The following is a 57,671-nucleotide window of genomic DNA, read 5'->3' as shown; positions in this document are numbered from 1 at the left end:
CAGGAGCATGCCGAGCAGACCGGGGCCGTCATCGTCGTCGTTCGAGCGGCCGACCGGGATGAGCCAGGCGAAGTTCACCAGGAACATGATCACCGAGGCGAGAGCGCCGGCGACCGATGAGATGAGGATGTCCCGGTTGTAGACATGGCTCAGCTCGTGGCCGATCACTCCGCGCAGCTCGCGTTCGTCCAGCAGGCGCAGGATGCCCTCGGTGCAGCACACGGCCGCGTTGCGGGGGTTGCGGCCCGTGGCGAAGGCGTTCGGGGCCTCCGTCGGCGAGATGTACAGGCGAGGCATGGGCTGGCGGGCCTGCGTGGACAGCTCGCGGACCATCCGGTACAGCGCTGGGGCCTCGAACTCGCTGACCGGGCGGGCGCGCATCGCGCGAAGCGCCAGCTTGTCGCTGTTCCAGTACGCGTACGCGTTCGTGCCGAGGGCGACCAGGACGGCGACGATCAGCCCGGTGCGGCCGAAGAAGCTGCCGATGACGATGATGAGTGCGGACAGTCCCCCGAGGAGTACTGCGGTCCTGAGCCCGTTGTGCCGGCGGTGCACCGTACGCCCTCCAAATCGTGCAGCTGGGGAACACTTTGGTCCAGTGGACCCTCCCGCTTGTGACAACGCCAGGCGGCTGTCACGAGTTCCCTGTGTCCGCGCGGGCGCCGCTCGGCTGTACGGGTGACGTGCTGTTTCCCCTTCCCGCGCGCGTGGGATGCGAACGCGCCACGCGCGCGGGCGGTGTCTCAGAACAGTCCGGTGGCGGCGAAGCGGAGGACCAGCTGGGGTGCTCCGGACAGGGCGACGCCGAGGACTCCGGTGAGGGCGATGGCGGCAGTGAGGGGCGCCGGTACCCGGTGCCGGGCGGGCTCGCCCTCGGGAGTGCGGAACAGCAGGGCCGTCCACTGCAGGTAGTAGAAAAGGGCGATCACCACATTGACGGCCATGACGACGGCGAGCCAGCCGAGCCCCGCGTCGACCGCCGCCGAGAACACGGTGACCTTGGCGAACAGGCCGATGATGCCCGGCGGCAGACCGGCGAGACACAGCAGGAAGAACGCCAGGAGCAGCGCGGTGAGCGGGTTGGTGGCGTACAGGCCCCGGTAGTCGCTGATCCGGTTCAGGGCCCGGCTGCGGCCCACCACGGCGGCCACCGCGAACGCGCCGAGGTTCACGGCCGCGTACATCAGCGCATAGGCGACCGTGGAACCGATCTCCTTCTGGGGGTTGCCGACGTAGCCGGCGGCGGCGATCGGCACCAGCAGGTAGCCGGCCTGGCCGACGGAGGACCAGGCGAGCAGCCGTACGGCGCTGTACGCGCGCGTGGCCTGCTGGCGCAGGGCACCGACGTTGCCGACGGTCATGGTGAGGGCGGCCAGAGCGGCGAGCGCGGGCCCCCAGACATCGGCGTACGAGGGGAACGCGACGACCGTGACGAGGATCAGGCCGGAGAAGCCGACGGCCTTGCCGACCACCGACAGGTAGGCGGCGACCGGCAGTGGAGCGCCCACATAGGTGTCGGGCACCCAGAAGTGGAAGGGCACGGCGGCCGTCTTGAAGGCGAAGCCGACGAGGGTGAGGACGACACCGGTCTGGGCGAGGGTGTGCAGCTGTCCGTCGACGTGTGTCAGGCGCTGGGCGACCTGGGTGAGGTAGAGCGTGCCGGTGGACGCGTAGACGAAGCTGATGCCCATCAGGCTGACCGCGGTGGCCGTGACCGAGGAGAGGAAGAACTTCAGGGCCGCCTCGGAGGAGCGCTTGTCGCCGTGCCGGATGCCGACGAGGGCGAAGGCCGGCAGGGAGGCGACCTCCAGGGCGACGATGAGGGTGGCCAGGTCGCGGGAGGCGGGCAGCAGAGCGGCGCCGGCCGCTGAGGACAGCAGCAGGAACCAGAACTCCCCCGCCGGGACGCGCCGCCGGTCGTCCCTGAGGTTCGTGACCGACAGCAGGGCCGCGAGCAGGGCGCCGCCGAGGACCAGGAACTGGATGACGAGCGTGAAGTGGTCGGCCGTGTAGCTGCACGCGCGCGTGGCGCGGTCCACGCAGAAGGTGCTGCGGTTGCCGTCCAGCAGGGGCAGCAGCAGCAACGCGGCCACGCCCAGCCCGGCGACCGAGACCCAGCCGAGGACAGCTTTTCGGGCCTCGGGCAGGAACAGGTCGGCGACCAGGACGGCCAGTCCCACGACGGCGGCGATGGTCGGCGGGGCGACGGCGAGCCAGTCGACGGACTGGACCAGCGACTCGGCGAGGGGCTGGGCGCTCATCGGGTGCCTCCTGCGAGGAGCTGGTGCACGGCCGGGTCGGTGAGGCCGAGCAGGGCCTTCGGCCACAGCCCGGCGACGACGGTGAGGGCGACGAGCGGGGTCCAGGCGGCGAACTCGTAACCGTGGACGTCGGCGAGCTTGGGGACCTCCTGCTCCACGCCGCCCATGCAGACGCGGCGGACCACGATCAGCATGTATGCGGCCGTCAGCAGGGTGCCGAACGCGCCGATCGCCATGAAGGTGAGGAACGCGGGCCGGCTGAGGTCGGCGGCGGGCTTGTACGCGCCGAACAGGGCCAGCATCTCGCCCCAGAACCCGGCGAGCCCGGGCAGGCCGAGCGAGGCGACGGCACCGAAGGCGAGCAGGCCGCCGAGGCGGGGCGCCCTGCCGTACAGCGCGGCACCGGTCTCCTCGGCCAAGGAGTCGAGGTCGGTCGTGCCGGTGCGGTCCTTGAGCGCGCCGACCAGGAAGAACAGCAGGCCGGTGATGAGGCCGTGGGCGATGTTGGCGAACAGGGCGCCGTTCACGCCGGTCGGCGTCATGGTGGCGATGCCCAGCAGGACGAAGCCCATGTGACCCACGGAGGAGTAGGCGATCAGCCGCTTGAGGTCGCCCTTGGCGCCCCGTTTGGCCAGGGCCAGGCAGGCCAGGGACCCGTAGATGATCCCGACGACGGCGAACGCGGCGAGGTACGGCGCGAAGGTGTGGAAGCCGTGCGGCGCGATCGGCAGCAGGATGCGGACGAACCCGTACGTGCCCATCTTCAGCAGGACACCGGCCAGCAGGACCGAGCCGACGGTCGGAGCGGCGGTGTGGGCATCGGGCAGCCAGCTGTGCAGCGGCCACATCGGCGCCTTGACCGCGAGCCCGATCCCGATCGCCAGAACGGCGATGACCTGCACGGATGCAGTCAGCGACCGGCCGTTGTCAGTGGCGAGTGCCACCATGTCGAAGGTGCCCGCCTTGATTCCGATCAGGAGCAGGCCGAGCAGCATGACGACGGAGCCGAGCAGCGTGAACAGGATGAACTTCCACGCGGCCCGGGTCCGCCCCTCGCCGCCCCAGCGGGCGATGAGGAAGTACATCGGGATGAGCACCATCTCGAACGCGAGGAAGAACAGCAGCAGGTCGAGGACGGCGAAGGTCGCGAGGGTGCCGGTCTCGAGCAGGAGCAGCAGCGCGACGAACGCTTTCGGGGAGCCCCCCACGGGCGGCTTGAAGTAGGAGTACAGCGCGCAGAGGAAGGTCAGCAGCGCGGTCAGGACCAGAAGGGGGAGGGAGATGCCGTCGATGCCGAGGTGGATCCGCACGTCGAGTGCGGGAATCCAGCTGATGTCGGTCGTGGCCTGCATCTTCGACGGGTGGCCGTCGTCGAAGCCGAGCGCGAGGACGATCGCGGCGATGAGGATCGCACCGGTCACGGTGACGCCGTGCCGGAGCACGGCCTGCTCGGGCGACTTCCCCTTCAGCCCTGGCGGAGCCGGCAGAAGGGCGGCGACGGCACCGAGCAGCGGGCCGACGACGACGAATGCCAGAAGGAACTGCATCACGGACTCGTTGATATCGATCACGCCTGCTCACGCTCCGGTGGCGACGAGGACGACGGCGACCGCCAGGACGACGGTGCCGGCGAGCAGCGCGCTCACATAGGTCTGCACATTGCCTGTCTGAGCGCGCCGTACGGCGGCCCCGAGCAGCCGGGGCAGCGCGGCGGCGCCCCCTACGTAGGTGTCGACGACCTCTCGGTCGAGGAACCGGACGAGGCTCGCTCCGGCTTGCACCGGGCGGACGAACATCGCCGTGTACACGGCGTCCAGGTGGAAGCCGGCGGCCGCGTGCCGGTACAGCGGGCCGAGCAACAGGCGACCGGGGTCGGGCGCGTGGGCGAGGTCGCGGGAGGCCGGACCGTGGTCGGCGAGGGCGTGGGCCTCGACCAGGCTCGCGTCGCCCTCCGGGTGCGCGGCGGCCTCGCCCTCCAGCCGCTCCCATTCGAAGGAGGGTGCGGGGGCTGCCGGGACGCGGGCGGCGAGCGCGCAGGTGCGCTGCCAGGCACCGTAGGTGAGCAGTCCGCCGACCAGGGCGAAGCCCGTGCCGAGGATGGAGGTGAGGAGCGTCGGGGTCAGGTCGCGGCCGTCGAACCAACCGGGCAGGGCACGGTAGGCGAGCCCGCCGAAGGCCAGGGAGGGAACGGCAAGGACCCACAGCACGACGGTCATCGTCAGCGGCTGGCGGCCGTGATCCGGTGCTTCGGCTCCCTGGCCGCGGAAGGCCAGCAGCCACAGCCGGGCCGCGTAGGCGGCGGTGAGCAGGGCGGTGAGGAGACCGGCGACGAGGACGATCCAGCCGGCGGCACCGGGCGCATGGTCGGTGTTCCCGTTCGCCACGTGCTCGGCGGCACCAAGGACGGACTCCTTGGAGAAGAAGCCGCTGAACGGCGGGATCGCGGCGAGCGCGAGCAACGCCACGGTCATCGTCCAGTAGGCGTCCGGTACTCGGTCGCGCAGGCCGTGCATGCGGGACATGGCGGCCAGCGAGTTGGTGCCGGCGGCGTGGATGATCACGCCGGCCGCGAGGAACAGCAGCGCCTTGAAGGCGCCGTGGGACAGGAGGTGGAAGACGGCGGCACCGCGGTCGCCGACGGCGAGGGCGCCGGTCATGTAGCCGAGCTGGCCGATCGTCGAGTAGGCGAGGACGCGCTTGATGTCGTCCTGGGCCAGCGCGGCGAGCGCCGAGCCGGTCATCGTGACGGCGGCCATGACGGCGAGGACGACCATCGCGGCCTGGGAGGCCTCGAACACGGGAAGGAGACGGGCGATGAAGTAGACACCGGCGGCGACCATCGTCGCGGCGTGGATCAGCGCCGAGACGGGCGTCGGGCCCGCCATCGCGTCCGGGAGCCAGGTGTGCAGCGGGAACTGCGCCGACTTGCCCGCGACACCCGCGAGGAGAAGCAGAGCGATCAGTGTCGGGTGGTGCAGGTTGCCGCCGGCGACGGTACCGAGGACGCGGGTGATACGGAAGGACCCGGCGTCGGTGCCGAGGGCGAACAGGCCGATGAGGAACGGCACGTCGCCGAGCTTGGTGACCAGGAAGGCCTTCAGGGAGGCGGCGCGGGCCTCGGGGGTCTCCCAGTAATGGCCGACCAGGAAGTAGGAGCAGATGCCCATGACTTCCCAGCCGACCAGCAGCACGATCAGGTCGCCGGAGTAGACGACCAGGAGCATCGCGGAGGTGAACAGGGAGACGAGGGCCGCGTAGGAGGGGTAGCGCGGGTCGTCGCGCAGGTAGCCCGTCGAGTAGATCTGCACGCAGGTCGCGACGAAGGCGACCAGGATCGCTACGAGTGCGGCGAAGCCGTCGATGTGCAGGGCCAGCTCGATCGGGACCGAGCCGGTGGGCGTCAGTTCCGTGTGCGCGTCGAGGGCCCGGCCGCCGCCCTGGTGCGCCGCTACCAGCGCGGCCAGGACGAGCGAGGCCAGCGGCGGCAGCACGGCGAGCGGGCGGACGAAGCCGGGGGCGGTGCGGCCGAGCAGCAGGCCCACCGCGGCACCCAGGAACGGCAGGAGGGGGACGAGGACGGCGAGGTGGGTCGTGGTCACGCGGTGGCCTCAGCCTTCTCGTCCGCGGAGGTGCCGGGGCCCTCGGTGTCAGGGCCACCGGTCTCGGGGCCCTCGGCGGTGTCGCGGAGCTTGTCGATGTCGGAGGTGCCGCGATTGCGGTAGACGGCGAGCACGATCGCCAGGCCGATGCCGATCTCGGCGGCTGCGATGGCGATGGTGAACAGGGTGAGCGCCTGGCCGGAGTGCAGGGTCTCCCTGGCGGCCCGGCTCAGCCAGACGTCGAAGGCGACCAGGTTGAGGTTGACGGCGTTGAGCATCAGCTCGACCGACATCAGGACCAGGATCGCGTTGCGACGGGCGAGGACGCCGTACAGGCCGGTGCAGAACAGGAGGGCGGAGAGTACGGCGGGATAGGCGAGGTGCATCAGCGGGCTCCTTCCTTCTCGGCCGGGTGAATTCCGGAATCCGTGACGGAAGGGGAACTCTGGGCGACCGCCCGGGAGTTCACAGAGGGAGGGCCCGACTCCGCCTTCGCCTTGCGGGACAGGACGATCGCGCCGACCAGCGCCGCGAGGAGGAGGACGGACAGGGCCTCGAAGGGCAGCACCCAGTGCCGGAACAGGCTCTCGCCGGTGACTCGAGTGGTGCCGGCGGCGGGGCCGTTCAGGTCGATCCACGTCGTACGGAAGGCGTCGACGACCACCCACACCAGGGCCACGGCGGCGGCCACCGCGACGGCGAGGGCGATCCAGCGGTTGCCCGAGTCGGCATCCGGGGAGCGCCCGATCGGCGCCCTGGTGAGCATCAGTCCGAACAGGAGGAGGACGACGACGGAACCGACATAGATGAGGACCTGCACCCAGGCGATGAACTCGGCGGTGAGCAGGAGGTACTCGACGGCGAGACCGCCGAGCGCGACCACCAGCCACAGCGCGGCGTGCACCAGCTGCCGGGTGGTGACGGTGATCAGGGCCGCGCCGAAGGTCATCAGGCCGACGAGCAGGAAGGCGATCTCGACACCGGTCGGGGACAGGAAGCCGTGCCGGGCTGCCGCCAGGCTCACGGCTGCAGCGAGGCTCACGACCGGTCCTCCCCCGGGTCGGCCTGTGCGGCCGCCAGCTTCTCGGCGGTCTTGCGGGCCGCGGCGATCTCCTTCGGCTCCTCCGCCGCGGGGTCCAGGGCGGGCGGGGCCGGGACGGTCCACATCCACTCGCGGAGCTTGTCCCGCTCGTGGGTGAGTTCGCGGATGTCGGTCTCGGCGTACTCGAACTCCGGGGACCAGAACAGCGCGTCGAAAGGACAGACCTCGATGCAGATACCGCAGTACATGCACAGGGAGAAGTCGATCGCGAACCGGTCGAGGACGTTGCGGCTGCGCTCACGACCGCCGGGAGCGGCGGGCGGGACGGTCTCCTTGTGCGAGTCGATGTAGATGCACCAGTCCGGGCACTCACGGGCGCACAGCATGCAGACGGTGCAGTTCTCCTCGAACAGGCCGATCACGCCACGGGTGCGCGGCGGCAGTTCGGGCTGGGCGTCCGGGTACTGCTCGGTGACGGACTTCCTCGTCATCGTGCGCAGGGTGACGGCCAGGCCCTTGGCCAGGCCGCTGCCAGGGATGCGGGGCCGGGTGGGAGGGAGTGAATCGGCCATCAGGAGATCACCACCTTGACGATGCCGGTGAGGGCGATCTGGGCGAGGGAGAGGGGGACGAGGAGGGTCCAGGAGAGCTTCTGGAGCTGGTCCTCGCGCAGGCGGGGGTAGGTGACGCGGAGCCAGATGACGACGAAGGCGAGGATCGCGGTCTTCAGCAGGGTCCACAGCCAGCCGAGGCCGTCGGCGCCCCAGGGGCCGTGCCAGCCGCCCAGGAAGAGGACGGTGGTCAGACCGCACAGGACGACGATGCCGGCGTACTCGGCGAGGAGGAACAGTGCGAAACGCAGACCGGTGTACTCGGTGTAGGCGCCGAAGATGATCTCCGAGTCGGCGACGGGCATGTCGAACGGCGGGCGTTGCAGTTCGGCGAGGCCGGCGACGAAGAAGACGAGCGCGCCGACAATCTGCCAGGGCACCCACCACCAGTGGAAGGCATGCAGGATGCCGGGCAGCGAGACGGTGCCCGCGGCCATCGCGACCGAGGCGGCAGCCAGCAGCATCGGGAGTTCGTAGGCGAGCAGTTGGGCGGCCGTGCGCAGGCCGCCGAGCAGGGAGAACTTGTTCGCGCTAGCCCACCCGGCCATGAGCGAGCCGAGTACGCCGACGCCCATCACCGCGAGCACGAAGAAGACGCCCGCGTCGATGAGCTGGCCCACCGCGCCCTCGCTCGGGCCGATGGGAATCGCGAGCAGGACAAGGAGGTACGGCAGCAGGGCGACGGCGGGGGCGAGCTGGAAGACGCGGCGGTCGGCACCGGCCGGGACCACGTCCTCCTTCTGCGCGAATTTCACGCCGTCCGCGATGAGCTGGGCCCAGCCGTGAAAACCGCCCGCGTACATCGGGCCGAGGCGGCCCTGCATGTGGGCCATCACCTTGTGCTCGGTCTGGCCGACGATCAGCGGGAAGGTGAGGAAGACGACGAACACGACCAGGAGTCGCAGGGCGACGTCCAGCGCGTCGTTCACTGCGGGCCTCCTGTGGGGTTGTCGGTGGTGCCGTCGGGGGTTTCGGGCATGGACGGTTCGGGCGACTCGGCCCGCGGCTCGGGCTCCGGCGGCGCTTGCCCGCGCCGTGGCTCCGCATCCTCCGGCTGCGGCTCCGCCTCCTCGGGCAGCGCCTCTGGTTCCACGCGCTGCGCCTCCGGCTCATCGGGCTGGGGCTGCGGCAGCGGCTCGGGGTGCGGATCCCCCTCGGGAGTCTTCGGCTCGAACGTCGCCTCGGGTCCCGGCGCAGGCCCCTTCGCCAGAGGCAACGCTTCCGGGTCCGGCGCCGGTCTCGACTCCGGCGTCGCCTCCGACCCGGCCGTGGGCTTGTCCTCGGCCGTGAGCTTGTCCTCGGCCGTCGGTTTCTGCTCCGCCGTCGGCTTCTGCTCGGCCGCCGCCCGCCGCTCCGCGCTCGGCTCTTCCTCGGCCGCCGCCTTCTGGCCGGCCGCCGCGTTCTCCTCCGCCGCAGGCTTCTGCCCCGGCTCGTCGAAGGCCGGCCGGGCGTGGTGCCACGGGGCGTCCGAGCTGCGCGGGGCCGTGCTCCGGCGGGCCGTGCTCTCCGGTTCGGCCGGTGCCTGCCGCTGCTCCGGTGCCTGCTGCTCTCCCTGCTCCGGTGGCTGCGTCGGTTCCTGGGCCTGCGTCTGGGCGCGCTGTGTAGCGGAGCCCTGCGAGGCGCTGCGCGAGCGGCGCGGGCGTGCCGGGGCAGGGGCGGGCGCCGGTGCCGACGAAGCCGCCTCGGTGGCCGCGTCGTCCGCCGCCCGCTGAGCAGCCTCGCCCTCGGTCGCGTCCCGGGACTCCGTCTGGCTCACCGAGCCCTGGCTCGCGCTCCGCATCCGACGCGGCCGAGCACCGGCACCAGCTGCACCAGCTGCACCAACACCGGACCCCGCAGCGGCCTCCCCGGGTGAGCCAGTTGAGCCGGCCGACTCGGCCGACGGTGTCGTTTGGCTCGCCGAGCCCCCCGCCGCCGTACGGGTCCGCCGTACCGGACGCTCCCCGACCGCGCCGGCGTCGGCGCCCGCACCCGTCCCTGCGCGGGCCGGGCGTTCCGCTGCCGTACGACCTGCCGCTCCCCGGGCCGGGCGGGCCGGGGCGGGCGGGAGCTGGCCCTTGAGGGGACCCCACTCGTTGGGGTCGGGGACGCCCGGGGGCAGCATCTGGCGGCGCTTGGGGCCCCCGTGCGCCGCACCCGCCGCGGATTCCCCGGGCTCCTTCGCGCCGGGCCAGGCCTTGGCCACGCGGGCGGCGAGGACGAAGTCCTTGCGGAGCGGGTGGCCCTCGAAGTTCTCGGGCAGGAGGAGGTGCTCCAGCGACGGGTGGCCCGCGAAGCGGACGCCGAACATCTCGTGGGTCTCGCGCTCGTGCCAGGCGGCGCCCGCGTAGACGCCAACGGCGGAGGGCAGCTCCGGCGCCTCGTGCGGGACGGTCGTACGGACGAGGAGACGGCGGACCGGGCCCAGGGCGACGACGTGCGCCGAGACACGGAAGCCCGTGCCCGGTTCGTCGACCGCGCTCAGCCAGTCGAAATAGGTGCAGCCCAGGGTCGTACGGGCCGTCTCCAGGGCGGTGAGCCAGGCGGACGGCGGTACGTCCACGGTCAGGAGGTCGTACGACTCCTCGGCCGTGGCGTCCGTACCGAAGAGGTCCTCGACCGGGGCGGGCAGCCAGCCGACCGTGCTCATCGGGGGTCCTCCTCAGCGGCGGTGCCCGTGGCCGGCACCGGCGGCTTCACCAGGTCGCTGGTCAACTCGGCCACCGACGCCCGGGAGTGGCCGTAGCGCTCCTCCAGCGACTCGCGGGCGATCTTCTCCTGGAGCTTGAGGATGCCCTGGAGCAGCGCCTCCGGGCGCGGCGGGCAGCCGGGGACGTAGACGTCCACGGGAATGATCTGGTCGACGCCCTTGGTGACGGAGTAGGAGTCCCAGTACGGGCCGCCGCAGTTGGAGCAGGCGCCGAACGAGATGACGTACTTGGGCTCGGGCATCTGCTCGTACAGGCGCTTGACGGCCGGGGCCATCTTGTCCGTCACCGTGCCCGACACCACCATCAGGTCGGCCTGGCGGGGGCCGGGAGCGAACGGGATCACGCCGAGGCGGATGAAGTCGTGGCGAGCCATGGACGCGGCGATGAACTCGATCGCGCAGCAGGCCAGGCCGAAGTTGAAGACCCAGAGCGAGTAGCGGCGACCCCAGTTCAGGATCACCTTCATCGGCTCGGGGGCCAGACGGGCCAGCGCGCCCAGCCGCTTGGGCTCGGGGAGCGACACAGGAGTGGGGGTCACGTCCATGTCAGGACGCCCTTCTTGTATGCGTACAGCAGGCCGACGGCGAGGAAGCCCAGGAAGACGAACATCTCCACGAGCGTCGTCGCGCCGTAGCCGGGGGCGGCGAAGACCGTCGCCCAGGGGAAAAGGAAGATCGAGTCGACCGCGAAGATCACGTACAGGAAGGCGTAGACGTAGTAGCGGACCTGGGTATGCGCCCAGCCCTCGCCGACGGGGTCGACGCCGCACTCGTAGGTCAGCAGTTTCTCCGGGGTCGGCACGACGGGGCGCAGCAGCCGGCCGGCGCCGAAGGCGACCGCGACGAACAGCACGCCGACGAGCGCGAGCAGGCCCACCACCGAGTAGGACCGGAAGTAGCCGGCCGCGATGACGTTCGCCGCGGCGACCGTCGAGTCCCCCAACGTCTCCCGCACCGTGCGCGCCTCGCTCCCTGACCTCGTGACCTGAGTGAACCCTGTGATCCCACGTGTTCGAGGATCTGTACGCACGGGAGTCTAGGCCCTGATAAAGAACCGGTAAGCAGCCAGTCACGGCATGAGACGAGTGGCGCGGACGGGGGTGGGGTTTTCCCCCGGCGGCGGAGGGCGGCGTACCGCATGGCGCGGAGGGTGCCGCGCACGGCAGGCTGACCGGTATGACCGCTCCCCGTACCGCTGCCGGACCGGCCGACGGCACCGACCGTCTGCCCGCGATCCGGCCGGCCTATGACCCGCACACCTGGAAGGAGATCGCGTATCTCCTGCTGAACCTGCCGGTGGCCGTGTTCGGCTTTGTGTACGCGGTCACCACACTCTCCGTCGGCGGGGCGCTCACGATCACCGTGGTCGGCCTGCCCCTGCTCGCGCTGAGCCTGCTGGGCTCCCGGCAGCTGGGGAAACTGGAGCGGGCCCGCGCCCGGTGGCTGCTCGGCGTACGGGTGGAGGAGCCGACTCCGCTGCCGCTGGCCAGGGGCGGGAGTCCGGTACAGCGGCTGTGGATGGCGCTGAAGGACCCGGTGGGCTGGCGGACGCTGCTCTACGACCTGATCCGCTTGCCCTGGGGCATCCTCACCTTCTGCACCGTGCTGGCCTCGATATTCGCGCTGTGGCCGGTGCTGCCGTATCTGGCGCGGGGCCTTGCGAACGTGGACCGGGCGATGGTGCGCGGGCTGCTGTCGCCCTCGGACGAACTGGAACGCCGGATCGCCGAGCTGGAGTCGGACCGGGGGGTCGTGGTCGACACGGCGGCGGCCGACCTGCGGCGCATCGAGCGGGACCTGCACGACGGGGCGCAGGCCCGGCTGGTGAACCTCGCCATGGGGCTCGGCCTGGCCAAGGAGAAGCTGCTGGAGGATCCCGACTCGGCGGCGTCGATGGTGGAGGAGGCGCACGGCGAGGTCAAGCTGGCCTTGCAGGAGCTGCGCGACCTCGCCCGCGGCATCCATCCCGCCGTGCTGACCGACCGGGGGCTGGACGCGGCCCTGTCCTCGGTGGCCACGCGCTGCACGGTGCCGGTGAAGGTCACCGTGGACCTGGCGGTCCGCCCGGCCCCGGCGATCGAGGGCATCGCCTACTTCACCGTCTCCGAACTGCTCCAGAACATCAGCAAGCACAGTGGGGCCCGCAACGCCTCCGTCGACGTCTGGCGCGCGGACGACCGGCTGCTGATCCAGGTCCGCGACGACGGCCGGGGCGGCGCCCGGCTGGAGGGCGGCAGCGGAATGCGGGGGCTGTCGGAGCGGCTGGGCGCGGTGGACGGCCTGTTCGTCCTCGACTCCCCGGCCGGCGGCCCGACGGTGGTCACCGCGGAACTGCCGTGGCGGGACCGGACGGAGTGACGGCGCAGCCGCGCCCTCAGGGGGCGCGGGGTGCCCTCAGGGGGCGCGGGGTGGGGAAAACCCCCGGGGCAAGACGCCGACGGACTCCATGGCCCGGGGAGCCGCGGCGTACGACCGTGGAGGACACGGCCGCAGCGCAGCTCGGACGACGCGAGGACGGCCCGCGAGAAGAGGACGCGCGAGGAGACGACGCGCGACAAGACGACGAGAACGGAACGGGATTCGATGGCCACGGAGTACGGACACGGGTATGAGCGGGGGCAGGGGCGGCCCGCCGGGACCGGCTACCGGCTGCCCGCCGGGCTGCGGGCGCCGTTCGAGGGGCGCACCTGGCGCGAGTTCGGGTACGTCCTGCTGAGCCTGCCGATCTCGATCGTGCTGTTCACCTGGACGGTGACGATGGTGTCGCTCGGGGCGGGCCTGCTCGTGACCTTCCTCGGCGTCCCGGTGCTCGCGGCGGGACTCGCCGGCTGCCGGGGCTTCGGCGCGCTGGAGCGGGCGCGGGCGCGCGGGCTGCTGGGGCTGGACGTGCCCGCGCCGCAGCCGCTGCAGGTGCGCAAGCCGGGTGCGGCGGCCTGGATGGGCGCGGTGCTCAAGAGCGGCGCCTCCTGGCGCAATCTGCTGTACGCAGTGGTGCAGTTCCCCTGGGCGGTGTTCTCGTTCACGGTGACGGTGGCCCTGTGGACCATGGGCTGGGCACTGCTGACCTACCCGCTGTGGTTCTGGGTCTTCCCCGCCTACGCCGGCCAGGGCGGGCTGCAGCTGTACGGCGACGAGCACCACAGCGTCTATCTCGACAACCCGTTCGAGATCACCGTGACCGCGCTGGTCGGCCTGCTGTTCACGCTGGCCACGCCGTGGATCGTACGGGCCCTGACGACGGTGGACGGGCTGCTGGTACGCGGGCTGCTGGGGCCGTCGCCGCTGTCGGCCCGGGTGGTGGAGCTGGAGTCGGACCGCGGGGTCGTGGTCGACACGGCCGCCGCCGACCTGCGGCGTATCGAGCGGGACCTGCACGACGGGGCGCAGGCCCGGCTGGTGAACCTGGCCATGGACCTGGGGCTGGCGAAGGAGAAGCTCCAGGAGGATCCGCGGGCGGCGGCGCAGATGGTGGAGGAGGCGCACGGCGAGGTGAAGACGGCGCTGCAGGAGCTGCGCGACCTCGCCCGCGGCATCCACCCGGCCGTGCTGACCGACCGCGGCCTGGACGCGGCCCTCTCCGCGGTCGCCTCCCGCTGCACGGTGCCGGTGAAGGTCGAGGTCGACCTGCCGGGCCGCCCGGCGCCGGCCATCGAGGGGATCGCCTACTTCACCGTCTCCGAACTGCTCCAGAACATCAGCAAGCACAGCCGGGCCCGGTCGGCCTCCGTCGACGTCTGGCGCGCCGACGACCGGCTGCTGATCCAGGTGGCGGACGACGGGGTCGGCGGCGCGGACGTGGCGCACGGCTCGGGCCTGGCCGGGCTCGCCGGACGCCTGGACGCGGTGGACGGCGTCCTCGTGGTGGACTCCCCGCAGGGCGGCCCCACCCGGGTGATCGCGGAACTGCCCTGGCGGACCTGACAGCGCAACGGCATCCCCCTCCCCCGGCCCGTACCCCCGTTGCCATGGCGATGGAATTCCCTGGTGGGGCGGCGGGCCGGGGGGATTGCTGGAATGCTTGACCTCCGTACGGACGAACGTCGTCGGAGAGCGGGCATGGGGGGCCGGGAGATCGTGGAGGACAGAGTGCGGGTGGTCATCGCCGAGGATTCAGTGCTGCTCAGAGAGGGCCTGACCCGGCTGCTGACCGACCGCGGGCACGATGTCGTGGCCGGTGTCGGGGACGCAGAGGCGCTGGTGAAGACCGTCGCCGACCTGGACGCCCAGGGCACGCTGCCCGACGTGGTCGTGGCGGACGTACGGATGCCGCCGACCCACACCGACGAGGGCGTACGCGCGGCCGTCCGGCTGCGCAGGACGTATCCGGGGCTCGGCGTGCTGGTGCTGTCCCAGTACGTGGAGGAGCGCTACGCGACCGAACTGCTCGCCGGTTCCAGCCGGGGCGTGGGTTATCTGCTCAAGGACCGGGTCGCCGAGGTGCGCGAGTTCGTGGACGCGGTGGTGCGGGTCGCGCAGGGCGGTACGGCGCTGGACCCGGAGGTGGTTGCGCAGTTGCTCGGCCGCAGCCGCAAGCAGGACGTGCTGACCGGGCTGACCCCGCGCGAGCGCGAGGTGCTCGGGCTGATGGCCGAAGGCCGCACGAACTCGGCGATCGCCCGGCAGCTGGTGGTCAGCGACGGCGCCGTGGAGAAGCACGTCAGCAACATATTCCTCAAGCTCGGCCTGACACCGAGTGACGGGGATCACCGGCGAGTTCTGGCCGTTCTCACCTACCTCAACTCCTGACAGAGCCGTGTCCGCATCCTTCGGGGGCCTGTGTCCGAGGCCCTGTGTCCGGGCCCCTGAAGGACCGCGTACGGGATCTGCCGAGGGGAACCGTGGGACGCACGAAGGACGCGCGAAGAGCGCCTTGATCCGCGCTTGAGCGCCGCGGGACATGATGGAAAAGCACAGCGAATCCAGCGCGAAAGGCAGTCTCGAAAAGTCGTCCAATCCATGGACAACCCCGGGAAGGCGACCCTAACCGACGTAGGGTTGATCCTGGGATGGTCGGTGGGACGACCACCCCGGACAGCCGCCTCGAAGGAGGTCCAGTTCAGTGACCAGCCAGGTCAGCAGCCCAGCGGAGCAGGCCGACGGAAACGTCGCAGGAGAGCAGCGCGACACGGGCGACGCGAAGAACGTGCGGCGCCTGGACCGGGTGATCATCCGGTTCGCGGGGGACTCGGGTGACGGTATGCAGCTCACGGGTGACCGTTTCACCTCGGAGACTGCTTCTTTCGGTAACGATCTGTCCACTCTGCCGAATTTTCCTGCCGAGATCCGTGCGCCTGCCGGGACCCTGCCCGGTGTCTCCAGTTTCCAGCTGCACTTCGCCGACCATGACATCCTCACTCCGGGTGACGCGCCGAACGTGCTCGTCGCGATGAACCCGGCCGCTTTGAAGGCGAACATCGGTGATCTGCCGCGTGGCGCGGAGATCATCGTCGACACGGACGAGTTCACCAGGCGTGCCCTGCAGAAGGTCGGCTATGAGGCCTCCCCGCTGGAGGACGGCTCGCTGGACGGCTACAGCCTGCATCCGGTGCCGCTGACGACGCTGACGGTTCAGGCGCTGGGGGAGTTCGACCTGTCCCGCAAGGAGGCCGAGCGCAGCAAGAACATGTTCGCGCTGGGGCTTTTGTCGTGGATGTATCACCGGCCGACCGAGGGCACGGAGAAGTTCCTGCGGTCGAAGTTCGCGAAGAAGCCGCAGATCATGGCGGCGAACATCGCGGCGTTCCGGGCGGGCTGGAACTTCGGTGAGACCACGGAGGACTTCGCGGTCTCCTACGAGGTCGCTCCGGCCGCCCAGGCGTTCCCGGTGGGTACGTACCGCAATATCTCCGGCAACCTGGCCCTGGCCTATGGTCTGGTCGCCGCGTCCCGGCAGGCGGACCTGCCGCTGTTTTTGGGCTCGTACCCGATCACGCCGGCCTCGGACATCCTGCACGAGCTGAGCCGGCACAAGAACTTCGGTGTGCGTACCTTCCAGGCGGAGGACGAGATCGCGGGGATCGGTGCGGCGCTGGGTGCGGCGTTCGGCGGTTCGCTGGCGGTGACGACGACGTCGGGTCCGGGTGTGGCGCTCAAGAGCGAGACGATCGGGCTGGCGGTGTCGCTGGAGCTGCCGCTGCTGGTGGTGGACATCCAGCGGGGCGGGCCCTCGACGGGGCTGCCGACCAAGACCGAGCAGGCCGACCTGCTGCAGGCGATGTTCGGGCGCAACGGTGAGGCGCCGGTGCCGATCGTCGCGCCGCGGACCCCGGGGGACTGTTTCGGGGCGGCGCTGGAGGCGGCGCGGATCGCGCTGGCGTACCGCACGCCGGTGATGCTGCTGTCCGACGGCTACCTGGCCAATGGTTCCGAGCCCTGGCGGATCCCGGACCTGGAGGAACTGCCGGATCTGACGGTGCAGTTCGCGCAGGGCCCCAACCACACGCTGGACGACGGCACCGAGGTGTTCTGGCCCTACCGGCGTGATCCGCAGACCCTGGCCCGGCCGTGGGCCGTCCCGGGCACGCCGGGGCTGGAGCACCGCATCGGCGGGATCGAGAAGCAGGACGGCACGGGCAACATCTCCTACGACCCGGCCAACCACGACTTCATGGTCCGTACCCGGCAGGCCAAGATCGACGGGATCACGGTCCCCGACGTCGAGGTCGACGACCCGGACGGCGCCCGCACCCTGGTCCTGGGCTGGGGCTCCACCTACGGGCCGATCACGGCGGCGGTCCGGCGACTGCGCCGTCAGGGCAGGTCCATCGCCCAGGCCCACCTGCGCCACCTCAACCCCTTCCCCCGCAACCTCGCCACCGTCCTCAAGGCCTACGACAAAGTCGTGATCCCCGAGATGAACCTCGGGCAGCTCGCCACCCTGATCCGGGCGAAGTACCTGGTCGACGCCCACTCCTACAACCAGGTCAACGGCATGCCGTTCAAGGCCGAACAGCTCGCCACGGCCCTCAAGGAGGCCATCGATGACTGACGCCGGCAACGCGCTGCTGCACCTGGTTCCCAAGGCCGAGGCCAAGCAGTCGATGAAGGACTTCAAGTCCGACCAGGAGGTCCGCTGGTGCCCGGGCTGCGGTGACTACGCCATCCTCGCCGCCGTACAGGGCTTCATGCCCGAGCTGGGCCTGGCGAAGGAGAACATCGTCTTCGTCTCCGGCATCGGCTGTTCCTCCCGCTTCCCGTACTACCTCAACACCTACGGGATGCACTCCATCCACGGCCGCGCCCCCGCCATCGCCACGGGCCTGGCCACCAGCAGACGCGATCTGTCCGTGTGGGTGGTCACCGGTGACGGCGACGCCCTGTCCATCGGCGGCAACCACCTCATCCACGCCCTGCGCCGCAACGTCAACCTCAAGATCCTGCTGTTCAACAACCGGATCTACGGCCTGACCAAGGGCCAGTACTCCCCGACCTCCGAAGTCGGCAAGATCACCAAGTCGACCCCGATGGGCTCCCTGGACGCCCCGTTCAACCCCGTGTCCCTGGCCATCGGCGCCGAGGCCTCCTTCGTGGCCCGCACCATCGACTCCGACCGCAAACACCTCACCGACGTGCTGCGCCAGGCCGCCGACCACCCGGGCACGGCCCTGATCGAGATCTACCAGAACTGCAACATCTTCAACGACGGCGCCTTCGACGCCCTCAAGGACAAACAGCAGGCCGAGGAAGCACTGATCCGCCTGGAACACGGCAGGCCCATCCGCTTCGGCGCCGACGCGGCCCGTGGTGTCGTGCGCAACCAGACCACCGGCGACCTGGAGGTCGTCACCGTGACGCCCGGCAACGAGGCGGACATCCTCGTCCACAACGCCCACGCCACGTCCCCGACCACCGCCTTCGCCCTCTCCCGCCTCGCCGACCCCGACACCCTGCACCACACCCCCATCGGCGTCTTCCGCAACGTCGAACGCCCGGTCTACGACACCGCCATGGCCGACCAGCTCGACACCGCCATCGAGCAGAAGGGCAAGGGCGACCTCGCCGCACTCCTCGCCGGCGGCGACACCTGGACAGTCGTCGGCTAGCCGTCCAACGCTTGGCTACGAGGCCCGGGACTGGATTTCCCGGGCCTCGTCGTATGCCCGGCGCCTGTCGTCGTAGACCTGACGGGCCTGCTCCACCTCGCCCATGCGGTCGTGCGTCCACAGGGCGAGGGCGCGCACCTGCTCCGCCGCCTCACGGCCGAGGCCGGTGAGCGAGTAGTCCACCCGCGGCGGGATGACCGGCTTGGCGTCCCGGTGGACGAGGCCGTCGCGCTCCAGGGTCTGGAGGGTCTGGGTGAGCATCTTCTCGCTGACGCCCCGCCCGCCGACGGCACTGATCGCCCGGCGCAGCTCACTGAACCGGTACGGCCGTTCCAGCAGTTCGGTCAGGACGAGCACGCCCCAACGGCTGGTGACGTGCTCCAGGACGAGCCGGTGGGGGCACAGGGCCTCGGCGGCGTCCACCACCTTCTTGCTTACCTTCATGCCAGTACCTTACTTCAAAGTGGGTACTTTCGCTTGGTTAGTGCACCTCCTAGGGTGAGTGTCATACGGCAAAGGACACCCCCACAAGGAGTTTGCGAACCATGAGCATCGTCGTCACCGGAGCCACCGGACACCTCGGCCGCAACGTCGTGGAGCAGCTGCTGGAGAAGGTTCCGGCGGAACAGATCACCGCCGTCGTGCGCGACGAACAGAAGGCCGCCGACTTCGCTGCCCGCGGGGTGAAGCTCGCCGTCGCCGACTACAACGCGCCCGAGACCTTCGGCAGCCTCTTCGGCGCCGGCGACAAGGTCCTGCTGATCTCGGGCAACGAGTTCGACAAGGGCCGGGTGCAACAGCACAAGGTCGTCATCGACGCCGCCGGGGCGGCGGGCGTGGCGCTGCTCGCGTACACCAGCGCTCCGGGCGCCCTGAAGGCCGCCCTCGCGGACGACCACCGGGCGACGGAGGAGGTACTGCTCGCCTCCGGCCTGCCGTACACGCTGCTGCGCAACGGCTGGTACTTCGAGAACTACACCGAGAACCTCGCCCCGGTGCTGGAGCACGGCGCCGTCGTCCAGGCCGCCGGCGACGGCCGGATCTCCGCCGCCTCCCGTGCCGACTACGCCGCCGCCGCGGTCGCGGTGCTGACCGGCGCGGGCCACGAGAACAAGATCTACGAGCTGGGCGGCGACGAGCCGTTCGGCTTCGCCGAGTACGCCGCCGAGCTGAGCCGGCAGACCGGCAGGGAGATCGCCTACACCCCGGTCACCCCCGAGGCCCTCACCGGCATCCTGACCGGCGCCGGGCTGCCCGCACCGCTCGCCGAGATCCTGGCCGGTGTGGACGCCTCGATCGAGAAGGGCGAGCTGGTCGTCACCACCGGCGACCTCGCCCGTCTGACCGGCCGTCCGCCGCAGCGGCTGACCGAGGCGGTCGCGGCCGCGGTCAAGGGCTGAGCGTCACCCCCTCCGACTGTCATGACCGTATGGCGATACGGGCATGACAGCCAGGGGTGTGCGGCGCTACCTTCTTTCTCGCGCGTGCGAGTGTCACCAGAAGGAGGGGCCGTGAGCAGGACGTCCAGGAGCTCCCGGAGCGAAGACCGGACAGGCCTGCTGAACGGCTTGGCCGCCTACGGCCTGTGGGGGCTGGTCCCTCTGTTCTGGCCGCTGCTGAAGCCTGCCGGGGCGGTGGAGATCCTCGCCCACCGCATGGTCTGGTCCCTGGTCGTCGTCGCCGTCGCCCTGCTCTTCGTACGGCGCTGGGACTGGGCCGGGCAGCTGCTGCGCCAGCCGCGCCGGCTCGCGCTCGTCGCCGTGGCCGCCGCCGTCATCACCGTGAACTGGGGCGTCTACATATGGGCCGTGAACTCGGGCCATGTGGTCGAGTCGTCGCTCGGGTACTTCATCAACCCGCTGGTGACCATCGCGATGGGTGTGCTGCTGCTGAAGGAACGGCTGCGGCCCGTGCAGTGGGTGGCGGTCGCGACGGGCTTCGCCGCCGTCGTCGTCCTCACCGTCGGCTACGGCCGTCCGCCGTGGATCTCGCTCGTCCTCGCCTTCTCCTTCGCCACCTACGGCCTCGTGAAGAAGAAGGTCGGCCTCGGCGGCATCGAGTCGCTGGCGGCCGAGACCGCGATCCAGTTCCTGCCCGCGTTCGGCTATCTGCTGTGGCTCGTCGCCCACGGCGAGGCCAGCTTCGTGAACGACGGCGCCGGGCACGCCGCCCTGCTCGCCTCCACCGGACTGGTCACCGCGCTGCCGCTGGTCTGCTTCGGCGCGGCGGCGATCCGCGTGCCCCTGTCCACGCTGGGGCTGCTGCAGTACCTCGCCCCCGTCTTCCAGTTCCTGCTCGGCATCCTGTACTTCCACGAGGCCATGCCGCCCGAGCGGTGGGCCGGGTTCGCACTGGTCTGGCTGGCGCTGATCCTGCTCACGGGCGAGGCACTGCGTTCCGCGCGGCGCACGCGGGAGTCGCTGGTGGTGGCACGCGGCGGGAAGGCCGAGTCCGCGGCGGTGGACGTCTGACGGCTGTCCCGCGACTCCTCGAGAGCCGTCCGACGGCCGTTACCGGTGCCGCCGTTGTCGGTGCCGCGCGCTATAAGTGGCGCTCATGTCGACACAGACGCCCGCACCCCTGCACTGGAAGCTCGTCATCGACGCGGCCGACCCGCACACGCAGGCCGACTTCTGGGCCGCCGCGCTGCACTACACGGCCGAGGACAACAGCGCCCTGATCGAACGGCTGCTGTCCGCCGGCGCGCTGCCCGGCGAGGCCACGATCGAGTACCACGGCCGCCCCGCCTTCCGCGACCTGATCGCCGTACGGCATCCCGACGACCCGTACGATCCCGGGACCGGCACCGGTCTGGGCCGGCGCCTGCTCTTCCAGCGCGTCCCGGAGCCCAAGACGGTCAAGAACCGCCTCCACCTCGACCTGCACGCCGGCCCCGAGCGGCGCGCGGCGGAGCTGGCCCGGCTCCAGGCGCTGGGCGCACGGGTCGTACGCGAGGTGCAGGAGCCCGCCGGTCAGTGGCTGGTGCTGACGGACCCGGAGGGCAACGAGTTCTGCTTGCAGTAGGCCCCGTGGCGGCCGGGGTGACGACGTCTTGCGAGGGCCGGGCTCACGGCTGTGCGCCGCGGGCCGCACGGTCGGTCAGGCGGACCATGCGGGCGCGGGCGGACTCCAGGGGCTGCGGGTCGTCGGCGGCGGGGCCCGGCTCGGCGGTGAGGTCCGTCCACAGCTCGATCAGGTCGTGGCCCATCCGCAGGCCCTCCTCGGGGTCGCGCACCGCGCGCCAGGCGGTCGCAGCACTGCGCACGTTGCCGTAGGCGGCCTCCGTGTCCCGGGCCTGCCGGCGCAGCCGGGCGAGGTCCAGGGACTGCTCGAAGGCGCGGACCGGGTCGCCGTCCAAGTAGGAGATGTAGGCGGACAGTTCGCGCAGGTGCAGCACCTCGGCGTGGCCGGGGCCGAGCACGGTGGCCGCCTCGGTGACCGTACGGTCGGCGAGTTCCGCCGCCGCCTCGATCCGGCCCGCCCGCACGGCTTCGTTGATCCGCGTCATCGGCCCGGTCAGCAGCTCGGCGCCCTCCGCCGTCTCGGTCACGGGGCCGTCCCCGAGCACCTCCTCGGCCACGGCGTCGAAACCGCGGGCGGGCGTGTGGGCAGGGGTGTCGAAAGCCTCGGCGGGGATGTGGGCGAGGACCGGGGCGGGGGCGATGACAGGGGTGCGGGCAGAGGCGGCCGCCGCGGGTGCGGGCTCCTCGGCCCGCAGGACGTCGGCCTTGGGGACCTCGTCGACGGCCGTCAACACCGGGGCTGGTGACGGCACCGATACCAGTGACGGCACCAAGGCCGCCGCGGGCACCGAGACCGACGCCAGGGACTCCGTCATGACCGGCGGAGGGCCGAACTGTCCCGTGGGCGCCTGCACCGTCCCGGCCGGCACGGGCCCCGGCTCCGTCGGCCGCAGCTCCTGCCGGGCAGCCGTCCGTACCGCCTCGCCCGTGACGCGGCTGGAGCCGTCCGCCGAGACCTCCAGCGGAACCACGCAGCCGGCTCGCTCGTCATGGATCGTGGCGTGTATCGGGGCGCCGAGGCTGATGGCGAGGCGCTGGAGGTGGTTCAGCACCGCCTGCTGGATCTCCTCGCCCGGTGGCACCACCACCGACGTCCCGCCCACCGACGCGCCTCCGGTGCCGAACACCCGGACCGGTACCACCGCCGGGTGCTCCGCGGGCTGCTGCGCCCGCTTCTTCTCGAAGCTCAGTCGAGCCATCGGTTCTCCCTCACTCCCCCGGCATCGCGATCCGGTCGTACGCGTCCTGCCCACCAGTGTGTCGGCTCCCCACGGCTTCCGCGTCACCGCAGCGTCACAGCCTCGCACCAGGCGCGCCCTGGTCAAATTTGGTTGCGTATGCATAAAATGCACACGCCTTTAATCGTGGTACGACAGCACGCCCCTGGGAGACCCCATGAGCCGCCGCTTCCTGTTCCTGCTCGGCAGCGCCCGCACCGGTGGCAACACCGAGCTGCTGGCCCGCAGGGCGGCCGAGCAGCTGCCCGGTGACGTCGAACAGCGCTGGATCCGCCTCGCCGAGCACCCACTGCCCGACTTCGTGGACCTGCGGCACGACACCGAACACGTACGGCCGCCGCAGGACAGCAGCACCGGCCGGCTGCTGGACGCCACCCTGGCTGCCACGGACATCGTGATCGCCTCACCGCTGTACTGGTACTCGGTGTCCGGCCTCACCAAGCGCTACCTCGACCACTGGTCGGGCTGGCTGCGCACCCCCGGCCTGGACTTCAGGACGACCCTGGCCCACCGCACGCTCTGGGGCATCGCCGCGCTCGCCGACCGCGAGCCGTCGGTCGCCGACCCTTACGTCGGCACACTCAACAACTCGGCGGCCTACATGGGCATGCGCTTCGGCGGGGTCCTGCTGGGCAACGGCAGCGGGCCGGGCGACGTACTGCAGGACACGGACGCGCTCACGCGCGCGAAGACGTTCTTCGCGCAGGACGCGCCGCTCGCCCGTTTCCCGTACGCGACGGCCGCCGGATAGGCCCTACGCGCTGATGTCCTTCGTCGTGAACCTCGCCCAGGCCGCCGAGCCGAACACGGCCGCGTACAGCGCCTGCAGGCCGAGGTTCTTCTCCAGGTCGTCCCAGTAGACCGGGTCACGCATCAGGTCGGCGAACGACAGCCAGTAGTGCGAGAAGAAGTACGGCTGGAGCGCGTGCAGCTGGGGTATCTGGTCGAGGATCTGGATGGTGATGAGCAGCCCGACGGTGGTCGCCATCGCCGCGATCCCGCTGCCCGTGAGCGTCGACACGAACAGGCCGAGCGCGGCCACGCCGACCAGTGAGGCGGCGACGGCCAGGGCGATCAGCAGGGCCCGGCCGAGGCCCTCGGCGAAGCTGATCCGGGTGCCGGAGATCGTCATCAGGTCGCCCAGCGGGAACAGCAGCGCGCCGGTGATCAGTGCCGAGAGGGCGACGATCAGGGTGGCCAGCAGACAGAAGGCCAGCACGGTCGTGTACTTGGTGAGCAGCAGCCTGCCCCGGCCGGCCGGGGCGACCAGCAGATAGCGCAGGGTGCCCGCGCCCGCCTCGCCGGCTATCGCGTCGCCCGCTACGACGCCGACGGCCATCGGGAGGAAGAACGGCAGGGTCGCGGCCAGCGCCGTGAACACCAGGAACAGGCCGTTGTTGGTGATCTGCGAGATGAACGCCGGGCCCTGGCCGCCGTGGTCCGCCGACCCGCCGCCCCGCGTCTCGATCTTCACCGCGACCCCGACCAGCACCGGCACCGCGGCCAGCACCCCGAGCAGGGCGAGCGTGCGCCAGCGGCGCAGGGTCGTGACCAGCTCGCTGCGCAGCAGCCCGAACGTCCACAGCGGACTCGGCCGACGCGCGTCGGCCACCGGCGAGCCGGCCAGGAGTGTCTCAGCCCGCGACATCGAAGCCCTCCCCCGTCAGCGCCACGAACGCGTCCTCCAGGGAGGCCCGTTCGAGCGTGAAGCCGCGGACCCGCACGCCCGCCGTGACCAGGGCCGCGTTCACCTCGGCGAGGTCCCGCGCGGGTGGTTCGGCGATGACCCGGTCGCCGTCGGCACTGACATCTGCGACGCCCTGCTCCTTCAGCACCCGAGCCGCCTCGGCCGCGTCCGGAGTGGTCACCACCAGCCGGCCGCGCGCACCCGCCGCCAGGTCCGCCACCGCGCCCTGGGTGACGAGCCGGCCCTGCGCCATGACCGCCGCATGGGTGCACACCTGCTCGATCTCGTCGAGAAGATGGGAAGAGAGGAAGACGGTCGTGCCGTCGGCGGCCAGTTCTCTGATCAGCGTGCGGATCTCCCGCATGCCCTGCGGGTCGAGCCCGTTGGTGGGCTCGTCCAGCACGAGCAGCCGACGCGGCTGGAGCAGCGCCGCCGCGAGACCCAGGCGCTGCTTCATGCCGAGCGAGTACGCCTTCGCCTTCTTGCCGGCAGCGGCCGCGAGGCCCACCCGGTCCAGGGCGGCGGCGACGCGGGCGTGCCGGGTGCGGGGATCGGCGGTCGGGTCGGCGGCGTCGTAGCGCAGCAGGTTGTCCCGGCCGGAGAGGAAGCCGTACAGGGCTGGGCCCTCGATGAGCGCGCCGACCTCGGGAAGCACCGCACGGGCCGCCCGGGGCATCGGGCGGCCCAGCACGCTGGCCGTGCCTGCGGTCGGCTCGATGAGGCCCATCAGCATGCGGATGGTGGTGGTCTTGCCCGAGCCGTTCGGGCCGAGGAAGCCGAAGACGCTGCCCGCCGGGACGGTCAGGTCGAGACCGTCGACGGCGAGCTGTCCGCCGCGGTAGCGCTTGGTGAGACCGCGCGTGGCGATGACGCTCGCCTCCGCCTGCCCCGGGGCCCGCTCCCCCACGTCCCCCGCCTCCCGCCCCGTGACGGACGGTCCGTCCATCGGCTCCCCCTCCTCGGTTCGTCCTCCTGTGAAGAGTCAACGCACCGTCACGGCCCGTAGTGCCCGGATGGGGTTACTTTCCCTCGTTCGCCGCCTTCACCAGGGCGTCCTTGGTCACCGCGCCGGCGTAGACCTTGCCGTCGTCGGTGATCAGGGCGTTGACCAGGCGGGTGGAGAAGACCGTGCCCTTGCCGAACTTCCCGGAGACGTGGTCGCCGAGCGAGCCGAGGAAGCCGCCGAGTTCACCGGCCTTGGCACCGCCGGTCGGCAGGCCGCCCTTGGCGCCGGTGTCGAAGGTGGCGATGGACGTCCAGCCCTTGCCCAGGACCGTGGATCCGTCGCGGTGTGCGGCGAAGCCCTCGCCGGCCTTGGGCGCGTGCCGCCGTGCCGTGGCGTCCTCCTTGTGCTCGGTCACCTTCGCACCCTTGGGCGGGGTGAAGTCGAAGGTGGAGGCGGCCGGTTCGGCGAAGGAGACCTCGGTGAAGCCCGCGTCGACGACGGCGGCGCCGCCGCTCTTCGGGGTCAGGGTGAACTTGAGCGGCATGCCCGTCTTCGCGTCGACGGCGATGCTGATCGCGCCGACCGTGGTGCCGGACTGGCGAGGCTTGATCAGGAGCTTGTAGGCGGCGCGCCCGGCGACCTGCTCGGTGCCGTCGACGGTGACGGACGTGGTGCCGTCCACCGCCTTGAGCGCCTGGTCGGCGAAGTCCTTGGGCGTGGCCGGGGGCTCGGCCCGGTGGTCCTTGCCGGAGTCCGCGGAGGTGCTGTGGGAGACCGAGTTCGTCTTGCTGTCGTAACCCCACACGTTCGTACCGTTGCGGATGAGGCTGTACTCGGAGCCGCTCTCCAGCAGCGACAGCTTCTGCTTGTCGGGGCCGTCGGCCGCGACACGCAGCGTGTGCATGCCGGAGACCAGCTCGGTGAGCTTGGACTGCGGGTCGGCGGAGGAGCCGTCGCCGGCACCCTTGGCCGCTCCGGAGGCCAGGCTGCTCTCCAGGCCGCCGAGGTTCGGCAGGCCGAGGTCGGTGCTGATCTTCACGGTGCCGGACAGCTGCTGCACGTCCGACTTGGCGATCTTGTCGATGAGCTGCTGCGCGGTGATCTTGGGCAGGTCGGGGTCGCCGGAGGCGGCGAGCGCCGGGACCAGCCCGATCGTGGCCGCCGCCACCCCCACCACCGCGACCGGGACCGCGTACCGCGCGGCCTTGCGGCGTCCGGCGTGCGGTGCTGCGTCCCGCGCCTCGTCCGCTGCGTCGTCGGATTCGTACGGTGCCATGTGTGCCTTACCTCCGTCGTCGGCGGCGGCTTGTCCTCACCCTGGTCCACCCGAGCCGCCATTCTCACCCGAATCGGTGAGGAGTGGTGATGTCCGTGTTCTCCATCTCACCAAAAGGGCCGTGAAGAAGCGTCAGACCACGGAGCCAACTCCGTGTACGACTGCGGTATGACACGTAAGGGCGACGGCTCCCCCGCCCCCTAGGGGCCGGACCGGGTCGCCCGGGTGTCGCAGGATGCCTACGGCGGTTCGCGCCACATGGTCGCACGATCGCGCCCGATGACAGCGGACCGCCGGGCTTCGATCGTCGGGGCGTCAACACGCCGGCCGAAACGCCGGTGGTGTCAGGTGGTGTCAGCCCGCGCGGTGCACCACCGCGTCGCACAGGTTCTCCAGAGCCGCCTTGGCGTCGCAGTCCCGCAGCGGCGACAGCGCGGCCCGGGCCTCCTCGGCGTAGCGGACGGCGTCACGGCGGGCCTGATCCAGCGCGGGGTGTACGCGCAGCGCGGTCAGCGCCTCGGCGTGCCGGGCGTCGTCGCTGAGGTCGGAGTCCAGCAGCGCGCACAGCGCGAGGTCCTCGGGCTGCCCCAGCCGGGCCGCGCGCTCGCGCAGCCGGAGCACCGGCAGGGTCGCGATGCCCTCGCGCAGATCGGTGCCCGGGGTCTTGCCGGACTCGTCCGAGTCGGAGGTGATGTCCAGTACGTCGTCGGCGAGCTGGAAGGCGACCCCGAGCCGCTCGCCGTACTGGGACAGGACGTCGACGACCGTCTCGTCGGCACCGGACGTCATCGCGCCGAACCGGCACGACACCGCCACCAGCGAGCCCGTCTTGCCGCCCAGCACGTCCAGGTAGTGCTCGACCGGGTCGCGGCCGTCCGTGGGGCCGGCGGTCTCCAGGATCTGACCCGTGACCAGCCGCTCGAACGCGAGGGCCTGTACACGGACCGCCTCGGGCCCGAGGTCGGCGAGGATCTGGGAGGCGCGGGCGAAGAGGAAGTCGCCGGTGAGGACCGCGACGGAGTTGCCCCACCGGGTGTTGGCGCTGTCCACGCCGCGCCGCACGGCCGCCTCGTCCATGACGTCGTCGTGGTACAGCGTGGCGAGGTGGGTCAGTTCCACGACGACGGCCGACGGCACCACGCCCGGCGCATAAGGGTCGCCGAACTGGGCCGCGAGCATCACGAGCAGCGGCCGGAACCGCTTCCCGCCGGCCCGAACGAGGTGCTGCGCGGCCTCCGTGATGAACGGGACCTCGCTCTTGGTGGCCTCGAGCAAGCCTTCCTCGACAGCCGCCAATCCGGCCTGGACATCGGCTTCGAGAGCCTGGTCCCGCACGCTCAGCCCGAACGGCCCGACGACGGTCACGAGGGGTCTCCTGTCTGCTGGTGTCTGCTGGCGATTACACGGCTTGTCGATAGGTCGCTGCCATCACTCGAGTCAGCGTATCCGGTCCTGTTTCGATCACCGATAGCGCCCACCGGTCCAGCCCGGGCGGTATTGGATCATGACCGGTATGTTTTTTGATCAGACGGTAAGAACGGACATTTATCGACTTAACAGGAATCCATGCCTTTTGTCGCGAACCGGAGGGCGAGCGGAGTAACACCTCCACCCCTCCCCCGCGCGCCCGCGACCATCAGGACAACGACGGGCGCAGCGTCCCGGGTTCCACCGCCCCCTCGATCCACTCCCTCGACGCGCCCCCCGGAAGCCATGTCCGGGCCACCTTCCGGCCACCCCGCCCCCACTCCCGGCCACCCCCTTCACCCCCGTCTACCCCCATCCACCCCCTCCATCGCTTCCCGGCCGCACCCCGATCCCCGCTCACCCTCCCCCTTGCCGGTGCACTCCTCTCATTCACCATCCGGGCACACGCTCACACGCACGAGCAGACTCCCCCAATCCGTTATATCCGATTTGAGTTGATTTGCACTTTCGTGAGTTGGGTCACGCGGCCCCACTCCGGCGCGTCGGCCACCGAACCACCCCCACCCCTTGCCCCGTCGGCGAGTTGAGGGTTTTCGATCGCAAAGGATCAACTACCCCAAAGAGCACAGACCAAGGTCAAATAGTGCGTTGTGTGAATCAGGCACTTGTTCCCGACATGTGCCGTCGCATACGTTCCGGGCCTCGGGTGGACGCCGAATCCTGCCGCCACCCGCATAACCATCCACGAACACATTTCGTACGGCAGGAGCGGGGGACCCAGGTAAGTCGCCTGACCGGTCGGCACCCGTCGCACCGGAACGGCTAGGGGTGAAGCCGCGCTTTCCCAGGAAGGCACGGCCGGGCACCTCCCCGCCCGAACCCGACAGCTCACCTCGCAGGCGCCGGAGAGGAACGTCCCCATGTCTGCTGCCGCTCAGCCCCGCCGTACCCGGACCAACCGTCTCGTGCGCACCCTCGCCGTCGCCGGCACCGGTGCCGCTGTCCTCGCCCTGCCACTCATCGGGGCCGCCAGCGCCTCCGCCACCACGGGCACGACGACCACCAAGGCCGCCACGACCACGGCCGGGTACCCGAACACCCTCGACGGCTGGATCCGCAAGTCGCTCGCGATCCTGACCCAGAAGGGGATCCCCGCCTCCTATAACGGCATCTACCGCAACGTCATGCGGGAGTCCTCCGGCAACCCGCAGGCCATCAACCTCTGGGACTCCAACGCCGCCGCCGGCATCCCGTCCAAGGGCCTGCTCCAGGTGATCGACCCGACCTTCAACGCGTACCACGTGGCCGGCACCTCGTTCAACATCTACGACCCCGTCGCCAACATCACCGCGGCCTGCAACTACGCCGCCGCGCGCTACGGATCGATCGACAACGTCTACAGCGCGTACTGAGACACGGTGGCGGCCTGAGACACGGCCGCCGCTGACCCGGCTGCCCGGTGCGTACTGATGTGCCGGTCAGTCGGTCGGAAAGAGTCGTTCGAGGACGGCGGCGATGCCGTCGTCCTCGTTCGACAGAGTGATCTCGTCGGCCACCGCCTTGAGTTCGGGGTGGGCGTTGGCCATGGCGACCCCGTGTCCGGCCCAGTCGAACATGGGGATGTCGTTGGGCATGTCCCCGAACGCCAGGGCCTCCTGGGCTCCGATCCCCAAGCGCTCGGCGGCCAGTGCCAGCCCGGTCGCCTTGGTCACCCCGCACGGCTGCAGTTCCACGGTTCCCGGCCCCGACATGGTGACCGTCGCGAGCGAACCCACCACCGCGCGCGCGATGTCCGTCAACTCGTCGTCGCTCAGGGTGGCATGGCGCAGCAGCACCTTGCTGATGGGCTCGCTCCACAGGTCGTCGCGCCGGCCCACCCGCACCGCGGGCAGAGTCGGATGCGGCATCCGGTAGCCCGGCTCGATGAGCGTCAGCCCGTCGACACCGTCCTGGTCCACGGCCGCGTAGACCTGCCCCACCTCGGCCTCGATCTTGCCGAGCGCGGTCTCGGCCAGTCCCCGGTCCAGCCGCACCGACCACACCAGGCGGCCGGCCGCGGCGTCGTAGACCTGTGCGCCCTGCCCGCACACCGCGAGCCCGGTGCAGCCGAGGCGTGCCAGCAGCGGCCGTACCCGCGGGGCCGGGCGGCCCGTCACCACCAGGTGCCGACCGCCGGCCCGTGCCACCCGCGCGAGTGCCGCCAGCGACCGGTCGGAGACCGTGTCGTCGCCGCGCAGCAGCGTTCCGTCCAGGTCAGTGGCGATCAGTGCATATGCGGGGGAGGCTGCCATGATCAGAGAATACGGATACGGCGCCCCTCCGACTCACCTTGTCGTCCTGCGTACTTACGTGCTCATCAGCCCCAAGTGGCGCTTTGCGACTTCTTGTTGACCTCTCTCCAGCGCCCTCCGCGGTCAGCCGTGGGCCGCTGCCAGGTGTTTCGCCAGGTACGGGGAGGCGAACTCCGTACCGCACACGAAGCGCATGACCGGGCCGTACGACGACGCCGCCGGGAGGCCGGTGAAATACAGGCCGGGGACGGAGGAGACGCAGCCGGCGCCGAGCTTCGGGGTGCCGCGGCTCGTGGCGAGCCGGGTGCGCAGTCCATGGCCGAGGAAGTCCATCGCCGCGAGGGCGACACGGTAGCCGGTGGCCGCGATGACGTGGTCGGCGGCGAGCCGCTCGGTACGGCCGCCGTGCGTGCGGACGGTGAGCACGGGGCTGCCGTCGCACACCTCGGCGGACACGACCCGCTCGACGTCCTGGACCTGCACGTGCGCCTCGAACCGCTCACGCAGCCACCAGGCGCCGAGCGGCCCGAGGACCCGGCGGACCAGGTAGTGGCGCGTGGCCTCGGGCAGACGGTGGTAGGGGTGCGGGTAGTAACTGAGCGCCCACAGCGACCAGGCGCGGCCGAAGGGGGACTCGGGGCGCAGTCTCGGCTGCTCCCAGGGCGGGGCGCCGAAGGCGACCCGGCCGCGCCCGCGCGCGACCACGCGCACGCGTGCACCCGCTTCGGCGGCAAGTGCCGCCGTCTCCAGCGCGGACTGGCCGGCGCCGACGACGATCAGCTCCCGGCCGGCGAACCGGCCCAGGTCGTGATGCTGGGAGCTGTGCGAGACCGGGCCCGTGAGGGACGGTCCGTCGGCCGCGGCGGCCGCCAGCTCGGCCGGGAGGTGTGCAAGGCCCGACAGGCCGGTGGCGACGACGACCGCGCGCGCGGTGAACAACTCCCCCGAGTCCAGTTTGAGTTCGAAGCCGCCGCCGGTGGCGCGAACCGCGACACGGTCCACGGAGACCACGCGCACCCGCTCCAGGTCGGGCAGCAGCTTCTGCTGGAACCACTCGCCGTAGGCGATGAAGGTCTCCACCGGGATGACGTCCTCGTCCGTCACCAGACGGCTGATCCCGGCCGCGTCGCAGTAGTCCGCGAGGGTGTGGCCGGGCTGGGGGCAGTCGAGGCTGGAGGCGGCGGGTGTCGACTTGAGGATCATGCCCTCGGGCATGTGGTCGCGCCAGCTGACCATGGGGTCGCCGAAGACACGGACGGGAATGCCACGCGCCCGTAGATGGGCGGCGGTGGACAGGCCGAACGGCCCGGCCCCGATGACTGCAACCGGTCGAGTCACGAAGTCCCTCCCCAGGACACAGTGCGCCACGCGTGGTGGCCTTGCCTACTTCGTGGAGGTGCCGCTGCCGCGGCGGTGGGTCCGCCACAGCTGGTACAGGTGCTTCGCGCCCGGGCGCACGAAGCGGGCGAGCATCGTGAGGAACGGCAGCGGGTCGTCGCCCGCGAACCAGGCCAGCTCGGTCCCGCTCGCCTTCGCGGGCGCGTGCGGCGTCGTATAGCCGCTGCGGCGGTAGGCGAGGAGGGCGGGCAGGTCGATGTTCTCCACGACGTAGCGGTGGCCGGCGCGCTGTTCCCCCTCCGGTACGGCGCGGCCGGTCAGATCGAGGTGCATGGCGCGTACGACGTCCACCCCCGACTCGTTCTCGAAGAGCCGGAACTGGGCGCCCATGCGCGGGTTGAAGTCGAGGAGTTTGTACTGTCCGTCGCGCCGGTCGAAGCGCAGGTCGAGGTCGATGATGCCGCTGAAGCCGATCTGTTTGATGAAACGTGCGGCGAGGTCGGCGAGTTCCGGGTTGTCGACGACGTACGCGTTCGCCGTCATGCCGGCGTGCGGCGGCCACGAGCGGACCTTGACGCCGGTGAACAGCGCGAGCGGAGCGGAGTCCGGGCCGAAGCAGGCGTGCACGATCCAGTCCTCGGCCTCCTCGCGCGGCAGGTACTCCTGGAGGATCACGCCCGGTTCCTCGCCCCAGTCGCGGGCCAGCGTGAGCAGGCCCTCGCGGGTGGCGATCCGCGTGGTGCCGTTCACGGCCGGCCGGCGGCGCCGCACGAACGCCTCGCGGTTCTTGGCCACCACCGGAAAGCGGGCCGTGCCGGCGAAGTCGACGATGTCGTCGTAGGACTCCGGGAACGCGGCCGCCGGGGTCGCGATGCCGTGCTCGACGCACAGTTCGTGCAGTCCCTGTTTGCTCGCTAGCCGGCGCGGCAGCGCGGGATCGACCTTCGGGAAGAGAAAAGATCCGGCCAGTTCGTCCTGGTGCTCGGCGATCAGGACGGCCGCCTCTTCGTCCGTGGGTACCAGAACGGCCGGACGGCCGATCCGGCGCCCGATGCGCAGCAGCCCCTCGACCAGGTGGCCCGGGTCCTCCGCGCCGGTCGTGGGCCACACGAACGCCTTCTCCAGGTAGCGCGAGGACGCCGCGGGCGTGTACGGATCCTCGGTGATGGCGTACATGGGCACGCCGAGGCGGCCCAGGCTGCGGATGGCGCCCACTCCGCCATGGTGCAGCGGATAGTCGCCGAACTTCACGATCAGTCCTGGCACGTCACGGTCCGCTTCGAACGGCACACCGACGGCGTCTCCGGCCACGGGTCCCCCCACGTGTCCCCCCAACGGAACGGATCCAGCCCGTCCGTGTCCCCAAAGGACGCTAAGCCGGAATTGCCCGCTCCGACAAGCCCTATTCGGCGTCTATTCGGACATTGCGAACCCTTTAGGCACCACGGGGGCAACCTTCGGGGCACCTCTTGGGCCGCACGTCCGGGCACACCTCGGGTCACACCTCGGGGCACGCCTCGGGGCTCTGCCCAAGACACACATCACAGCCGTAACGTGTGGCGCGACCACATGGAACGCATCGCCATGCATGCCCCGGATGAGAGTGAGGCAGCACCCCATGCCCCCCTTCGACGTCCCCGAAGGCGACCCCTTCGGCCCGCACAACCTTCCCTATGGCGTGTTCTCGCCCTCTGGCAGCACAGAGCGGAGGGTCGGCGTCCGTCTCGGGGACCACGTTCTCGACGCGGGCGCCGCGGCAGCGGCCCTGGGCTCGCCGCACCAGTCGCTGCTCGCCCGCCCCACGCTGAACACGCTGCTGGCCGCCGGCCGCGCGACCTGGTCGGAGGTACGGCGCGCGATCACGGCCTGGGTCACGGACCCGGCGCACCGCGCGACACTGGAGCCGCTGTTCCGCCCCCTGTCAGAGGTGACGCTGCACCTGCCCTTCGAGGTAGCGGACTACGTCGACTTCTACGCCTCGGAGCACCACGCCCGTAACGTCGGCCAGATCTTCCGCCCCGAGGCCGCGGACTCCCTCACCCCCAACTGGAAGCATCTGCCGATCGGTTACCACGGCCGCTCCGGCACGGTCGTCGTCTCCGGCACGGACGTCGTACGGCCTTCCGGGCAGCGCAAGGGCCCGGGCGACCCGACACCCGTGTTCGGCCCGTCGATCAGGCTCGACATCGAGGCCGAGGTCGGCTTCGTGGTGGGCGTCCCCTCCGAGATGGGCCGCCCGGTCGCGCTGGGCGGCTTCCGCGACCACGTGTTCGGCCTCTGCCTCCTGAACGACTGGTCCGCGCGCGACATCCAGGCCTGGGAGTACGTCCCGCTCGGCCCCTTTCTCGGCAAGTCCTTCGCCACCTCGGTGTCGGCGTGGATCACCCCGCTGGAAGCGCTGGAGCACGCGCGCGTGGCCGCTCCGGAGCGCACCCACCCGCTGCTGCCCTATCTGGACGACTCGGCGCCGGACATCGAACCCAGTGGCTACGACCTGCGGATCACCGTCGCGATCAACGGCCAAGCGGTCGCCGAACCGCCGTTCTCGACGATGTACTGGACCGCAGCCCAGCAGCTCGCCCACATGACCGTGAACGGCGCCTCGCTGCGCACCGGCGACCTGTACGGCTCGGGCACGGTCAGCGGCCCCGAGGAACGCCAGCGCGGCTCCCTGCTGGAACTGACGTGGAACGGCAGCGAGCCTCTCGAACTCCCCGACGGCAAGCGTGGCTTCCTGGAGGACGGCGACGTGGTGACGCTGTCCGCGTGGGCCCCCGGCGCGGACGGACGCCGGGTCGGGCTGGGCAAGGTCAGCGGACGAGTCGTGGCGGGCTGAACCGCCTCTTGTAGCCCGAGATCGAGACAGGTTTCACCGGAGCGAGCACCTTGTGCTCACCGCCTGGTACAGGCGGTGAGCACAAGTCGTGCTTCCACGGAGGACGACCATGCAGGAAGTGCCGAACGGATCACTTCCGAGACCTGACTCACATCGCCCCGCACCGTCATACTGGGCGGACCGGCACCATGCGACGCGCCCGGGCGCGTCGCCCCGCACCACCCGCACCCGCACACCTCTCCGACCAGGAACCGGAGCCCTGGCATGACCGTCTGCCTGCTCCTGCTGAGCGTCGTCGCCCTGACGGCCGCGCTGCCGGCACCGCGTGCGCTGACCCGTGCCACCTGGCCCGAGCGGGAACCCGTGGTCGCGCTGTGGGTGTGGCAGTGTCTGGTCGCCACCGTCCTGCTGTGCTGCCTGGCCGCACTGATCCTGGGCACGGCGGCCGTCTTCCACACCGTCCGCGACCGCGTCTTCGCCCCCGCGCCGCCCTCCGTCACCGCCGCGTACGACCTCGCCGCCGCACCGGTGTGGGCCACCACGCTCACCCTGCTGCTGGCCTTCGGAGCCGCCTGGACGACGGCGATGCTGGCCCGCGAACTCGTCGAGGCCCGGCGCAGCCGCGGTCACGCCCGGGCGCAACTACGCGAACGCGCCCCCGACCTGCCGGCCGGACTGCCGGCGGCACGCGGCCCGGTGCTGGTGCTCGAGGACGAGTACCCGGACGCCTGGTGGATGCCGGGCCACCCGCCGCAGCTGGTCGTCACCACAGGGGCGCTGCAACGGCTCACCGACCACCAGCTGGACGCCGTCCTCACCCACGAACGCGGACACGCGCGTGCCCACCACAACTGGCTGCTGCACCTGTCCACCGCGCTGGCCACGGGCTTCCCGCGCGTCCCGCTCTTCGCCCACTTCTGCGACCAGACGCACCGCCTGGTCGAACTGGCCGCCGACGACACGGCGTCCCGGCGCTGCGGCCACCTCACCACGGCCCTGGCCCTGATCGAGCTGAACCAGCACCGGGGCGTCCTGTCCTGCGACTCCAGCCGCCGTCTGCTGGGCGAGCGCGTGGACCGGCTGCTGGAGCCCCCGCCACGGCTGCTGCGCCGGCACCGGGCCCTGACGACGACGGTGGCCGCCCTGGTGCCGCTGCTGCCGCTGCTGATCACGTTCGCCCCGGGGCTGACAGCACTGTCCTGACCGGGTCCACCGGGTGGCAGATCTTCCCGACCGGAGAGGCAATGCCGCAGCTCAGCGACGTATCCGAGGCCACCTCACCTGGCGCAACACTTCGGCAACACGACTTTCCCTACCGCATCGGTATGGTTCCAGCCATGCCACCCACCGACCGCCCCCGTGACCACGCCGGTCAGGGCGCCGCGACCACCGTCGCCGCCCACCGCACGCGTCGTCGGCTGCGCGCGGACCGGGCCCGGCAGCTCGCTGACCTGCTGCGTCACCAGATCATCGGCGGCGCATTCCCGAACGGCCCCCTCCCCCACGAGTCGACCCTCGCCACCGACTACCGCGCCTCCCGCAACACCGTCCGCCAGGCCCTGGACCTCCTGCGGGCCGAAGGCCTGGTGGAACGGCTGCCCGGCGTCGGCACCGTGGTCGTCGCCCGGAAATACCCGCACGGGCTCGACCGTCTGATGGGCCTCGCGGAAACCCTCCGCGAACACGGCCGCGTCACCAACGAGGTCCGCACCATGGGCCCCGCCCCCGCACCCGCCCCGGTGGCCGACCGCCTCGGCATCCCGGCCGGCGCCGACGTCCTGTACATCGAGCGCCTGCGCCGCCTCAACGGCCTTCCCCTCTCCCTCGACCTCACCTACATCCCGCTCGATCTCGGAACCGCCCTGCTCGGCGCCGACCTGGAGAACACCGATGTCTTCCGCCTCCTGGAAGCCATCACCGGCCAGCGTCTCGGCCACGCCGAGATCACCCTGGAGGCGGTGAACGCGGACGCCCACTCCGCCGCCGTGCTCCAGGCACCGCGCGGCGGCGCCGTACTGATGCTGGAACGCCTCACCCACCTCGCCGACGGACGCCCCGTCGACCTGGAGTTCATCCGCTTCCGCGGCGACCGCATCACCATGAGCGGCCTGCTGCACCGGTCGCTGTAACCGGCCGCCGCACCCACCCTTGCCGCACGTTTCCTGGAGACAGCCATGCCCTTGGCGCCCCAGCGGGCCGACGTGCCCGTGACCATTGACGAGTCGAAGTGCATCGACGGCTGCACCCTCTGCGTGGACATGTGCCCGCTGGACTCCCTAGCCATCGACGACAGCACCGGCAAGGCGTACATGCACGTCGACGAGTGCTGGTACTGCGGCCCGTGCGCGGCCCGCTGCCCCACCGGGGCCGTCACGGTCAACATGCCCTACCTGCTGCGGTGAGAGGTACAACCACCATGAAACGCACGGCAGTCGCACTGTCCGCCGCCGCGCTGCTCCTTCCCCTGTCGGCGTGCGGCGGCAGCGCCGAAGCGGGCAGCGGCTCCACGGTCACCGTGACCGTCGGCTACCAGTCCAAGACCATCAACACAGTCACCGCCGGGACACTGCTGCGTTCCCTCGGATACTTCGAGCAGCAGCTCAACTCCCTGCACGACGGCCACACCTACAAGGTGGACTGGCAGGACTACGCCACCGGCGCCCCGATCACCGCCCAGATGACCGCTGGAAAGATCGACATCGGCTCGATGGGTGACTTCCCGCTGCTGCTCAACGCGGCCCGCGGCAAGCAGCTCGGCCGCCCCACCCACCTGGTCTCGGTGACCGGGTACAACCTGCGCGGTGGCCTCAACACGGTGGTGACCACGCCCGGTTCGCAGCTCGCCTCGCTGAAGGACCTGAAGGGCAGGAAGATCTCCACGAGCATCGGCTCCGCAGCCGACGGCACCCTCGTACGGGCCCTGCAGCGCGCCGGCATCGACCCGGACAAGGACATCTCCAAGCTCAACCAGCAGCCCGCCGTCGGCGCCTCGGCGCTCTCCTCCGGCAGCGTGGACGCTCTGTCGCAGTTCGTCGCCTGGCCCGGCCTGCTCGTCTTCCAGAGCAGGGCGAAGGCGCTGTACGACGGCGCACAGCTGAACCTGCCGACCTTCCACGGCGTGACCGCCCGCGAGGACTTCACCCACCGGCACCCGGTGGTCCTGGAGGCCTTCCTCAAGGCCCAGGCCGAGGCGACGGACTACCTCAACGCCCACCCCGTCACCGCCGCGGAGAAGGTCGCCCGGGCCACCGGCCTGCCCGCCGAGGTGGTCTACCTCTACAACGGCGCCCACGGCATCGCCACCTTCGACCCTGCCGTCAGGCCCCAGCTCGTGTCCGCGCTGAAGCAGGACGTGTCCGTGCTGAAGGCCGCCAAACTGACCGGCGACATCGACGTGGACTCCTTCGTCGACGACCAGTACGTGAAGAAGGCCCTGGGGGCGTCCTACGCCAAGCGGCTCACCGCCCCGCCCGCGCCGGCCGCGGGCGAGGTGTGGGCCAAGGGCAGCGACAAGACGGTCTCCTTCAAGTCCGCCCGTGAGCTGCTGACTTACGTAGCCCGCCACCAGGCCGGAATTCGCGCCGCCTACGCGCCCGACGCCATCACCGGAACGCTCTGGTTCGCCGACAAGGCCCTCTGGGTGGCCGACGGCAAACAACTGCTGCCCTTTGTCACCCCGGCGACCGCGCAGGCCTACCTCACCGCCCACGGCGGCGCCCGTACCGTGTCGTACCGCGAGGCTCTGGAGCGCGCCTCATGACCCGGCCACCCGTTGCCCGGTATGCGCTGCGCACCGCCTCCCTGGTGGTCTTCCTCGGTCTGTGGCAGCTGCTGACCAGCCAGAAGGTAGACCTGTGGCTGCGCTTCTCGCAGTTTCCCACGGCCACCGACGTGGCGCGTGCCTTCGCCGATCGGATCTCCGGCAGCGACTACTGGACCGACCTCACCGACAGCCTCACCCGCATCCTCACCGGCTTCGCGCTGGCGGCCGTCCTGGGTGTGGCGACCGGCGTGCTCGTGGCCCGTTCCCGGCTCGCCGAGGATCTGCTCGGCCCGGTCCTGGAGGTGATCCGTCCCATCCCGGCGATCGCCCTTGTCCCGGTCGCGATCCTGCTGTTCCCCTCGAACGAGCAGGGCATCGTCTTCATCACCTGCGCCGCCGCCTTCTTCCCCGTGCTGGTCTCCACCCGGCACGCGGTCCGCGCGCTGACCCCGGTCTGGGAGGAAGCGGTACGCACCATGGGCGGCAGTCGGCTGCGGATCCTCGGTTCGGTCGTGCTGCCCGGCGCACTGCCCGGCATCTTCGGAGGGCTGTCGGTCGGCATCGGCGTGTCGTGGATCTGCGTGATCTCCGCCGAGATGATCTCCGGCCAGTACGGTGTCGGTTACCGCACCTGGCAGGACTACACGGTGGTGGACTACCCCGGCGTCTTCGTCGGCATGGTCACCATCGGTGTCCTCGGCTGGGTCACCTCCACGGCCGTGGAACTTGTCGGCCGGCGTCTGACCCGCTGGCTGCCCCGCACCTCGTACGTCCCCGGTGGCCGTGCCCGCGTGCCCCGGCCTGCCGTGGCCCCCGTCCGCGCCGAGCGAGATGCCGAGCATCACACCCAGCCCGAGCAGCAGGGCCACAAGAACACCAAGGAGGCCGGCCATGAGCACCTCGTCTGAGACCATCACCGCTCCCGGCGCACCGGCGCCGGCGTCGGAGGCCGTACGCGGCACCCGGCTCGCCTTCCGCGGCGCCGTACTCGGCCGCCCGGACGCTCCGGTGCTGTACGACATCGACCTGGACGTCGCCCCTGGTGAGATCCTCACCGTCGTCGGCCCCTCCGGCTGCGGAAAGTCCACGCTGCTGCGCACCCTCGCCGGGCTACTGCCTGCGCTGGGCGGCACGGCCGAGTTGGACGGCAGCCCGCTGACCGGGCCGTCGGCCGACCGTGCGCTGGTCTTCCAGGAGGACGCGCTGCTGCCCTGGCGCACCTTGCGCGGGAACGTCGAACTGCCGCTTGCCATCAGTGGTGTACCACGCGGTGAACGGCGTGTCCGGGCCGAGTCCTGGCTGGAGCGTGTCGGACTCAGCGCACAGGCAGGGCAGTTGCCGCACCGGGTCTCGGGCGGGCAGCGCCAGCGCGCCCAATTGGCCCGCGCGCTCGCCGACAGCCCACGCGCGGTCCTCATGGACGAGCCCTTCGGCGCCCTCGACGCCCAGACCCGCTCCGGCATGCAGGACCTGCTGGTGGAGGTGCTCCGCGGCACGGGCGCGACCGTCGTCTTCGTCACGCACGACGTTGACGAGGCCCTCTTCCTCGGCGACCGCGTGGCCCTGCTCGGCGCCGGCCGAATGGCCGCCGTACGCGACGTCCCGGGGCCCCGCGACCGCGGCGCCATGGACGACCCGGCACGTGTGGCCTTGCGCCGCGGCATCCTGACCTCGCTCGGCTCGTGAAAGGCATCCCGGTGACCACCCCCGCCACCACTTTCCCGCAGATCCCCGCCATCGCCGACGCCGAGGAGCTGACCTGCGACGTCCTTGTCATCGGTGGCGGCACCGCCGGCACCATGGCCGCCCTGACCGCCGCCGAGCGCGGCGCGGACGTCCTGCTGCTCGAGAAGGCCCACGTCCGTCACTCCGGCGCGCTCGCCATGGGCATGGACGGTGTCAACAACGCGGTCGTCCCGGGCCGCGCCGAACCCGACGACTACGTCGCTGAGATCACCCGTGCCAATGACGGCATCGTCGACCAGGCCGCCGTCCGCCAGACCGCGACGCGCGGTTTCGCGATGGTGCAGCGGCTGGAGTCGTACGGCGTCAAGTTCGAGAAGGACGAGCACGGTGAGTACGCGGTGCGCCAGGTGCATCGCTCCGGCTCGTACGTACTGCCGATGCCAGAGGGCAAGGACGTCAAAAAGGTCCTCTACCGGCAGTTGCGGCGGCGCGAGATGCGGGAGCGGATCCGGATCGAGAACCGGGTGATGCCGGTCCGGGTCCTGACCGCCGAGGGGCGGGCCGTGGGCGCCGCCGGCTTGCACACCCGTACCGGCGCGTTCGTCACCGTCCGCGCGGGCGCGGTGATCCTCGCAACCGGCGCCTGCGGCAGGCTCGGCCTGCCCGCCTCCGGCTACCTGTACGGCACCTACGAGAACCCCACCAATGCCGGCGACGGGTACGCCATGGCCTACCACGCGGGCGCCGAGCTGACCGGGATCGAGTGCTTCCAGATCAACCCGCTGATCAAGGACTACAACGGACCCGCCTGCGCCTACGTCGCCAACCCCTTCGGCGGCTACCAGGTCAACCGGCACGGCGAGCGGTTCGTCGACTCCGACTACTGGTCCGGGCAGATGATGGCCGAGTTCTCCGCCGAGGTCGCCGGCGACCGCGGCCCCGTCTACCTCAAGCTCAGTCATCTCCCCGAGGAGTCGCTCTCCGCCCTGGAGTCCATCCTGCACTCCACCGAGCGCCCCACCCGCGGCACCTTCCACGCCGGGCGTGGGCACGACTACCGCACCCACGACGTCGAGATGCACATCTCGGAGATCGGCCTGTGCGGCGGCCACTCCGCCTCCGGCGTCCGCGTCGACGACCACGCCCGTACGACCGTCCCGCGCCTGTACGCCGCCGGTGACCTCGCCTGCGTCCCGCACAACTACATGATCGGCGCGTTCGTCTTCGGTGATCTCGCGGGCGCGGACGCCGCCCGGTACACGGCGTACGTGGGTGAACTTCCGGCGGACCAGGTGCGCGAGGCGCACGAGCTGATCTACCGCCCGCTGCGCAACCCGGACGGCCCGCCGCAGCCCCAGGTCGAGTACAAGTTGCGCCGCTTCGTCAACGACTACGTCGCACCTCCGAAGTCCGGGGCGCGGCTCTCCCTCGCCCTGGAGGCCTTCGAGCGGATGCGCGCCGACGTCGCCGCCATGGGCGCCCGCACCGCGCACGAACTGATGCGCTGCGCCGAGGTCACCTTCATCCGTGACTGTGCGGAGATGGCCGCTCGTGCCTCTCTCGCCCGTACCGAGTCCCGCTGGGGCCTCTACCACGACCGTCTCGACCACCCCGGGCGCGACGACGCCTCCTGGTTCCACCATCTCGATCTGCACAAGTCCCCCTCTGGTGCGATGGAGTTCACGGCCCGGCCCGTGGCTCCCTATCTGGTTCCGGTCGAGGAGTTCGCGCCCGTCGGCGGTCCCTCCCGGCGGATCGGCGAAGTCCGTCCCGAGCACGTGGCCACGGCCGGCCCGCGCGAGGTGGCACCGGTCGCCGCAGAGCCGGTCGCCGCCCGTGCCACGGCCTCCGGCGAACGGGCCGACGCCCGCGGCCCCGCCTCGCCCCGGCTCCTCCAACTGCTGGACCTGGCCGAGACGGAGACCGAACTCGCCGCCCTGGAGCCCTACTTGGCGGATTCCGATCCCGCTGTGCGCCGTATGGCCGTCTCGGTGCTCACCGAGACCGTGCCGCCCGGCACCGGGCAGGCTCTGGCGGGCGCCCTCGCCGATCCCGACGCCGAGGTCCGCGCGTCCGCCGCGGCCTCCCTGCGTGAACTCGTCGAGACCTTGCCACCCGAACCCGCCCTGGGTACCGCTCTCACCGGTGCGCTCAGCCACACCGATCCCGTGGTCCGGGCCGCCGCGCTCGATGTGCTGCGCGTTCTGCGGCTCGGCGATGCCGGTGTGTTCGCGGCGGCGCTGGACGACCCCGACATCGGCGTTCGAACCGCGTCCGTACGGGCGCTGGTCTCGGTGGACGCCGTCCGACCGCTGGCCGGTGCCGCGGACGATCCCTCCCGGGAGGTCCGGGTCGGCGTGGCCAAGGCGCTGGCCGCCGTCGGCCCGGCGGCGCCGACGCCGGCCGACCGGCAGCTGCTCACCACCGCTCTGGACCGTCTCACCGAGGACACCGATGCCCTTGTGCGCGGTGCCGCGCTCGGTGCGCTGGCGGGCACCGGCTGCCCGCCACCGCTCGCCGCCCGCGCCGTGGCCGCCCTGTCCGATCCGGCCTGGCAGGTGCGCTCCGGTGCCGCCGCCGCGCTGTCGGCCGCAACCGCCGACGTCGCCGTGCCCGCCCTGGCCAAGGCCCTGGCCGACCCCAACGCCGACGTGCGCAAGGCGGCCGTGCTCGCCCTGACCCGGCACCGGGCCACGGTGGAGGCCCGCGCGGCACTCGCCACGGCCACGGCCGACTCGGACGCGGACGTCAGGGCCTACGCGGCGCGGGGGCTGTGACGATCCCCCTCATCGCAGCGGGCCGACTCGCCCGGCCCGCTATATCCAGTCGTCGGGCTCCGGCTCCTCGTCCGGCTCCGGCCAGTCGGCGTCCTGGGTGTCGCCGGCGGCCGGGCCCGGACCGTCCGGCGCGGCCGGACCGCCCAGGGAAGCCAGCACCGCCAGCACGCCCTCGCCGTACGTCGCAAGCTTCTTCTCGCCGACACCGCTCACCGTGCCCAGCTCGCGCACCGAGGCAGGGCTCACGGTGACGATCTCCCGCAGGGTGGCGTCGTGGAAGATGACGTACGCGGGGACGCCCTGCTCGCGGGCCTGTTCGGCGCGCCAGGCGCGCAGGGCCTCGAAGGCGGGCAGCAGTTCGTCGGGCAGCTCGGCCACGGCAGCCTTGGCCTTGCGGTCGCCGCCGGAGGCACCCGCCTGCCGCGACCGGGCGGTGGCCGGCTTCTTCGGCTCCTTGCGCAGCGGCACCTCGCGCTCGCTCCGCAGCACCGAGCCACTCGCCTCGGTGAGCACCAGCGTGCCGTACTCCCCCTCGACCGCAAGCAGCCCCTGGGCCAGCAGCTGCCGGATGGCGCCCCGCCACTCGGCCTCGGTGAGGTCTGCCCCGATGCCGAAGACGGACAGCTGGTCGTGGTCGAACTGGATGACCTTGCCGGTGCGCTTGCCGAGCAGAATGTCGACGATCTGCACGGCGCCGAACTTCTGCCCGCGTTCGCGCTGCAGCCGTACCACCGTCGACAGCACCTTCTGCGCGGCGACCGTGCCGTCCCAGGTCTCCGGCGGGGTCAGGCAGGTGTCGCAGTTGCCGCAGCCCGCCGCGTCGGGGTCCTGGCCGAAGTAGGCCAGCAGCTGGCCGCGGCGGCACTGGGCGGTCTCGCACAGCGCGAGCATCGCGTCGAGGTGGGCGGAGGCGCGGCGGCGGAACGCCTCGTCGCCCTCGCCGGACTGGATCAGCTTGCGCTGCTGTATGACGTCGTTCAGGCCGTACGCCATCCATGCCGTGGACGGCAGGCCGTCGCGGCCCGCGCGGCCGGTCTCCTGGTAGTAGCCCTCGATCGACTTGGGCAGGTCCAGGTGGGCGACGAACCGTACGTCCGGCTTGTCGATGCCCATGCCGAACGCGATGGTCGCCACGACGACCAGGCCGTCCTCGCGCAGGAACCGGGACTGGTGGGCGGCGCGCATGCCCGCCTCCAGGCCCGCGTGGTACGGCACCGCCTCGACGCCGTTGGCGGTCAGGAACTCCGCCGTACGCTCCACCGAGTTGCGTGAGAGGCAGTACACGATGCCCGCGTCGCCCGCGTGCTCCTGCCTGAGGAAGGCAAGCAGCTGCTTCTTGGGGTCGGCCTTGGGCACGACGCGGTACTGGATGTTGGGCCGGTCGAAGCTGGCGACAAAGTGGCGGGCCGTCGGCAGATCCAGCCGTTGGGTGATCTCCTCGTGGGTGGCGCGGGTGGCCGTGGCGGTGAGTGCGATCCGCGGGACGTCCGGCCAGCGCTCGCCGAGGAGGGAAAGAGAGAGATAGTCGGGGCGGAAGTCGTGGCCCCACTGGGAGACGCAGTGCGCCTCGTCGATGGCGAAGACGGAGATCTTGCCGCGGGAGAGCAGGTCGCGCGTGTTGTCCAGGCGCAGGCGCTCCGGCGCCAGGTAGAGCAGGTCCAGCTCGCCGGCGAGGAACTCGGCCTCGACCATGCGGCGCTCGTCGAAGTCCTGCGTGGAGTTGATGAAACCGGCGCGCACGCCGAGTGCGCGCAGGGCGTCCACCTGGTCCTGCATGAGGGCGATCAGCGGGGAGATCACCACGCCTGTGCCGGGTCTGACCAGGGCCGGGATCTGGTAGCACAGCGACTTGCCGCCGCCGGTCGGCATGAGGACGACGGCGTCGCCGCCGGCCACCACATGCTCGATGATCGCGTCCTGTTCGCCCCGGAAAGCCTCGTATCCGAAGACCCGGTGCAGCGTGGCCAGCGCCTCGCTGTCGGCCGCGCCCGGCCCCTCGGTCACCCTTGGCATCTCGCTGATCCCGCCCGTCGCTTCCATGGTCCTGTCCCCCGTCGGTCCCCCGTGTGTCGTTGCCCGACCGCTGCCTCCACGATAGGGGGCCGCACCGACAGCCACCGAGTTATCCACAGGCTCGGTCCCCCCTCCGTAACCGGGCACTGACCTGAAGCAATCGTGCGGTCTCCGCCTCGGCAGCCCGCACGAGCGCGCCACGGCCGTCACATGCCGCTGCCCGGCACCCATCCGAACGAGGGGGCCGGGCAGCGGCAGGTGCGAAGGGCGTGTCAGCGCACGAACACTCCCGCCTGGCTCGCCAGGTTCAGGAAGTACTGCGGAGCCACGCCGAGCACGAGGGTCACCGCCACGCCCATGCCGATCGCCGCCATGGTCAGCGGGGACGGGACGGCCACGGTCGGGCCCTCCGGGCGCGGTTCGCTGAAGAACATCAGGACGATCACCCGGATGTAGAAGAAGGCGGCGATCGCCGAGGAGATCACACCGATGACGACCAGCGGCGCCGCGCCGCCGTCCGCCGCCGCCTTGAACACGGCGAACTTCCCGGCGAAGCCCGAGGTCAGCGGGATGCCCGCGAAGGCCAGGAGGAACACGGCGAAGACCGCCGCCACCAGCGGGGAGCGGCGGCCGAGCCCCGCCCACTTGGACAGGTGGGTGGCCTCGCCGCCCGCGTCGCGCACCAGCGTGACCACCGCGAAGGCGCCGATCGTCACGAAGGAGTAGCCGGCCAGGTAGAAGAGGACCGACGAGACGCCGTCCTTCGACGTGGCGATGACACCCGCGAGGATGAATCCGGCGTGCGCGATGGACGAGTACGCCAGGAGGCGCTTGATGTCGGTCTGCGTGATCGCGACGATCGCGCCGCCCAGCATGGTGATGATCGCCACCGCCCACATGACCGGCCGCCAGTCCCAGCGCATGCCCGGCAGGACGACGTAGAGCAGGCGCAGCAGCGCGCCGAACGCGGCCACCTTCGTCGCCGCCGCCATGAAGCCGGTCACGGGGGTCGGCGCGCCCTGGTAGACGTCGGGCGTCCACATGTGGAACGGCACCGCGCCCACCTTGAACAGCAGGCCCATCACGATCATGGCGCCGCCGATGAGCAGCAGCGCGTCGTTGCCCATGGTGTTGGCGAGCGCCGGGTCGACGTTGGTGATCGTGCCGTCGACGACCTGCGCGATGCGGGCGTAAGACACCGAGCCCGCGTAGCCGTAGAGCAGGGCGATGCCGAACAGGGTGAACGCCGAGGCGAAGGCGCCGAGCAGGAAGTACTTGACCGCGGCTTCCTGCGACATCAGCCGCTTGCGGCGGGCCAGTGCGCACATCAGGTACAGCGGCAGGGAGAAGACCTCCAGGGCCACGAACAGCGTCAGCAGGTCGTTGGCCGAGGGGAACACCAGCATGCCCGCGATGGCGAACAACAACAGCGGGAAGACCTCTGTCGTGGTGAAGCCCGCTTTCACCGCCGCCTTCTCGCCGTCGCTGCCCGGTACGGACGCGGCCTGTGCGGCGAAGGAGTCGACGCGGTTGCCGTGCGCGGCCGGGTCCAGGCGCCGCTCGGCGAAGGTGAACAGGGCGACCAGGCCGGCCAGCAGGATCGTGCCCTGCAGGAACAGGGCGGGGCCGTCGACCGCGATCGCACCCATGGCTGCGATGTGCGCCTTGGTGGTGCCGTAACCGTCGGCGGCGAGCCCGACCACCGCGGCGAACGCGGCGCACAGGGCCACGACGGACACGAACACCTGGGCGTAGTAGCGGGACTTGCGCGGGACGAACGCCTCGATCAGCACGCCGACCAGTGCGGCGCCGACGACGATCAACGTCGGCGACAATTGTCCGTATTCGATCTTCGGCGCCGGGATCTTCGTGATCGGGCCGGCCGCGGTTGTCCACAGGCTGTGGACGGCTGCTGCGCTCACTTGGCCGCCTCCACCGAGGGCTTGGGGTCGGACTTGTGTACGTCGGACATGGTCTGTTTGACCGCCGGGTTGACGATGTCCGTGACGGGCTTCGGGTAGACGCCCAGGAAGATCAGCAGCACGATCAGCGGCGCGACCACCACCAGCTCGCGCGCGCGGAGGTCGGGCATCGCCGAGACCTCGGGCTTCACCGGGCCCGTCATCGTGCGCTGGTACAGCACGAGGGTGTACAGCGCGGCGAGGACGATGCCGAAGGTGGCGATGATGCCGATCGCCGGATAGCGCGAGAACGTGCCGACCAGGACCAGGAATTCACTCACGAACGGCGCGAGTCCGGGCAGCGAGAGGGTGGCGAGGCCGCCGATCAGGAACGTGCCGGCGAGCACCGGAGCGACCTTCTGCACACCGCCGAAGTCGGCGATGAGCCGCGAGCCGCGCCGGGAGATCAGGAAGCCGGCGACCAGCATCAACGCGGCCGTGGAGATGCCGTGGTTGACCATGTAGAGCGTGGCACCGGACTGGCCCTGGCTGGTCATCGCGAAGATGCCCATGATGATGAAGCCGAAGTGCGAGATCGACGCGTACGCCACCAGGCGCTTGATGTCCCGCTGGCCGACGGCGAGCAGCGCGCCGTAGACGATGCTGATCAGGGACAGCACCAGGATCACGGGCGTCGCCCACTTGCTGGCCTCCGGGAACAGCTGGAGGCAGAAGCGGAGCATCGCGAAGGTACCCACTTTGTCGACGACCGCGGTGATCAGGACGGCGACCGGGGCGGTCGACTCCTGCATGGCGTTGGGCAGCCAGGTGTGCAGCGGCCACAGCGGCGCCTTCACCGCGAAGGCGAAGAAGAAGCCGAGGAACAGCCAGCGTTCGGTACTCGTCGCCATGTGCAGCGAGCCGTTCGCGCGCGCGTGCGCGATCTCCGCGAGGCTGAAGTTCCCGGCGACCACATAGAGGCCGATCACCGCGGCCAGCATGATCAGACCGCCGACCAGGTTGTAGAGGAGGAACTTCACGGCCGCGTACGACCGTTGCGTCGAGGCCGCCTTCTCGCCCTGTGCGTGGGCTCGGTCCCCGAAGCCGCCGATGAGGAAGTACATCGGGATGAGCATGGCCTCGAAGAAGATGTAGAAGAGGAAGACGTCGGTGGCCTCGAACGAGATGATCACCATCGCCTCGACGGCCAGGATCAGTGCGAAGAAGCCCTGGGTGGGCCGCCAGCGGCGGCTTCCGGTCTCCAGCGGGTCGGCGTCGTGCCAGCCGGCGAGGATGATGAACGGGATCAGCAGGGCGGTCAGCGCGAGCAGCGCCACCGCGATGCCGTCCACGCCCAGCTCGTACCGCACCCCGAAGTCCTTGATCCAGGCATGGGATTCGGTGAGCTGGTAGCGGGCGCCGCCCGGGTCGAAGCGGACCAGGACGGTGGCCGCCAGGGCGAGTGTGGCGAGCGAGACGATGAGCGCGAGCCATTTCGCGGCGGTGCGCTGCGCGGCCGGTACGGCGGCCGTGGCGACGGCCCCCACGGCCGGGAGCGCCGCCGTCGCTGTCAGCAGAGGAAAGGACATCGGTATCAGACCGCCCTCATCAGCAGGGTCGCGGCGACCAGGAGGGCCGCACCGCCGAACATCGAGACCGCGTAGGAGCGGGCGAAGCCGTTCTGGAGTCGGCGCAGCCGCCCCGACAGGCCGCCGAAACCGGCTGCCGTGCCGTTGACGACTCCGTCGACCAGGGTGTGGTCGACGTACACCAGGGAGCGCGTCAGGTGCTCGCCGCCGCGTACCAGGACCACATGGTTGAAGTCGTCCTGGAGCAGGTCGCGGCGGGCGGCCCGGGTGAGCAGCGAACCGCGCGGGGCGACGGCGGGGACGGGCTTGCGGCCGTACTGCGCCCAGGCGATGCCCACGCCGATGACCAGGCAGACCATGGTCGCCCCGGTGACCGTCCAGGCACTGACCGGGGAGTGGCCCTCGCTGTGGCCGGTGATGGGCTCCAGCCAGTGCAGGAAGCGGTCGCCGATGCTGAAGAAGGCGCCGCCGAAGACCGAGCCGACGGCCAGCACGATCATCGGGATCGTCATGACCCTCGGGGACTCGTGCGGGTGCGGCTCGTTGCCGTTCTCGTCCGGCTGCCAGCGCTTCTCGCCGAAGAACGTCATCAGCATCACGCGCGTCATGTAGAAGGCGGTGATGGCCGCGCCCAGCAGGGCCGCGCCGCCGAGGATCCAGCCCTCGGTGCCGCCCTTGGCGAAGGCCGCCTCGATGATCTTGTCCTTGGAGAAGAAGCCGGACAGGCCCGGGAAGCCGATGATGGCAAGGTAGCCGAGGCCGAAGGTGACGAAGGTGACCGGCATGTACGTGCGCAGGCCGCCGTACTTGCGCATGTCGACCTCGTCGTTCATGCCGTGCATGACCGAACCGGCGCCGAGGAACAGCCCGGCCTTGAAGAAGCCGTGCGTCACCAGGTGCATGATCGCGAAGACGTAGCCGATGGGGCCGAGGCCGGCGGCGAGGATCATGTAGCCGATCTGCGACATGGTCGAGCCGGCCAGCGCCTTCTTGATGTCGTCCTTGGCACAACCGACGATCGCACCGAACAGGAGCGTGACCGCGCCGACGACGGTGACGGCCAGCTGGGCGTCGGGAGCGGCGTTGAAGATGGCTCCGGAGCGGACGATCAGGTAGACGCCCGCGGTCACCATCGTCGCCGCGTGGATGAGGGCCGAGACCGGGGTCGGGCCCTCCATGGCGTCACCGAGCCAGGACTGCAGCGGCACCTGGGCGGACTTGCCGCAGGCGGCGAGCAGCAGCATCAGGCCGATCGCGGTGAGCTTGCCCTCGGAGGCCTGGGTCGCGTGACCGAGGACCGGGCCGAAGGCGAAGGTCCCGAACGTCGTGAACATCAGCATGATCGCGATGGACAGGCCCATGTCGCCGACGCGGTTGACCAGGAAGGCCTTCTTCGCGGCCGTCGCGGCGCTGGGCTTGTGCTGCCAGAAGCCGATCAACAGGTACGAGGCGAGACCGACGCCCTCCCAGCCGACGTACAGCAGCAGGTAGTTGTCGGCGAGGACGAGCAGCAGCATCGCCGCGAGGAACAGGTTCAGATAGCCGAAGAAGCGGCGGCGGCGCTCGTCGTGCTCCATGTACCCGACCGAGTACAGGTGGATCAGCGAGCCTACGCCCGTGATGAGCAGGACGAACGTCATCGACAACTGGTCGAGGCGGAGGGTGGCGTCCGCCTGGAAGCCGGCCACCGGAACCCAGCTGAACAAGTGCTTGATCAGGGTGCGGTGTTCGGCGTTCTTGCCGAGCAGGTCGGCGAAGAGGATCAGGCCGAACACGAAGGAGGCGGCCGACAGGAGCGTGCCGACCCAATGGCCGACGCGGTCCAGGCGCCGGCCGCCGACCAGCAGGACGGCCGCTCCGAGCAGGGGCGCCGCGATGAGCAGCGCGATCAGGTTCTCCACGATTCTTCCGACCCCTTACAGCTTCATCAGGCTGGCGTCGTCGACCGAGGCCGAGTGGCGGGTACGGAACAGCGACACGATGATCGCGAGGCCCACCACGACCTCCGCGGCGGCGACGACCATCGTGAAGAACGCGATGATCTGGCCGTCGAGGTTGCCGTGCATCCGGGAGAAGGTGACGAACGCGAGGTTGCAGGCGTTCAGCATCAGCTCGATGCACATGAAGACCACGATGGCGTTGCGCCGGATCAGGACACCGGTCGCGCCGATCGTGAACAACAGAGCGGCGAGGTAGAGGTAGTTGACCGGGTTCACTTCGACGCCTCCTCGGACCGCTTGAACGTCGCCGGTTCGATCTCCGTGCGCTCCAGGCGCTCCTCCGCGCGCTGCTCCAGCGCCCGCAGGTCGCTGAGTGCCTCCGCCGAGACGTCACGGATCTGGCCGCGCTCGCGCAGCGTCTTGTTGACGGTCAGCTCGGACGGCGTGCCGTCGGGCAGCAGACCGGCGATGTCCACGGCATTGTGCCGGGCGTAGACACCGGGGGCGGGCAGCGGCGGGACGTGCTTGCCCTCGCGGATGCGCTGTTCGGACAGTTCGCGCTGGGTCTTGGCGCGCTCGGTGCGCTCGCGGTGCGTGAGCACCATGGCGCCGACCGCGGCCGTGATCAGCAGAGCGCCGGTGATTTCGAAGGCGAAGACATACTTGGTGAAGATGAGGGAGGCAAGGCCCTCCACGTTGCCGTTCGCGTTCGCCTGGCCGGTGCCGTTGAACTCCTTCAGGGAGGCGTTGCCAATGCCGGCGAAGAGCAGGACGCCGAAGCCGACCCCGCACAGAAGGGCCAGCCAGCGCTGGCCCTTGATGGTCTCCTTCAGCGAGTCCGCGGCCGTCACGCCGACGAGCATCACCACGAACAGGAACAGCATCATGATCGCGCCCGTGTAGACGACGATCTGCACGATGCCCAGGAAGTACGCGCCGTTGGCGAGGTAGAACACCGCCAGGACGATCATGGTTCCGGCGAGGGAGAGCGCGCTGTGCACGGACTTCCTCATGAAGACGGTGCCCAGGGCGCCGACCACCGCGACCGTGGCGAGCACCCAGAACTGGACGGCCTCACCGGTGGAGGTGGTGTAGGCGGCGAGCTGCGGGCTCATGCGTCCACCTCCCGACCCTGGTCCTGGTCGCGGTCCTCGGGCTTCTCGCCCTTGGAGACGGCGACCTGCCGTACGGTGCCGGGCGCGGCCTGGGTCACCAGGCCGCGGTAGTAGTCCTGCTCGTCCGTCCCCGGGAAGATCGCGTGGGGCGTGTCGACCATGCCCTCCTCGAGCCCGGCGAGCAGCTGCTCCTTGGTGTAGATGAGGTTCGCGCGGCTGGAGTCGGCCAGCTCGAACTCGTTGGTCATCGTCAACGCGCGCGTGGGGCACGCTTCGATGCACAGGCCGCACAGGATGCAGCGGGCGTAGTTGATCTGGTAGACGCGGCCGTACCGCTCGCCCGGCGAGTAGCGCTCCTCGTCGGTGTTGTCGGCGCCCTCCACGTAGATCGCGTCGGCGGGGCAGGCCCAGGCGCACAGCTCGCAGCCGACGCACTTCTCCAGGCCGTCCGGATGGCGGTTGAGCTGGTGCCGTCCGTGGAACCGCGGGGCCGTGGTCTTCTTCTGCTCGGGGTACTGCTCGGTCAGCCGCTTCTTGAACATGGCCTTGAAGGTCACGCCGAAGCCGGCGACGGGGTTCAGGAAACCGGGCTTGGTCTCCTTGGGCTCCTCAGCCATCGGACGTCTCCTTTCCCTCCGACAATCCGTCACTGACAGTGTCCGACCCGCCACTGACAATCAGCTCGTGCTCGCGGCGGGGGCGACGCCTCGGCACCGGCGGCAGTTCCTGTCCGGGCAGCGGCGGCACGGGGAATCCGCCCGCCATCGGGTCGAATCCGGCCTCCTGCACGGCGGGCTCCTCGGCCGTCTTCCCCTTCTCGCGGAACATGTCGGCGACGAAGGAGAGCAACAGCAGGGCGAGGATGCCACCGCCGACGTAGAGGGCGATGTCGGCGAAGTCGTAGTGCTCGTTGCGCAGGGCCCGTACGGTCGCCACCAGCATCAGCCAGGTCACGGAGACCGGGATGAGGACCTTCCAGCCGAGCTTCATCAGCTGGTCGTAGCGGACCCGTGGGAGCGTGCCGCGCAGCCAGATGAAGAAGAACAGCAGCAGCTGGACCTTGATCACGAACCAGAGCAGCGGCCACCAGCCGTGGTTGGCACCCTCCCAGAAGGCGCTGATCGGCCAGGGGGCACGCCAGCCGCCGAGGAAGAGGGTGGTGGAGACGGCCGAGACCGTCACCATGTTCACGTACTCGGCGAGCATGAACATCGCGAACTTGATGGACGAGTACTCGGTGTTGAAGCCGCCGACCAGGTCGCCCTCGGACTCCGGCATGTCGAAGGGGGCGCGGTTGGTCTCGCCGACCATCGTGACGATGTAGATGATGAAGGAGACCGGCAGCAGCAGGATGTACCAGCGGTCGTGCTGCTGTTCCACGATGGTGGACGTCGACATCGACCCCGAGTACAGGAACACCGAGGCGAACGCGGCACCCATGGCGATCTCGTAGGAGATCATCTGCGCGCAGGAGCGCAGGCCGCCGAGGAGCGGGTAGGTGGATCCAGAACTCCAACCCGCAAGGACGATGCCGTAGATGCCGACGGAGGCGACCGCGAGGATGTAGAGCATCGCGATCGGCAGGTCGGTGAGCTGCATCGTGGTGCGGTGACCGAAGATCGAGATCTCGTTGCCGGCCGGGCCGAAGGGGATCACCGCGATTGCCATGAAGGCCGGGATGGCCGCGACGATCGGCGCCAGGATGTAGACCGCCTTGTCGGCGCGCTTGACGATGACGTCTTCCTTGAGCATCAGCTTCACACCGTCGGCGAGCGACTGGAGCATGCCCCAGGGGCCGTGCCGGTTGGGGCCGATGCGCAGCTGCATCCAGGCGACGACCTTGCGCTCCCAGACGATGGAGAACAGCACGGTCACCATCAGGAAGGCGAAGCAGAAGACGGCCTTGACGACGACCAGCCACCAGGGGTCGCGGCCGAACATCGAGAGGTTTTCAGCGGCGAGGTACGGGCTCATGCCTCCACCTCCTTGGGGGCGTCTTCGGCGACTGCCGCCGGGCCGATGCGGACGAGGGTTCCGGGCTGTGCCCCGGTGTCGGAGGCGACGCCGGTGCCGACGGAGTTCAGCGGGAGCCAGACCACCCGGTCGGGCATCTCGGTGACCTGGAGCGGGAGCGCGACCGTGCCGACCGGGCCGGTGACGGCGAGGACGTCGCCGTCCTTGACGCCCGCTTCGGCTGCCGTCGCCGCGGACACACGCGCGCGTGCGGCGTGCCGGGTGCCGGCGAGTGCCTCGTCACCCTGCTGGAGGACGCCCTGGTCGAGCAGCAGCCGGTGCCCGGCGAGTACGGCCTCGCCGACGGCCGGACGCGGCAATACGCCCGCGGACTCGTGGGGCTCGGTGGCGCGCGGGCCGTCCCAGGAGCCGAACCGGTCGATCTCCGCGCGCGTGGTGCGCAGATCGGGCAGGCCCAGGTGGACGTCCATGGCGTCGGCGAGCATCTGCAGCACGCGCGCGTCGGTCGGCGCGAGGCGGCGGGTCATCTGCTCGGGCTTGAGCGCGGCGTCGAAGTAGCGCACCCTGCCTTCCCAGTTGAGGAAGGTGCCCGCCTTCTCGGCGACCGCGGCGACCGGCAGAACGACGTCGGCGTGTTCGGTGACCTCGCTGGGCCGAAGCTCCAGCGAGACAAGGAACCCGACGCTGTCCAGTGCCTCACGCGCGCGTGCCGGGTCGGGCAGGTCGGCGACCTCCACGCCGGCGACGACGAGGGCCGACAGCTCACCGGTGGCGGCGGCCTCGAGGATGTGATGGGTGTCGCGGCCGTAGCGCAGTGGGAGTTCGGAGAGCCCCCAGGCCGCGGCGACCTCCTCACGCGCGCGCGGGTCGGTCGCGGGACGTCCGCCCGGCAGCAGCGACGGCAGCGCGCCCACCTCGACGGCACCTCGCTCACCGGCCCGGCGCGGGATCCACACCAGCTCGGCGCCGGTCGCGGCGGCGGCACGTACGGCGGCGGTGAGGCCGCCCGCCACCGAGGCGAGCCGCTCGCCGACGACGATGACCGCCCCTTCGCCGCGCAACGCCTCCGCCGCGCGCGTGCCGGGTTCCTCCAGACCGACACCGCTGCCGAGGGCGTCCAGCCACTCGGTCTCGGTACCGGGCGCGGCCGGCAGCAGGATGCCGCCCGCCTTCTCGAGGCCCCGGGTCGCGTGCGTACCCAGCGCGAACACCTTCTGCTTGCGCCCCCGCCAGGCCTTGCGCAACCGCAGGAAGACGCCGGGCGCCTCCTCCTCCGACTCGAAGCCGACCAGCAGGACGGCGGGCGCCTTCTCCAAAGAGGTGTACGTGGCGCCCGTACCGTCGAGGTCTCGGCCGCGGCCTGCCACCCGGGACGCCAGGAAGTCGGATTCCTCGCCGCTGTGCACGCGCGCGCGGAAGTCGATGTCGTTGGTGTCCAGTGCCACGCGCGCGAACTTGCTGTAGGCGTAGGCGTCCTCGACGGTCAGCCGGCCGCCGATGAGGACGCCGGCCCGCGAGCGGGCGGTGTTCAGCCCGCGTGCGGCCGCGTCCAGCGCCTCCGGCCAGGAGGCGGGCGCGAGGACGCCGTCGGCGTCCCGCACCAGCGGGGTCTCGAGCCGGTCCTTCAGCTGCGCGTACCGGAACGCGAAGCGTCCCTTGTCGCAGATCCACTCCTCGTTGACCTCGGGGTCGTTCTCGGCGAGCCGTCGCATGACCTTGCCGCGCCGGTGGTCGGTGCGGGTGGCGCAGCCGCCGGAGCAGTGCTCGCACACGGACGGCGAGGAGATGAGGTCGAAGGGGCGGGAGCGGAACCGGTAGGCCGCCGAGGTCAGGGCGCCGACCGGGCAGATCTGGATGGTGTTGCCGGAGAAGTACGACTCGAACGGGTCGCCCTCGCCGGTGCCGACCTGCTGCAGGGCGCCCCGCTCCAGCAGTTCGATCATCGGGTCGCCCGCGATCTGGTTGGAGAACCGGGTGCAGCGGGCGCACAGTACGCACCGCTCGCGGTCGAGCAGGACCTGGGTGGAGATCGGTACGGGCTTTTCGTAGGTCCGCTTCTTTCCGTCGAAGCGGGACTCGGCGTTGCCGTGCGACATGGCCTGGTTCTGCAGCGGGCACTCGCCGCCCTTGTCGCAGACGGGGCAGTCCAGCGGGTGGTTGATGAGGAGCAGTTCCATCACGCCGTGCTGGGCCTTCTCGGCGACCGGCGAGGTGAGCTGGGTCTTCACCACCATGCCGTCGGTGCAGGTGATGGTGCAGGATGCCATCGGCTTGCGCTGGCCCTCGACCTCGACGATGCACTGGCGGCAGGCGCCGGCGGGATCGAGGAGGGGGTGGTCGCAGAACCGCGGGATCTCGATGCCGAGTTGTTCGGCGGCGCGGATGACCAGGGTGCCCTTGGGCACGCTGATCTCCACGCCGTCGACCGTCAGCGTGACGAGGTCCTGCGGTGGGACCGCCGCCTCTCCCCCGGCGCCGGGGGCGTTGGTGGTCACGGTCATGCGTTCACCTCCGGGCGGTCCGCCCAGGCCGTCGACTTGGCCGGGTCGAAGGGGCAGCCCCGGCCCGTGATGTGCTGCTCGTACTCCTTGCGGAAGTACTTCAGCGAGGAGGCGATCGGGGCCGCGGCGCCGTCGCCGAGGGCGCAGAACGACTTGCCGTTGATGTTGTCGGCGATGTCGGCGATCTTGTCGAGGTCGGACATGGTGCCCTTGCCTGCCTCGATGTCCCGCAGCAACTGCACCAGCCAGTAGGTCCCTTCGCGGCACGGTGTGCACTTGCCGCAGGACTCGTGGGCGTAGAACTCGGTCCAGCGGGTCACCGCCCGCACCACGCAGGTCGTCTCGTCGAAGCACTGCAGGGCCTTCGTCCCGAGCATGGAACCCGCGGCGCCGACTCCCTCGTAGTCAAGGGGGACGTCGAGGTGCTCGTCGGTGAACATCGGCGTCGAGGAGCCGCCCGGTGTCCAGAACTTGAGGCGGTGGCCGGGGCGCATCCCGCCGCTCATGTCGAGGAGCTGGCGCAGCGTGATGCCGAGCGGGCCCTCGTACTGGCCGGGGCTCGCGACGTGGCCGCTGAGCGAGTAGAGCGTGAAGCCGGGGGACTTCTCGCTGCCCATCGACCTGAACCAGTCTTTCCCGTTTTTCAGGATGGCGGGAACCGACGCGATCGACTCGACGTTGTTCACAACAGTCGGGCAGGCATAGAGCCCTTCGACGGCAGGGAAAGGAGGACGCAGCCGCGGTTGACCACGGCGGCCTTCGAGCGAGTCGAGCAGTGCGGTCTCCTCACCGCAGATGTACGCGCCGGCGCCCGCGTGCACGGTGACGTCGAGATCGAGTCCGCTGCCCAGGATGTTCTCGCCGAGGTAGCCCGCCGCGTAGGCCTCGCGCACGGCCTCGTGCAACCGCCGCAGAACCGGGACGACTTCACCACGCAGATAGATGAAGGCATGCGACGACCTGATGGCATAGCACGCGATCACAATGCCCTCGATGAGGCTGTGCGGGTTCGCGAAGAGGAGCGGGATGTCCTTGCAGGTCCCTGGCTCCGACTCGTCGGCGTTGACAACTAGATAGTGCGGTTTTCCATCACCCTGGGGAATGAACTGCCACTTCATTCCGGTCGGGAATCCCGCGCCGCCGCGGCCTCGCAGCCCGGAGTCCTTGACGTACGCGATCAGGTCGTCCGGTGACATGGCGAGGGCCTTGCGCAGCCCCTCGTACCCCTCGTGCCTCCGGTAGACGTCCAGAGTCCAGGACCGGTCCTCGTCCCAGAAGGCCGACAGCACGGGTGCGAGCAGCTTCTCGGGGCTGGTGTCCTTGAGTTCGGCTGCCACGGTCATCACTCCCCCTCCTCTGTGGCCTGGCCGGCGGACGGCGCATCCTCGGGTTCCTGTGCACGCGGATGGACCACGCGCGCGGGTGCGGCCTCTCCCCTTGCCAGGCGAAGGCCCACCAGCGACGCGGGTCCCGCACTGCCGCCCTCCTCGACGGCCCCGGGCCGCTCGTCGGGGAAGCCGGCCAGGATCCGCGCGGTCTCCTTGAAGGTGCACAGCCGTGCCCCGCGCGTGGGCTGCACGGGCCGTCCCGCGCGCAGATCGTCGACCAGGCGCTTGGCGGTGCCGGGCGTCTGGTTGTCGAAGAACTCCCAGTTGACCATCACGACCGGCGCGAAGTCGCAGGCCGCGTTGCACTCGATGTGCTCCAGGGTGACCTTGCCGTCATCGGTGGTCTCACCGTTGCCGACGCCCAGGTGTTCCTGGAGGGTCTCGAAGATCTCGTCGCCGCCCATCACCGCGCACAGCGTGTTGGTGCACACGCCGACCTGGTAGTCGCCGGAGGGCCGGCGCCGGTACATGGTGTAGAAGGTGGCGACGGCGGTGACCTCGGCCGTGGTCAGGTCCAGCATGTTCGCGCAGAACTGCATTCCGGTGCGCGTGACATGGCCCTCGTGCGCCTGCACGAGGTGGAGCAGCGGAAGCAGGGCGGAGCGGGAGTCCGGGTAGCGCGCGATGATGTCGCGCGCGTCCGCCTCCAGCCGGGCCCGGACGTCGTCCGGGTAGGCGGGCGCGGGCAGCTCGGGCATGCCCAGGCTGACGCCCCGC

The 57,671-nt window shown here is 70.7% G+C and carries 49 protein-coding genes and 1 riboswitch (2 of these 50 only partly in view); of the genes, 18 read left to right on the top strand and 31 right to left on the bottom strand.

Translation table 11 applies throughout. From position 1 onward, the window contains the following. The 11 genes from htpX to GQF42_RS25740 all read right to left on the bottom strand — a co-directional run. Positions 1-555, bottom strand: partial view of a zinc metalloprotease HtpX gene (gene htpX, locus GQF42_RS25790; protein WP_158923698.1) — the 5' portion only. It extends 312 nt beyond the left edge of the window; the window shows 555 of its 867 coding nt (coding positions 1-555); its start codon is at positions 553-555; its stop codon lies off the left edge, out of view. A 188-nt stretch (positions 556-743) separates the two neighbouring features. Next, positions 744-2,261 (bottom strand): NADH-quinone oxidoreductase subunit N, encoded by a 1,518-nt coding sequence (locus GQF42_RS25785; RefSeq protein ID WP_158923696.1) that lies wholly within the window; start codon positions 2,259-2,261, stop codon positions 744-746. Then, the gene (locus GQF42_RS25780; RefSeq protein WP_158923694.1) at positions 2,258-3,832 is read right to left on the bottom strand and encodes an NADH-quinone oxidoreductase subunit M; all 1,575 of its coding nucleotides are present in this window, start codon (positions 3,830-3,832) and stop codon (positions 2,258-2,260) included. The genes GQF42_RS25785 and GQF42_RS25780 overlap by 4 nt, the downstream gene beginning before the upstream one ends. A 6-nt stretch (positions 3,833-3,838) precedes the next feature. Further along, positions 3,839-5,860 (bottom strand): NADH-quinone oxidoreductase subunit 5 family protein, encoded by a 2,022-nt coding sequence (locus GQF42_RS25775; RefSeq protein ID WP_158923692.1) that lies wholly within the window; start codon positions 5,858-5,860, stop codon positions 3,839-3,841. Beyond that, positions 5,857-6,246 (bottom strand): NADH-quinone oxidoreductase subunit NuoK, encoded by a 390-nt coding sequence (nuoK, locus tag GQF42_RS25770; protein ID WP_158923690.1) that lies wholly within the window; start codon positions 6,244-6,246, stop codon positions 5,857-5,859. Before nuoK (GQF42_RS25770) ends, GQF42_RS25775 begins: the two co-directional genes overlap by 4 nt. After that, entirely contained in the window at positions 6,246-6,902 is a 657-nt protein-coding gene (locus tag GQF42_RS25765; RefSeq protein WP_375996390.1) for an NADH-quinone oxidoreductase subunit J family protein, read from the bottom strand. The genes nuoK (GQF42_RS25770) and GQF42_RS25765 overlap by 1 nt, the downstream gene beginning before the upstream one ends. Then, positions 6,899-7,474, bottom strand: coding sequence for a NuoI/complex I 23 kDa subunit family protein (locus GQF42_RS25760; protein WP_158923688.1), 576 nt, complete (start codon positions 7,472-7,474; stop codon positions 6,899-6,901). Before GQF42_RS25760 ends, GQF42_RS25765 begins: the two co-directional genes overlap by 4 nt. After that, positions 7,474-8,442, bottom strand: coding sequence for a complex I subunit 1/NuoH family protein (locus GQF42_RS25755; RefSeq protein ID WP_158923686.1), 969 nt, complete (start codon positions 8,440-8,442; stop codon positions 7,474-7,476). Before GQF42_RS25755 ends, GQF42_RS25760 begins: the two co-directional genes overlap by 1 nt. Further along, positions 8,439-10,142, bottom strand: coding sequence for an NADH-quinone oxidoreductase subunit C (locus GQF42_RS25750; RefSeq protein WP_158923684.1), 1,704 nt, complete (start codon positions 10,140-10,142; stop codon positions 8,439-8,441). The genes GQF42_RS25755 and GQF42_RS25750 overlap by 4 nt, the downstream gene beginning before the upstream one ends. Further along, on the bottom strand, positions 10,139-10,747 hold the full coding sequence (locus GQF42_RS25745; RefSeq protein ID WP_158923682.1) for an NADH-quinone oxidoreductase subunit B: 609 nt from the start codon (positions 10,745-10,747) through the stop codon (positions 10,139-10,141). The genes GQF42_RS25750 and GQF42_RS25745 overlap by 4 nt, the downstream gene beginning before the upstream one ends. Beyond that, the gene (locus GQF42_RS25740) at positions 10,738-11,157 is read right to left on the bottom strand and encodes an NADH-quinone oxidoreductase subunit A (protein WP_158923680.1); all 420 of its coding nucleotides are present in this window, start codon (positions 11,155-11,157) and stop codon (positions 10,738-10,740) included. Before GQF42_RS25740 ends, GQF42_RS25745 begins: the two co-directional genes overlap by 10 nt. A 221-nt stretch (positions 11,158-11,378) precedes the next feature. Between GQF42_RS25740 and GQF42_RS25735 the strand changes: the two genes are divergently transcribed. The 5 genes from GQF42_RS25735 to GQF42_RS25715 all read left to right on the top strand — a co-directional run bounded on the left by GQF42_RS25735 (position 11,379) and on the right by GQF42_RS25715 (position 18,244). Beyond that, the gene (locus GQF42_RS25735; RefSeq protein ID WP_158923678.1) at positions 11,379-12,560 is read left to right on the top strand and encodes a sensor histidine kinase; all 1,182 of its coding nucleotides are present in this window, start codon (positions 11,379-11,381) and stop codon (positions 12,558-12,560) included. 225 nt (positions 12,561-12,785) lie between these two features. Further along, positions 12,786-14,123, top strand: a complete 1,338-nt coding sequence (locus GQF42_RS25730; protein ID WP_158923676.1) for a sensor histidine kinase — start codon at positions 12,786-12,788, stop codon at positions 14,121-14,123. Positions 14,124-14,258: 135 nt separating this feature from the next. After that, on the top strand, positions 14,259-14,948 hold the full coding sequence (locus GQF42_RS25725; protein WP_325100350.1) for a response regulator transcription factor: 690 nt from the start codon (positions 14,259-14,261) through the stop codon (positions 14,946-14,948). 313 nt (positions 14,949-15,261) lie between these two features. Next, a complete protein-coding gene (locus tag GQF42_RS25720; RefSeq protein ID WP_158923673.1) occupies positions 15,262-17,190 on the top strand; it encodes a 2-oxoacid:acceptor oxidoreductase subunit alpha in 1,929 nt (642 codons plus the stop codon). Next, complete coding sequence (locus GQF42_RS25715) at positions 17,183-18,244, top strand: 2-oxoacid:ferredoxin oxidoreductase subunit beta (protein ID WP_158923671.1); 1,062 nt, start codon at positions 17,183-17,185, stop codon at positions 18,242-18,244. Before GQF42_RS25720 ends, GQF42_RS25715 begins: the two co-directional genes overlap by 8 nt. Positions 18,245-18,259: 15 nt before the next feature. Here the strand turns inward: GQF42_RS25715 and GQF42_RS25710 are convergent, their stop codons facing one another. Then, a complete protein-coding gene (locus tag GQF42_RS25710; protein WP_158923669.1) occupies positions 18,260-18,688 on the bottom strand; it encodes a winged helix-turn-helix transcriptional regulator in 429 nt (142 codons plus the stop codon). A 101-nt stretch (positions 18,689-18,789) separates the two neighbouring features. Between GQF42_RS25710 and GQF42_RS25705 the strand changes: the two genes are divergently transcribed. The 3 genes from GQF42_RS25705 (at position 18,790) to GQF42_RS25695 (ending at position 21,268) form a co-directional block, all read left to right on the top strand. Further along, the gene (locus tag GQF42_RS25705) at positions 18,790-19,644 is read left to right on the top strand and encodes an SDR family oxidoreductase (protein WP_158923667.1); all 855 of its coding nucleotides are present in this window, start codon (positions 18,790-18,792) and stop codon (positions 19,642-19,644) included. Positions 19,645-19,665: 21 nt separating this feature from the next. Next, positions 19,666-20,715, top strand: a complete 1,050-nt coding sequence (gene rarD / locus GQF42_RS25700; RefSeq protein WP_158923665.1) for an EamA family transporter RarD — start codon at positions 19,666-19,668, stop codon at positions 20,713-20,715. An 85-nt stretch (positions 20,716-20,800) separates the two neighbouring features. Further along, positions 20,801-21,268, top strand: a complete 468-nt coding sequence (locus tag GQF42_RS25695) for a VOC family protein (RefSeq protein ID WP_158923663.1) — start codon at positions 20,801-20,803, stop codon at positions 21,266-21,268. A gap of 43 nt (positions 21,269-21,311) precedes the next feature. Here the strand turns inward: GQF42_RS25695 and GQF42_RS25690 are convergent, their stop codons facing one another. Next, positions 21,312-22,466 carry a hypothetical protein gene (locus tag GQF42_RS25690; RefSeq protein ID WP_199272796.1) on the bottom strand — a complete coding sequence of 385 codons (1,155 nt, stop codon included), beginning with the start codon at positions 22,464-22,466 and terminating at the stop codon, positions 21,312-21,314. Between the two features lie 196 nt (positions 22,467-22,662). Here GQF42_RS25690 and GQF42_RS25685 point away from each other — a divergent pair, with 196 nt between their 5' ends. Next, positions 22,663-23,256 (top strand): flavodoxin family protein, encoded by a 594-nt coding sequence (locus GQF42_RS25685; protein ID WP_158923661.1) that lies wholly within the window; start codon positions 22,663-22,665, stop codon positions 23,254-23,256. 3 nt (positions 23,257-23,259) lie between these two features. Here the strand turns inward: GQF42_RS25685 and GQF42_RS25680 are convergent, their stop codons facing one another. From GQF42_RS25680 to GQF42_RS25665, 4 genes are all read right to left on the bottom strand, one after another. Continuing rightward, positions 23,260-24,153 carry an ABC transporter permease gene (locus GQF42_RS25680; protein ID WP_158923659.1) on the bottom strand — a complete coding sequence of 298 codons (894 nt, stop codon included), beginning with the start codon at positions 24,151-24,153 and terminating at the stop codon, positions 23,260-23,262. Further along, positions 24,140-25,138, bottom strand: a complete 999-nt coding sequence (locus GQF42_RS25675; RefSeq protein ID WP_233273463.1) for an ABC transporter ATP-binding protein — start codon at positions 25,136-25,138, stop codon at positions 24,140-24,142. The genes GQF42_RS25680 and GQF42_RS25675 overlap by 14 nt, the downstream gene beginning before the upstream one ends. Positions 25,139-25,211: 73 nt before the next feature. After that, positions 25,212-26,414 carry a LolA family protein gene (locus tag GQF42_RS25670; RefSeq protein WP_158923657.1) on the bottom strand — a complete coding sequence of 401 codons (1,203 nt, stop codon included), beginning with the start codon at positions 26,412-26,414 and terminating at the stop codon, positions 25,212-25,214. Between the two features lie 354 nt (positions 26,415-26,768). Then, a complete protein-coding gene (locus tag GQF42_RS25665; protein WP_158923654.1) occupies positions 26,769-27,779 on the bottom strand; it encodes a polyprenyl synthetase family protein in 1,011 nt (336 codons plus the stop codon). A gap of 802 nt (positions 27,780-28,581) precedes the next feature. Then, a riboswitch (cyclic di-AMP (ydaO/yuaA leader) is annotated at positions 28,582-28,759 on the top strand. Positions 28,760-28,762: 3 nt separating this feature from the next. Between GQF42_RS25665 and GQF42_RS25660 the strand changes: the two genes are divergently transcribed. Continuing rightward, on the top strand, positions 28,763-29,254 hold the full coding sequence (locus tag GQF42_RS25660; protein WP_158923652.1) for a transglycosylase SLT domain-containing protein: 492 nt from the start codon (positions 28,763-28,765) through the stop codon (positions 29,252-29,254). Positions 29,255-29,320: 66 nt separating this feature from the next. Here GQF42_RS25660 and GQF42_RS25655 read toward each other — a convergent pair whose 3' ends face one another. The 3 genes from GQF42_RS25655 to GQF42_RS25645 form a co-directional block, all read right to left on the bottom strand. Then, entirely contained in the window at positions 29,321-30,133 is an 813-nt protein-coding gene (locus GQF42_RS25655; RefSeq protein ID WP_158923650.1) for an HAD family hydrolase, read from the bottom strand. Between the two features lie 123 nt (positions 30,134-30,256). Beyond that, positions 30,257-31,471 (bottom strand): FAD-dependent oxidoreductase, encoded by a 1,215-nt coding sequence (locus GQF42_RS25650; RefSeq protein WP_158923648.1) that lies wholly within the window; start codon positions 31,469-31,471, stop codon positions 30,257-30,259. 45 nt (positions 31,472-31,516) lie between these two features. Next, the gene (locus GQF42_RS25645; RefSeq protein ID WP_158930588.1) at positions 31,517-32,761 is read right to left on the bottom strand and encodes a carboxylate--amine ligase; all 1,245 of its coding nucleotides are present in this window, start codon (positions 32,759-32,761) and stop codon (positions 31,517-31,519) included. 328 nt (positions 32,762-33,089) lie between these two features. Here GQF42_RS25645 and fahA point away from each other — a divergent pair, with 328 nt between their 5' ends. The 8 genes from fahA to GQF42_RS25605 all read left to right on the top strand — a co-directional run bounded on the left by fahA (position 33,090) and on the right by GQF42_RS25605 (position 42,533). After that, complete coding sequence (gene fahA / locus GQF42_RS25640; RefSeq protein WP_158923646.1) at positions 33,090-34,307, top strand: fumarylacetoacetase; 1,218 nt, start codon at positions 33,090-33,092, stop codon at positions 34,305-34,307. Between the two features lie 264 nt (positions 34,308-34,571). Next, complete coding sequence (locus tag GQF42_RS25635) at positions 34,572-35,510, top strand: M56 family metallopeptidase (protein WP_158923644.1); 939 nt, start codon at positions 34,572-34,574, stop codon at positions 35,508-35,510. Between the two features lie 134 nt (positions 35,511-35,644). Beyond that, positions 35,645-36,436, top strand: coding sequence for a GntR family transcriptional regulator (locus GQF42_RS25630; RefSeq protein ID WP_158923643.1), 792 nt, complete (start codon positions 35,645-35,647; stop codon positions 36,434-36,436). Between the two features lie 45 nt (positions 36,437-36,481). After that, positions 36,482-36,709 carry a 4Fe-4S dicluster domain-containing protein gene (locus GQF42_RS25625; protein ID WP_030180763.1) on the top strand — a complete coding sequence of 76 codons (228 nt, stop codon included), beginning with the start codon at positions 36,482-36,484 and terminating at the stop codon, positions 36,707-36,709. A gap of 14 nt (positions 36,710-36,723) precedes the next feature. Then, positions 36,724-38,067, top strand: a complete 1,344-nt coding sequence (locus GQF42_RS25620) for an ABC transporter substrate-binding protein (RefSeq protein WP_158923641.1) — start codon at positions 36,724-36,726, stop codon at positions 38,065-38,067. Further along, on the top strand, positions 38,064-38,978 hold the full coding sequence (locus GQF42_RS25615; protein ID WP_233273462.1) for an ABC transporter permease: 915 nt from the start codon (positions 38,064-38,066) through the stop codon (positions 38,976-38,978). The genes GQF42_RS25620 and GQF42_RS25615 overlap by 4 nt, the downstream gene beginning before the upstream one ends. Further along, on the top strand, positions 38,962-39,756 hold the full coding sequence (locus GQF42_RS25610) for an ABC transporter ATP-binding protein (protein WP_158923639.1): 795 nt from the start codon (positions 38,962-38,964) through the stop codon (positions 39,754-39,756). The genes GQF42_RS25615 and GQF42_RS25610 overlap by 17 nt, the downstream gene beginning before the upstream one ends. A gap of 11 nt (positions 39,757-39,767) precedes the next feature. Then, positions 39,768-42,533, top strand: a complete 2,766-nt coding sequence (locus tag GQF42_RS25605; protein ID WP_158923637.1) for a fumarate reductase/succinate dehydrogenase flavoprotein subunit — start codon at positions 39,768-39,770, stop codon at positions 42,531-42,533. 39 nt (positions 42,534-42,572) lie between these two features. Here GQF42_RS25605 and recQ read toward each other — a convergent pair whose 3' ends face one another. The 11 genes from recQ to nuoE all read right to left on the bottom strand — a co-directional run. Further along, positions 42,573-44,573 (bottom strand): DNA helicase RecQ, encoded by a 2,001-nt coding sequence (gene recQ / locus GQF42_RS25600; RefSeq protein WP_158923635.1) that lies wholly within the window; start codon positions 44,571-44,573, stop codon positions 42,573-42,575. A 245-nt stretch (positions 44,574-44,818) separates the two neighbouring features. After that, a complete protein-coding gene (gene nuoN, locus GQF42_RS25595) occupies positions 44,819-46,468 on the bottom strand; it encodes an NADH-quinone oxidoreductase subunit NuoN (protein ID WP_158923633.1) in 1,650 nt (549 codons plus the stop codon). Continuing rightward, positions 46,465-48,036 carry an NADH-quinone oxidoreductase subunit M gene (locus GQF42_RS25590; protein WP_158923631.1) on the bottom strand — a complete coding sequence of 524 codons (1,572 nt, stop codon included), beginning with the start codon at positions 48,034-48,036 and terminating at the stop codon, positions 46,465-46,467. Before GQF42_RS25590 ends, nuoN begins: the two co-directional genes overlap by 4 nt. A 5-nt stretch (positions 48,037-48,041) precedes the next feature. Beyond that, positions 48,042-49,937: an NADH-quinone oxidoreductase subunit L gene (gene nuoL, locus GQF42_RS25585; RefSeq protein WP_158923629.1), complete on the bottom strand. Its 1,896-nt coding sequence runs from the start codon at positions 49,935-49,937 to the stop codon at positions 48,042-48,044. A gap of 15 nt (positions 49,938-49,952) precedes the next feature. After that, positions 49,953-50,252 carry an NADH-quinone oxidoreductase subunit NuoK gene (gene nuoK, locus GQF42_RS25580; RefSeq protein WP_023547474.1) on the bottom strand — a complete coding sequence of 100 codons (300 nt, stop codon included), beginning with the start codon at positions 50,250-50,252 and terminating at the stop codon, positions 49,953-49,955. After that, positions 50,249-51,091 (bottom strand): NADH-quinone oxidoreductase subunit J, encoded by an 843-nt coding sequence (locus GQF42_RS25575; protein ID WP_158923627.1) that lies wholly within the window; start codon positions 51,089-51,091, stop codon positions 50,249-50,251. Before GQF42_RS25575 ends, nuoK (GQF42_RS25580) begins: the two co-directional genes overlap by 4 nt. Beyond that, the gene (gene nuoI, locus GQF42_RS25570; RefSeq protein WP_158923625.1) at positions 51,088-51,708 is read right to left on the bottom strand and encodes an NADH-quinone oxidoreductase subunit NuoI; all 621 of its coding nucleotides are present in this window, start codon (positions 51,706-51,708) and stop codon (positions 51,088-51,090) included. Before nuoI ends, GQF42_RS25575 begins: the two co-directional genes overlap by 4 nt. After that, a complete protein-coding gene (gene nuoH, locus GQF42_RS25565; RefSeq protein ID WP_158923623.1) occupies positions 51,701-53,065 on the bottom strand; it encodes an NADH-quinone oxidoreductase subunit NuoH in 1,365 nt (454 codons plus the stop codon). The genes nuoI and nuoH overlap by 8 nt, the downstream gene beginning before the upstream one ends. Further along, a complete protein-coding gene (locus GQF42_RS25560; RefSeq protein WP_158923621.1) occupies positions 53,062-55,566 on the bottom strand; it encodes an NADH-quinone oxidoreductase subunit G in 2,505 nt (834 codons plus the stop codon). Before GQF42_RS25560 ends, nuoH begins: the two co-directional genes overlap by 4 nt. After that, entirely contained in the window at positions 55,563-56,912 is a 1,350-nt protein-coding gene (gene nuoF, locus GQF42_RS25555; RefSeq protein WP_199272795.1) for an NADH-quinone oxidoreductase subunit NuoF, read from the bottom strand. Before nuoF ends, GQF42_RS25560 begins: the two co-directional genes overlap by 4 nt. After that, positions 56,909-57,671 carry the 3' portion of an NADH-quinone oxidoreductase subunit NuoE gene (nuoE, locus tag GQF42_RS25550; protein ID WP_158923617.1) on the bottom strand. 20 nt of this gene lie beyond the right edge of the window, so 763 of the gene's 783 nt are visible here — the last part of the coding sequence; the start codon falls outside the window, past its right edge; the stop codon is at positions 56,909-56,911. Before nuoE ends, nuoF begins: the two co-directional genes overlap by 4 nt.

The sequence above is a fragment of the Streptomyces broussonetiae genome (assembly GCF_009796285.1).
Classification (GTDB): Bacteria; Actinomycetota; Actinomycetes; order Streptomycetales; family Streptomycetaceae; genus Streptomyces; species Streptomyces broussonetiae.
The sequence above is the reverse complement of the archived record's forward strand: the minus strand, read 5'-3'. Positions and strand labels throughout refer to the sequence as shown.

Excerpts from the sequence above, each read along its gene's own strand:
- GQF42_RS25785 (WP_158923696.1), bottom strand. The coding sequence starts at position 2,261 with ATGAGCGCCCAGCCCCTCGCCGAGTCGCTGGTCCAGTCCGTCGACTGG.
- nuoK (WP_158923690.1), bottom strand. The coding sequence starts at position 6,246 with ATGCACCTCGCCTATCCCGCCGTACTCTCCGCCCTCCTGTTCTGCACC.
- GQF42_RS25760 (WP_158923688.1), bottom strand. The coding sequence starts at position 7,474 with ATGGCCGATTCACTCCCTCCCACCCGGCCCCGCATCCCTGGCAGCGGC.
- GQF42_RS25750 (WP_158923684.1), bottom strand. The coding sequence starts at position 10,142 with ATGAGCACGGTCGGCTGGCTGCCCGCCCCGGTCGAGGACCTCTTCGGT.
- GQF42_RS25745 (WP_158923682.1), bottom strand. The coding sequence starts at position 10,747 with ATGGACGTGACCCCCACTCCTGTGTCGCTCCCCGAGCCCAAGCGGCTG.
- GQF42_RS25735 (WP_158923678.1), top strand. The coding sequence starts at position 11,379 with ATGACCGCTCCCCGTACCGCTGCCGGACCGGCCGACGGCACCGACCGT.
- GQF42_RS25730 (WP_158923676.1), top strand. The coding sequence starts at position 12,786 with ATGGCCACGGAGTACGGACACGGGTATGAGCGGGGGCAGGGGCGGCCC.
- GQF42_RS25725 (WP_325100350.1), top strand. The coding sequence starts at position 14,259 with ATGGGGGGCCGGGAGATCGTGGAGGACAGAGTGCGGGTGGTCATCGCC.
- GQF42_RS25715 (WP_158923671.1), top strand. The coding sequence starts at position 17,183 with ATGACTGACGCCGGCAACGCGCTGCTGCACCTGGTTCCCAAGGCCGAG.
- GQF42_RS25710 (WP_158923669.1), bottom strand. The coding sequence starts at position 18,688 with ATGAAGGTAAGCAAGAAGGTGGTGGACGCCGCCGAGGCCCTGTGCCCC.
- GQF42_RS25705 (WP_158923667.1), top strand. The coding sequence starts at position 18,790 with ATGAGCATCGTCGTCACCGGAGCCACCGGACACCTCGGCCGCAACGTC.
- rarD (WP_158923665.1), top strand. The coding sequence starts at position 19,666 with ATGACCGTATGGCGATACGGGCATGACAGCCAGGGGTGTGCGGCGCTA.
- GQF42_RS25695 (WP_158923663.1), top strand. The coding sequence starts at position 20,801 with ATGTCGACACAGACGCCCGCACCCCTGCACTGGAAGCTCGTCATCGAC.
- GQF42_RS25690 (WP_199272796.1), bottom strand. The coding sequence starts at position 22,466 with ATGGCTCGACTGAGCTTCGAGAAGAAGCGGGCGCAGCAGCCCGCGGAG.
- GQF42_RS25685 (WP_158923661.1), top strand. The coding sequence starts at position 22,663 with ATGAGCCGCCGCTTCCTGTTCCTGCTCGGCAGCGCCCGCACCGGTGGC.
- GQF42_RS25680 (WP_158923659.1), bottom strand. The coding sequence starts at position 24,153 with ATGTCGCGGGCTGAGACACTCCTGGCCGGCTCGCCGGTGGCCGACGCG.
- GQF42_RS25675 (WP_233273463.1), bottom strand. The coding sequence starts at position 25,138 with ATGGACGGACCGTCCGTCACGGGGCGGGAGGCGGGGGACGTGGGGGAG.
- GQF42_RS25670 (WP_158923657.1), bottom strand. The coding sequence starts at position 26,414 with ATGGCACCGTACGAATCCGACGACGCAGCGGACGAGGCGCGGGACGCA.
- GQF42_RS25660 (WP_158923652.1), top strand. The coding sequence starts at position 28,763 with ATGTCTGCTGCCGCTCAGCCCCGCCGTACCCGGACCAACCGTCTCGTG.
- GQF42_RS25655 (WP_158923650.1), bottom strand. The coding sequence starts at position 30,133 with ATGGCAGCCTCCCCCGCATATGCACTGATCGCCACTGACCTGGACGGA.
- fahA (WP_158923646.1), top strand. The coding sequence starts at position 33,090 with ATGCCCCCCTTCGACGTCCCCGAAGGCGACCCCTTCGGCCCGCACAAC.
- GQF42_RS25635 (WP_158923644.1), top strand. The coding sequence starts at position 34,572 with ATGACCGTCTGCCTGCTCCTGCTGAGCGTCGTCGCCCTGACGGCCGCG.
- GQF42_RS25630 (WP_158923643.1), top strand. The coding sequence starts at position 35,645 with ATGCCACCCACCGACCGCCCCCGTGACCACGCCGGTCAGGGCGCCGCG.
- GQF42_RS25625 (WP_030180763.1), top strand. The coding sequence starts at position 36,482 with ATGCCCTTGGCGCCCCAGCGGGCCGACGTGCCCGTGACCATTGACGAG.
- GQF42_RS25620 (WP_158923641.1), top strand. The coding sequence starts at position 36,724 with ATGAAACGCACGGCAGTCGCACTGTCCGCCGCCGCGCTGCTCCTTCCC.
- GQF42_RS25615 (WP_233273462.1), top strand. The coding sequence starts at position 38,064 with ATGACCCGGCCACCCGTTGCCCGGTATGCGCTGCGCACCGCCTCCCTG.
- GQF42_RS25610 (WP_158923639.1), top strand. The coding sequence starts at position 38,962 with ATGAGCACCTCGTCTGAGACCATCACCGCTCCCGGCGCACCGGCGCCG.
- recQ (WP_158923635.1), bottom strand. The coding sequence starts at position 44,573 with ATGGAAGCGACGGGCGGGATCAGCGAGATGCCAAGGGTGACCGAGGGG.
- GQF42_RS25590 (WP_158923631.1), bottom strand. The coding sequence starts at position 48,036 with ATGTCCTTTCCTCTGCTGACAGCGACGGCGGCGCTCCCGGCCGTGGGG.
- GQF42_RS25575 (WP_158923627.1), bottom strand. The coding sequence starts at position 51,091 with ATGAGCCCGCAGCTCGCCGCCTACACCACCTCCACCGGTGAGGCCGTC.
- nuoI (WP_158923625.1), bottom strand. The coding sequence starts at position 51,708 with ATGGCTGAGGAGCCCAAGGAGACCAAGCCCGGTTTCCTGAACCCCGTC.
- nuoH (WP_158923623.1), bottom strand. The coding sequence starts at position 53,065 with ATGAGCCCGTACCTCGCCGCTGAAAACCTCTCGATGTTCGGCCGCGAC.
- GQF42_RS25560 (WP_158923621.1), bottom strand. The coding sequence starts at position 55,566 with ATGACCGTGACCACCAACGCCCCCGGCGCCGGGGGAGAGGCGGCGGTC.